Below are 42,654 nucleotides of genomic sequence, written 5' to 3'. Positions count from 1 at the left end.
AACGTTTTGATATTCATCAACGAGTGCCCACACAGATTGATAGGTTTAAATTGTTAAAGAGCTTTGCTTGTCGAAACTTTCTTTTTACAAAGAAACCCTTGAAAGCGGACGTGAATTCTAGCGATTTAATTTTAAGTGTCAAACACTTTTTAAAATTAATTCCTTTCGAACTTTCCGTCTTTCTGATTACCGCTGAAGCCTTGTAGCGACTGCCGTGTCAGTGAGGCGGCATTATAGAGATCATCGAAAACATGGCAACCCCTTTTTTGATAAAAATTCAAAAAAATTGCTTAAGCGTCTACTTTTACGTCAAAACCCTCTTTCATAGGCCAAAGCTCATACAATCAAGAGCATATAACTTAGAATTTCGCGACTAGATCTTTCGAGAATGTCTCTATATCCAGTTCGATACTCCACTTTTCACTAAGCTCCATTATGTTATCTAGAGATTTCTGAACCGTTTTTATTGTCAATGTATTGTTATCTAGGTCGTATACCTGTTTTTGCGTGGTGTAATAGAAGTAAAGGATAGTTAATGCTTCTCGGTCGCCTTGCTCAGCTCTTGGTTGAATACGCTTTAGCTTACGATAGATTTGATTGTGAATCTGTTTCAGGTTCCACACATAAAGCGCTTCTTTAAAGTAATCATGCCCTTTCACACGGCTCGCAATAAACGCATTCAAGGCGACTGATAAAATCACCCCGAGTACATTCAAATGGAAATTACCCGTCGCTTCCCCTGTAACGGAGCCAGCTGAACCAAAAAGCTCAATCAGAATGCTACCAAATACAATGGCAAACAAGGCTAGTGACCCAACCAATGAAACCAACAGTAGGTTCATCTTCTTTCTATATTCTTCTTTATTAATCTTCTGTAACTTCATCGACTACTTCCTTATGTAATACCAATCGTAGTAAATAACTGTTCACCCTAGCTGGTTAAAACGCTTAATAACTGCGTTAGAAATTTTGATAGTAGAATAACTACTTATCGAAACTCTTTGTCGAATAGAGCCGCCTTGTTCTCAAGCCTTTTCCCTGCGCTATTTATGATCACTTACTGTGATTGGTATAAGTCACCTAATAATTTGCGCATACTATCTATGTAAACCTTGGTTAGCTTCAACCTTTACCATCTTGTAATGTGGTCACTCTCTATTTAATACGTAGAGTTCTTGTGGTCAGTACTATACATAACTCCATTTGACTTCATTAATAGAAAAGAGTTACATACCGCCATAATTTTTAGTTATTCATCAATTCATGTTGATTAAGCCTATTTCGCTTTATCACATACTGACAAGGTACATCCCATGCGTTCATTTGTATTACGCGCTCGCGCAGCCCCTACAGAGAGCAAACTTATCTTAGAAGGTGTTGGGCAAGACGCTCATACTGAGATTCTGGCTCATACTCTGATGAACACGATCTTCGTTGCTCAATCACACCGTGAGAATGTCACCGTGCACCTTGTATTAGAAAGTACTAAAGACTTTTCACGTACGATCACTTTCGATTCAAATGAGATCACTAACATTGGTGGCTTTCATGAATCGGCATTGTTATCAGCGGTAGTAAGAGCGGTTGATGCTTCTCAAGGCATGATAAAAGAACAGACACGTCAGGTTGAACCGGGCATCACTGTTCGTACTATGAGTTTTGAAAAGTTGGTTAAAGAACTGGCTGAAGACCACCAGCTGTACATGATGGATAAGAAAGGCGACTTTATCCGTGACGCAGAGATTGCGGAAAACCCATGTTTCCTTCTAACTGACCATATCCCTATGCCGAAGAAAAGCTACAACAGCTTGAAGCGTTTAGGGACAGAGAAAATCAGCTTAGGTCCAAACATGTTGTTTGCTTCTCAGTGTGTTGTATTGATCAACAATGAACTGGATGTACGTGGTTTTTGATATCCACAGCTCTCTCTACGATAGTTCTCTCTAAAGCAGAGGTCACTCTAAAACAACAGTTCGCTATAAAAATAGCTAGCCCTAAAACCATAAATGGAGCGATATACGCTCCATTTATGGTCAAGTTAGCGTGCTAATTAAAAACGCACTTCGACGGTCATCCCTTCAATCCAATATTCTCTAGGCAAATCAGCCGTAAAGTTCAATGCTACTTTGAGATATGCTGGCTGCCCTTCAAAAGGGCTTGCTAATTGAGTCGGCAACTTACTGACGATTTCTACCGAATCTGCAATCTCAGCCTCAAAAGTACTACCATTAGGAAACCTTACCTTGGTATGAGCTCCTATTATCGCATTCTCTAAATATTTAGGGTCTAAATACGCGACCACTTGCGGGATGGTATTCTTCGCTATCGTTACAAGCTCGTCACCTTCGAACACTCTCTGTCCTTCAACGACATGGATATCGACAACGCGACCTTCATAGGGAGACTTAATCGCCAATCCTTGTTCAACAACACGTTTAAGTGCTAGATCTTTCATTAAAGCACGTCGAGCCTGACTAACCGGACCCGCTAATTCTCTTTCTTGTTCAGCTAATTTCGCATTTTGATAATCAAGTTTTTGTCCATTAAGCTGATTATTAAGTGAGTTACTCATTCCCACTATACTTGCATAGTCCACATCGGATACCTGACCTTTTTTCCTATATTCTTCATATCGCGTTTGAATTTGCTGTACCGTGTTTAAATTACTGCGCGTTTCTTCAATGCCTTTCAAGTGCAGTAAGCCAATATCATCAGGAGACCTGATTTCTAAATCTAATAACTCAGCATGAAGAAATTCGATTTGCGCTTCCACTTCCATATTAGTCAACTGAATCGCTGTCTCTGATTTTAGGATTTGACTTCCATCGTCTACTGGAATTGGGCCGACTACTCCTGCAACTTTAGAGGTTAAGGTTACAGGATGCGAGGTAATGATTGCCGGAGCAATAACCAGAAAATTTGTCTTTAAGAAAAAATACGCTACGAATAATAGAGGGCTAACCACTAAGCTTAGGATTAAATACCAACGAAAGCGGTAGCCTCCTCTTTTCGCTTGTCCGTAAGCAACTTTGATACCATCATCCGATTGAGGGTTATTCTTTTTATCAAGATGAAATTTCACTTTCATTGTTAAAACCTTTTGCCTTTTTTCAATACCCACCAAGGAGCCATACTGGATTCTTCATGACTTCTTCTAAATAACTCATTCACCATAGAGAACGCCGTAATCAACCGCATAAAGAACTGATAAAACGGATACAAGATTAGCCATTTTGCCATCTTAAGATCTTCTTTCGCTCTTTCGGAAACCAACCCAATATAGACAGTAAAAAACAACAACACTGTCGACAAATAGACGCAATAGATAAGGATCAGAAGTGCAGCAACAAGATCGAAGGGGTAAGCCCAAAATATGTAAAACATGAATAGCGAAACTAGAATGGGCAGCAATACGTTTTGTAGAACGCCATAAACTAAAGTAAATATAAAGTTTCCCCAACCGAGTAATCTAGGGGTTAGACCTTCATTGTGTTTCCTTAAAAACAGAAATAATAAGTCTCCATCCCATCTTAGCCTTTGTTGTACCAACCCTTTCAGTGTATTGGGTACATCAGTATGGCCCACAGCTTTGGGTGTAAAAGCGAGTTTATTGTTTGGATGTCTTTTCTTGTACTGTTTGAGCCTCATCGTTAAGTCGAGATCTTCAGCAGTATGGGTATCCCACCCTCCAACTTGCTTCAGAGTGTTCTTTCGAAAGGCACCAAATGCTCCTGATATATTATTGAGAACACCCCAGTTGGATAGCCCCGTCTTACCAGCTTGCATTGATAACATATATTCAAGAGACTGCATTCGCGTAAGCAAATTTTCTTGCCAGTTTCTAACGCGTAAAGCACCTCCAGAAGCAATCACATTCTTATCAGTAAATTGCTTCATCATTTGTAACGCCATGTCGTTATCAAAAGAAGTATCACCATCAACATTAATAACAAAATCGCCGGTAGCGTTATCTAAACCAGCATTTAACGTTGATACGCGACCTCCTCTTTGCCACTTAGGAATGACACGAACATCTCTGTTTCTTACCGTTTTATGTCTTTGCTCCCCTCGCATTGCAGCTAAGTAGGTATCTTCATTTTGAGTTGCTCCATCGACTACGGCTAAAATCTCAATCTTTCCGGGATAAAGCTGTTCAACAAGCGTGTCGATCGTTATCTCAATTGCATCTCCTTCTCCATAACAAGTAATTACAAACGAGATGCTTGGGTATTCTTTTATCTCTATGTCACTGGCCGAATAAGACCAGCGAAAGATTCCACTTAACACAAGCAGAAAGAGTGGGAGCTCCACCATAATCATCATGGGGAAAAGCATTAGCCAAAGCTCAGAGTTCTCTAAAAGCATCCCCCAGAAGTACTGTTGGAGATCAAGGCTAACTGACAGCATAGATTTCACTGACTTTACTTTCTAACCAATAACCAACATCTTCTTTCATTGTTGGATCGGGTATACCCCATGCAAAGACATTCAGCGTGAAATCGTCATCTTCGATTAAAGAACAAAGTGCTTCTATTTTCTCGCGTAATACTTCTATATGTTCCATCTTAGCTTTAGGCATAAATACAAGAAGAACATCGCTTTTAAACTGACAACAAATATCAGAATCTCTAAACAATCCGTTTAAACGCTCTGTAATTTGCTCGATCAAAGCAAACATTTTTGCGTCTCCATTTTTAGACACATACTGCGCTAAATCAGGCAGGTGTAACCCCAATAATAAGTGCTCTTCTTCGTGGCGAAGTGCAATCCTATTAACCCAGCTAAGAAGATTAGAAAAATACCCGCCGTCTACTTTCCCGCTTAAGGTCAGTTCAGGCGCCGATAGCTTCACTCCATGACGGAATATATACTCTCCCTGAACTCCAAGTTTCAGCGAATAAATCTTCCTAACAACCAACTTTGAAATATCGTTTTTTGTACCACACTCGAAACAAGAAGCTAATGTCTCCGCCTCAGAAAAAGAGTGAGAGCATGAGTTACATGTATGAGTTTCTAAAGGGCGATCATAATCCACTCCAATATGTCGAAGCTGAGTCAAACATTTCGGGCATTCTAATTTTTGATTGCGTTTGAAAAGCCCTTGTTCAGCAACATGGCCACACGTGAAACAATGGAGAGAGGTACGCTCAGTAATATCAATGTCTTTGCAAGAAGGACACGCTTCGATGTAGTTTAAGTGGGCACTGGCACATTCATGACACACTCTTACTCGATCGATTAAATCCTCAATTTCAAAAGTGTCTCGCTTAGTCTCTGATAATACAAAACGATAAGTTGAACTTAACTCCGGATAGTAAAGCTCCACTAACGGATAGGAATATATCGATTTATGAGACAAATATTTGTGAGGTGATAATCGACGTCTTTGATCCAAGCCTAACCACCCAACAAGAGGGTCTAATGTATCCGATGTGTCGATAATACTTTCTAACGTTCTGCGGTGTTGAATCACCTCTTCTTCAACACTTTCTGGATTTAAAGTGCCGTCTGATAAACACTCTGATAATGCACTATCTTCTAAAATATAAATCTTCCAAGACCAAAATTTCCTGCTACGGTGGAGTTGGCTCATCACGTCGTCTTGCGAACTAAGATCGCCATTTAGAACTATGACGCCGCCCAATAATTCAGGGAGTTGATTAATGTCACTGACTGGCACGAGCTCAAATGATTCTCTGGTTTCAAGTGTAGGGGTTCCAAGGCAGTAAATTTTCAACTTATCTTTCATTCATTAACTCCAAGTCTTTTGACGTTGTCATCGTTGAATTAAAGCTAAACAAACGTTAATTTTGAACGATGCTATTTCATTATTCACCCTTACATAAATACTAGATATCGATATGAAAACCGTCCAATAATTAGCCAAAAAGATTAAATAGGATCACCAATTAATTAACACCTACGAAACATAAATATCGTTAATACTTGGCATCAAAGCGGTTACATTCAAGTCTAAAAGTAGGGGTTGATGAGTGTTATTTTCGATAGCAGCACTTCCGGAATAATAGCGTTCTCAAAAAAATTAAGCCTAATGCCCATGATTTTTTGACCTCCTAAACACAAAAAGAGCTCAACTAAGTGAGCTCTTTTTTATTATCTATATCTTGCTATCAATGGAGTTATCTAGGAATCAGACCCGATTAACCAAAGATGAAGCTGTATAGGAAGCCTGCCCCCATCGCCATGCTTAGGATAACGAATAGGAATGCTGCAATCATTTGGTTCTTGAAGATTGATTTAAGCAGGATAACTTCCGTTAAACTTGCACCTGCACTACCAATAATCAATGCCATTACCGAACCCAACGCCATGCCTTTCTGAACTAGAGCAGCACTTAATGGGATTACCGCTTCAGCACGAATGTACAGTGGAATACCAATCACGGCTGCTACTGGAATCGCATACCACATACCTTCACCAGCGTACTGTGCAATTAGGTCTGTAGGAATGAAGCCGTAGATGAATGAACCAATCGCAATACCCATCATTAGGTAAGGGAAAACTTGTTTGAAGTCTTTCCAAGTTGAGAACCAAATTCTCATCCAACGGCTAGGTTCTTTCTTCTCTACAATTTCAGCAGTCGCGCTTCCATCCGCAGAACAGCATGAAACCGTGACTTGTGGCTCTTCTTTTTTAGAATCGCAGCAAGATGTCTCTTTCGCCATTGCTGGCGCAGGCTCACCACATGCACTTGTACCACATGAAGATTCCGCTTTAGCCGTTGCTGCTTTCTTAGGAGTAGAGTCACGACAACTAGTGCCACAGCTTGAAGCAGAACCTGTCGATTCATACGCTTCAGGTTTGACGTAGCGTTCAAAACCTAACTTCTCAAGTGCGTAACCAGCGACTACAGATACCGTCATTGCTACAAGGAAGTAGAACACAGCGACTTGCCAACCGAACGTAATCACGAACAAACCAATGATCACTGGGTTCAATAGTGGGCTACCGAATAGGAACACCATCATTGGACCGAAACCCGCTCTTGCACGCAGCAATCCTTTTAGGAAAGGAATGGTCGAACATGAACAGAAAGGTGTAATTGCACCCAATAGTGCAGCAACCACATACCCCTTACCATTACGTGAGCTCAGGATAGATTGAATCTTTTCTGGTGTAAGGAACTCTTGAAGAATCCCAACAATGTAGCTGATCGCTAAAAAAAGGATAATTAACTCTACTGCTAAGAAAGCGAACATATCAAGTGCGTCTTTTAGCATTGTTAACATTTCATTGCTCATAATTAACTCCAAACTGGATTGAAGGTCGGGCTCTATGAGAAAAGTAACCAACCCTTAATTTCGAATATTCTCGAATTATAGAAATAAACAGCTCCAGATCAAGATTTATTTCGATAAAAATCGAAATGATTTTCGAAAACACAGTTTTTCAATGACTTACACAGACACAGTTTTTAAATTTGAATTCGACATACATTTCGACTAACATCGAAATTAAATCTTGAGGAGTTAATATGAACTTAGAAGTCGTTGCGAAAGCACTTAAAGAGTTGGGCCACCCTATTCGCCTAACCATTTATAAGAGTGTCGTTAAAGCTGGCTACCAAGGCATTGCAGTTGGCGGCCTACAAGAAGAACTAGGCATTCCCGGTTCTACCTTGTCTCACCACATATCAAGCTTGGCGTCTGCGGGCCTAATCAGCCAAAGACGAGAAGGGAGAACTCTATTCTGCGTGGCGGAGTATGAATGCCTAGAAGGTGTGATTGATTTCTTACAAGACGAGTGTTGCGTAAATGAACAGTGCAACTAATGCACCTTTGAACAAGGCAACTTTGAATAAGGCACCTTTAAAGCTCGAACAAGTCTGGGCCGAGTATCAGCAAGCGTTAAAGTCATTCTTGCATTCAAAGGTCAACAATTCTGCGGATGTAGACGACTTGCTCCAAGATATCTTGATTAAGACCTATCAGAACTTAGACAAGGTACAAGATGCGAGCAGTGTTAAGGCTTGGCTGTTCCAGTTAGCCAACAACACCATTATCGACTTCTACCGTAAACATGCACGCCAACAACGTGATAGCCAAATTGATGCTGAAGATCTGTGGTTTACCGATTTAGACCACGACTCTGAATTTAAGCAGAAGCTCTCATTGTGTATTGAACCTTTTATTCAGGCACTGCCAGAACAAAGTTCATCGCTACTGCTTGCTGTCGATATCAAAGGTCAAAGCCAAAAAGAGATCGCAGAGGCTCAAAACATCAGCTACTCAACCGTTAAGTCTCGTGTTCAGAAAAGCCGCGGGGATCTTAAGAACTTGTTTGAAGAGTGCTGTAACCTGTCACTTGATCAACAAGGCAATGTGATTGACTGCGAGCTCAAACCAGATAACGATTGCAGTAAGTGCTAATAGCCATCCCTAAAATAGAACAAAGCCAGCAGTTGATGCTGGCTTTGTTGTTTTCATAATCTGCAAATCACGCTTTGTTTATGCGAATCGAGTACTTAAGCGAACCTAGTGCTTGATCGTACCGAACTACGCCGCTTCCGCTTTTACGACCGGTTGATAGCGTCCCGGTTTATGGTTCATCGCCAAAATCAAGTTGGTGACTATCGCACCCAGTACAGACAGAAGAACCAGCGACACATCAACGATAAACAGTGAAAGCACAACAATCGTACAATCTAGTGCCATCTGAACCTTACCCGCACGAATCCCAAAACGTTCTTGTAAGAACAGCGCCAGAATGTTGAAGCCACCTAAGCTCATTTTATGACGGAAGATCACCAACATGCCGGTACCAATCAAGCCACCACCAAGTAAAGCTGCATACAATGCATGAATTTCGGCAATTTGAATCACGTGATACAAGTGATCCACGGCGAACGAAACAATCGAAACCGCGATAAACGTATTGATGGTGAAGCGCCAGCCCATACGAGCAACCGACAAAATATAGAAAGGTAAGTTAAGTGCGAAGAACACTTGGCCAAAGCTCAAATCTGTCACTTTGGTAATGAAGATCGCTAGACCAGCCGTGCCTCCGGTGAGCAAACCGACTTGATTGAAAAAGATAACGCCGAGTGACACTAGCGCGCTACCTAAGATCAGTGCCAGTAAGTTTTCGCGAAGGTTATGATCTTTATCCATGTGAATGACTCTCCCTGAATCTTTTAACATCGCGTTTCAGTCCCGTTGAAACGATTGAAGTACAAATTTACGATGTTTAACAGATAAGTCGAGTAAATGCGCAGTGTTACTGAGTGATTAATTTGTATACTAGCTTTTACAGGCTTTAAAATACTTCACTAAAACAAGCAGTTATATCTAAAAAATTAAATATCCATCCTAAATTCTCCGCTTCTACCACATAATCAGCGAGCTTCGTGTTTTCCTATTTATTAGCTACGTTTCATTCCAACTCCAGCGATGCTTAAATCTATGCATAAAACGCATAGACTAAATCACAAAAGGTCATTTGATACATACCCTACTCGTCATTATGATGCGCGACTTCTTACAACATTGAGCGCATGTAAACACCTTATGTTTTCACAATCTCTTTTTGCCCAACTCGCCAGAATGACGCTATTCCTTGTCATTAGTTTGGTAATTGTGCATCACAATCAGCCATTGATCGATCTCTTGGCTCAGCATGCCGTTAGCAGTGGATGCCACCAGCAGTCAGCGCATGAGCATTCCGGGCACGAACACCACAATAAAATGACTGACCAACACATGTCAGCGCAAGACCACTCACATCACCACCATTAATTTAAGAGTATTAGAATGAGCATTTTCCGTTTTCCTTTACTGGTATGGCTTGGGATCGGCACACTTATTATCAGTCTAGGGATCAGACAATCATTCGGCATTTTCATGATGCCAATTTCAGAGCATTTCGGCACGGGTCGAGAGTTTTTCAGCTTCGCGATTGCGCTACAAAACCTATTGTTTGGCGTGTTCCAACCTTTTGTTGGTATGGCTGCTGACAAATGGGGAGCAAGACGCATCATTATTGCTGGCGCATGTGCTTACGGTTTGGGTTTACTTCTTACCTCTATTTCTACCGAATCAAGCATGCTTTACGTTTCATTAGGCGCATTAGTTGGCCTTGGATTGAGTGCGACGAGCTATGTGATCGTGCTAGGCGCGGTAGCAAACGTAGTACCTGCAGAGCACGCAGCGAAGGCATTTGGTTTAACCACAGCAGCAGGTTCATTTGGTATGTTCGCGGTAATTCCGGGCGCGCAATACATGTTGAACGAATTTGACTGGCAGAGTGCAATGCAAGTCTTTGGCGTACTTTGTTGTTTCATGATCTCTTTTGCCCTGTTTATGCGAGCGCCGAAGTCGGCAACCAATAAGCAAGTAGAAGACACTCAGACACTAAAAGAAGCGCTGTCTGAAGCATTTGCGAACAAAAGTTATTGGTTAATTCACGCAGGCTTCTTCGTGTGTGGTTTCCACGTGATGTTCATTGCGACGCACTTACCGAGTTACTTAGCCGACAAAAACCTACCCGCGAGCAGCGCAGCAATGGCACTGGCTTATGTGGGTATCTTCAACATCTTCGGATCTTACTTCTGGGGTGTGATGGGCGATAAGTTCAGCAAGCGTCATGTAATGTCGGCACTGTACTTAGTACGTACTGTGGTTATCGGAGCTTTTGTCACTTTGCCTGTTACTGAGTCAACCGCGGCTATCTTCGGTGCAGCGATTGGTTTTTGTTGGTTGGGTACGGTTCCGCTAACTTCTGGCTTAGTTCGTCAGATCTTCGGTGCTCGTTACCTGTCGACGTTGTACGGTTTGGTGTTCTTTACTCACCAAGTGGGTAGCTTCTTAGGCGCTTGGGTTGGCGGTCGTATTTACGATTACTACGGTTCTTACGAGCCAATCTGGTGGTCAACCGTGGTACTTGCATTTGCGGCAGCGCTTATCCATTTACCAATCAATGACAAGCCGATTGAGCGACTGAAATTGGCAATGGCTTAACGTTTAACACTGACTCCCCCACTAGCGTAAACAACAAGTCGTTCCAATAAAGCGAGTGAGTATTGAAAGGAAGTATCCTGATATGCTCACTCGCTTTTTTGTTAGTCGTTATTATCGAAATGATAACTAACGAAACTTGCATAAGCCTCACTGAATAATAAGACTATTCTTTTCGTTTTAATTTATAGTATCCACTCGCTCCTTTAAAACTAATTCGCAGGCTTATGGAATACCTAGATCAGACCGCCCTTATCGCGATGGCACTCATTTTTGTCGGCTCGTTTGTACAAACAGCAATCGGCTTTGGCTTGGCTATTGTGGCTGCCCCGTTGTTGTTTTTAGTCTCGCCCGACTATGTACCTGCGCCTATCTGTTTAGTTGGCCTGTTCATCTCGTTATTCAACGCCTTTAAACACCGTGCAAACATTTCTATTGGCGGATTAAAAATCGCATTACTAGGACGCATTCCAGGCTCACTAGCAGGCGGTGCCTTGTTGGTGATGGTTTCAACGAGCGTGTTGTCACTTTGGTTAGGTTTATTAGTGGTATTTGCAGTGATTGTCAGCTTGCTTCCATTTAGGTTAGAGCCGACGCCTGCCAAAATGGGCATCGCGGGATTCTTCTCAGGATTTTTTGGCACCAGTTCAGGTATTGGTGGTCCACCTATGGCACTGCTACTCCAACACCAAGATGCCAATCAGCTGCGTGGCAACTTGTCTGCCTTTTTTGTCTTTAGTTCAATCATTTCGTTGATTGTTCAGATCCCAATTGGCTTCTTCACTATGCACCATTTGATCATCACCATACCTTTGCTGCCTGCTGCTTGGTTGGGTTACAAAGTGGCGTTAATGACCACGCAAAGCATTCCTAAAGAGAAGATACGAATTGGTTCTTTACTGTTATGTTCTATCAGTGGCTTTACTGCCATTTGGCAGGGCTTAGCTGGTTAGTATAGAGATAACGTAAGTACTGAAGGTTGCTTACGTTTTGTAACTATTTTGATGACAGCTCACTCATCTCAATAAGCAAGCGCATATGACTGACTAGTGACGTTATCCATTATGCTCAAATACCCTAATGCGGCGCCTTATTTAAGCTTTAAAGTCAGTACCACACTGTCGTAAACATCTCTATCTGGCGGTCACGATTCCCTCTCATTCAGCATCAATGAACCATTACTGCATAAACCATTTTTTCATGAGCTTTTTGTATACAGAGCTGAGACTGTTCAAATTAGACTAAATGTTCAATTGAGAGCGTAGTTGCATTCACTATATCTCTATATACTCGCACAATCATTAGCCAGACAGATGAGCACGCTCAGTATTAAGGACATTCATATGAAACAACTTGGATTTAAGCAGGTTCTTTTAGTCGCAGTATCAGTAATAATCGCAATAAGTGTCGGTTCAGCCAACTATTTATCATATCAGAGTAAGAAGGAAGCACTCACTGACACTATTTATCAGAGCACACAAGACCGTATTCGCATTGAAGGGAATAAGGTTGAGACTTACCTAGAAGCAAAAACACAAGCAGTAGCAAAAGTAGCTGCTGATTATCGTCAACATAATTATCAAGATAGACACGCCGAGCGAATGCGCGTGGGCTCATTAGGTGCTGATGTCGCGAACTTGATGATAGGTTTTGACAATGGCGATGCTTATGCCTCATTCGATTACCCGGGCTGGGATAATCACAAAAGCCCATCAAGCTACGACCCTCGCAGTAAAGCTTGGTACAAAGAAGGTAAGCGTTCAGGAAGCCTTGTATATACAGACCCATATACAGACTCCACAACAGGTACCTTAATGGTGAGCATTGGTAAAGATGTTGGTAACGGTGTGGTATTGGCAGACATTCCACTCGATGTTTTAAGTGACACTGTCTCTGAAATCGACCTCAACGGTGCTATTTCGATGATGATGACCAATGACATGACGGTGCTGGCTAGCACATCCAGTGTGGTTAAAGTGGGCACTAAATTAACGGATTACGCTTCTTTGAAAGACGTTGCAAAAAAAGCACAAAATTCAGAAAGCACAATCGTTAATTATAGTATCAACAGCGTTGAGAAAGTGATGTTCAGCCATGCGGTTAGCTATGGTGACAAAGAGTGGTACCTACTTGTTGGATTAGACAAAAGCGTCGTATTCGCAGCGCTAGAAGTCGCTCAGCAGCAAGCAATTATGATCACGATTGTCTACCTATTGATCAGCGTAGTTGCCACGTTATTCATTCTCAATATTCTTTACAAACCCATCCTAGCGTTGAAAGGAACCATTACAGGGCTATCAAATGGTGATGGTGATTTAACTCAGAGACTCGAAGTAAAGAAACACGATGATTTAGGGCAAATCGCATCTGGTGTAAACCAATTCATCGAGCATATACAAGACTTGATGCTAAAGATTGACGCAGCATCGTCTGAACTGAAAGAAAATGTGCAGCAACTTGAACATAAATCAGATGAAAATAACCACATTTTGAATCAGCACGTGCAAGAAACTGAACAAATTGTCACTGCCATTGAAGAAATGAGTTCAACAGCTGACGCCGTTGCCCAAAATGCAGGTGAAACGGCGCAATCAACTAAAGTCGCGTCGGATATCGGGGAGCAATCACTCAATGCTGTCGGTGATGCACAAATGAAGGTTAATGCACTAGTTTCTGAGATAGAGAACACATCATCGAACCTAGAAAGCATGAGCCAAGAAACTAAAGGGATCAGTGATATTTTGACAGTGATTGGTGAAATCGCTGAACAGACCAATCTCCTTGCGTTAAATGCAGCGATTGAAGCCGCACGAGCGGGCGAGCAAGGTCGTGGGTTTGCAGTAGTAGCTGATGAAGTGAGAGCCTTAGCGAGTCGAACACAAGCGAGTACACAACAGATTGAACAAGCGCTGACTCGTTTGCTTTCAGTGAACAAGAATGTTGAAGAGTCTATGAATAAGACGAAAGGGACTTGTGACGAAACATTTAATAACACAGAGAAAGTGGGCAGCAGCTTAAATGAGCTAACGTCACAAGTAACGGGTATCAATGACCTAAGCATTCAAATTGCAACGGCCGCAGAAGAGCAAAGCAGCGTAACTCAGGAAATTAGTCGTAACATGGTGGCTCTGAGTGACATTGTAAATGAACTCAACAAAAATGGAGATCAAGCTTTGGTGCAAACCAACAATATCTCCCAAGTAAACGAACGACTGGCATCAATGGTTGGTATGTTTAAACTGCGTTAATTCATACTAAAACAGTTAGTTAAAATGAAACTTGTAGTGTGTCGCGGTTATGGTTTCAAATAGCGTCTATAGTTTTTCAATAGCAGTCATCGTTTAAAATAGCCGCCTTCTCCGAAGGCGGTTTTTTATTCCTCTCTTTCAAAAGCCCCACCAGAGCTCTTCTAGGCAAGTTTATTACTCATTTGCGATCTCTTAGAAACATCGGTAACAAAAGTTCTATTCTTTGCGTCGGAATCAGTGGCACCAATAGGTAAATCAAACCGGCAAAGGCGATAGACGCAGCTAAGTCTTCAGGGCGGTGCATACCAAGCCAAACACGACTATAAGCAACGCCACCAGCCCAAACTAGCAAACCGCCGACTAAGTAAAAACGTTTCGCTTCTAGGAACAAGCCGCCAAAGAACGCCAGACACACGCCAACGAAAATCATGTGCCCAGATGGGAAAGAATAGTCAGTCTCACCTAGCCAATGACGTGTTCGCCACTCACTCACCTTGTCTTGCACAGATGCAATCGCTGCGTTCTTTTCTAGCAATGGCAGTTCGTAAAACAGCTCTGGCATTTCAACGACTTCTTGCGTCACCAAATACTCAGAATAAGGACGCGGGCTTTCTGTAGAATGCTTTAAGAAAGTTTTTGCTGCAAAGCTGAGAACCAACAACAAGCCGAGCTGCAGACAAAGGCTGACGAGCTTAGCTTTGGAAAATTTCATCTTGAGCAATACCAAAGACAAAACAGCTAGCGTTACCAAGAATCCTTGATTACCCGCCGAGTAAGTCACAAACGTTATGAAGGCGCCTTGGAAAGGCGAAACCGCAGCCCCAAGGTCAAAATTAGATCCAAAGATCAAAAACGGTACGAGAGAAGACAAACTTAAAACGAGCAGTAATAAGCCTTTGGATTTGTTAGAGAACGGAGATGTCATGACTAAAATCTTTTGGATAAAGTGGATGGATGCTAGCGCAGCTTAGCACTGCCAATATCAATTTTATGTCAAAACGGTCATTAAGCCGTCATGGTCTAACAATGTTCGATTGATGAACCTCTTGAGTATTGATTCGGTGAACAGCCACGCCAGCATCAACAATGTTCGACATCCACTTATGTTCATAGAGCAACAAAGACCACTCAAACCAGCTGATTCAAAGGTCTTATCCCACTAAAGACTGCCGGACACGTTCTGCTGATAAAGTGAACACTTACCCGACTATAAGGCCGGAATCTGAAAAACTTTGCTGTCAGTCCTTTAAATCCACTATTGAAAGGATTACCATCTGGTCTGCTTTCAAAGCAAAATAGATTATTAATTTTTATTCTCAGGGCGGGGCGAAATTCCCCACCGGCGGTATGTCCTTAGCAAAATCTAAAGATAAGCCCGCGAGCGCTCGATTCGTCGAGGTCAGCAGATCTGGTGAGATGCCAGAGCCGACGGTCATAGTCCGGATGAGAGAGAATGAAAACACACTCGTTTAACTTGGAAAGGTGTACCTATTTATTAGGTTCATGCCTCCAACTTAGACGGGTGCATTTCGTTTTGGATAAAACCATAATGAGCTAATACCAATCACAGTAAATAAATGATCAGAGATAGCGCAGGAAAAACGCTTGAGAACAAGGCAAAATTTTTCGATAAGTAGTTATTCTACAGTCAAAAATTTTAACGCCGTTATCAAGGGTTTTAACCAGCTAGAATGACCAGTTGTTTACTACGATTGGTACAAGTCGACTTGTAATGAGTCTGCTTTGTTGTGCTCGGTTGAGATCCCTCATACAGCCCTGATTCTGGTGATATTTTAGGAGTTTAACCATGAATCAGTCTTCACTACTTGCCGAATTTGGCGAACCAATCACTCGCGTTGAAAACGCACTGCAAGCTCTGCGCGAAGGTCGTGGCGTGCTTCTACTTGACGATGAAGATCGTGAGAACGAAGGCGACATCATCTACTCAGTAGAACACCTAACGAATGCTCAAATGGCGCTTATGATCCGAGAATGCAGCGGTATTGTGTGCTTATGCTTAACAGACGAGCAAGCAAACCAACTCGAACTTCCACCTATGGTTGTTGATAACAACAGCGCAAACCAAACTGCGTTTACCGTTACTATCGAAGCAAAAGTCGGCGTAACAACAGGTGTTTCTGCCGCTGACCGTGTAACAACGATCAAGACAGCTGCAAACCCAACGGCTAAACCTACTGACCTAGCTCGCCCTGGCCACGTATTCCCATTACGTGCGCGTAAAGGTGGTGTACTGGCTCGCCGCGGTCACACAGAAGGTACTGTGGATCTAATGCAAATGGCAGGTCTTCAATCGGCAGGTGTACTGTGTGAAGTTACCAACCCAGACGGCACGATGGCAAAAGCGCCAGAGATCGTTGCTTTCGGTAAAATGCACAACATGCCTGTACTGACCATTGAAGATATGGTGATGTACCGCACTGAGTTCGACCTAAAACTGGCTTAATGTTTAATATTTAATGCTTAATGCTTAATGCTTAGTATCCCGATATTAACTCAAGCGCATTGACCTAAACAGATCTAGGCTCACCAATGGAGCCAAGCTTATTTTAAACAGGGCATAGTGACTGTCACTCAAACAGCTTTTACAGCTGACTGATACCGTCCAATAAAGCCTGTTAGAATCAGAACCGCATACAAAAATTAGAGCCTCACTGATTTAAGTGGGGCTTTTTTCATACTCACGTCCGATAAAAAACCGAGCCAATTAGCAACTATTATCATTAACAACACGCAATTGTTATGTTATAACATCGCAAATAATTACTCATAACTAGGACAAAAGCATGAAAAAGCTTGCCGCACTGGCGTTACTTTCCATCAGTGCACTACTCATATGGATATTTTTACCATCAAAAGAAACACAACCAACAACGCTAAACATTTCTGGCCCCTTTGAATTTACCGACCAAGATTTATCTAAAAACGGCTATTTATTTACACGGTTACAAGTCGTTGAAGCGCTTACTGCTATCGATAAGTCAGGCAACGTCACCCCTTTATTAGCGAAAGAATGGACAACTAACGCAAACAATTTACGCTGGGAATTCACATTGCGCCCAGACGTTGTGTTCCACGATGGCTCCCCGCTTACCGCGCAAGCTGTTCAAACTTCTCTTTCTCACGCTTTAAAAAAACCTGGCGTATTAAAGCGTGTACCTATCAAAGAGGTATCAGCTTCAGACAACCTTCTAGTGATAGAACTATCTCAACCTTATCGACCATTGCTGGCAGTGTTAGCTCATTACACAGCAGCGATTGCAGCACCAAGTTCGTTTGATCAACAAGGAAATGTTGCACAACTGAGTGGTACAGGTCCTTATAAAATCCAAGAGTTACAAGCTCCTCATAAAGCGCATGTTGTCAAAAATGCTGACTACTGGGGCACAAAAGCCTCGATTGAACATGTTCACTACCTTGCAGGTCATCGCTCTGAAAGCCGTGCTTTGTTAGCACAAACCGGTCAAGCCGATCTGGTTTACACACTCGACCCAGCCAGTATCGACCTGCTTGAGTCAGCAAAGAATGTTGAATTGGTGATGGAGTCCATCCCAAGAACGATCCTAATTAAGTTGAATAATGAACACCCACTTTTGAATCATTCAGATGTGCGTCAAGCTATCAGTCTAGCTTTGGACCGAACGGGTATTTCAAAACAAATTGTCCGCGTTCCAGGCTCTGAAGCCTATCAACTGTTTGCCCCTTCTCTTGGCGCATGGCACATCAATAACCTTGAGCAAACTCAGCGCAATATCGACCAAGCGAAAACATTACTTGCAGGGCAAGGTTGGCAGGAAAATGAGGAAGGTCTCCTTTCGCGAGAAGGCAAAACATTCGATATTACTTTAACTACCTACTCAGACAGACCAGAGCTGCCTATCGTAGCTACCGCGATTCAAGCTCAGCTTAAAGAAGTCGGCATTCAAGTGAATGTTTCTATCGATAACTCAAGTGCAATTCCATCAAAGCACAAAGACGGCACATTAGAAATGGCGCTCGTGGCGCGTAATTTTGGCACTACGGCGGATCCCCTAGCCTTACTGATGCGAGATTTTGCTAGCCATAAAGGCAGTGACTGGGGACCAATGAACTGGTCTTCTGATGAGTTCAGCAGCTTACTTCAACGTCTATCGGTTGAACCAAACCAAGAGCAATATAATCTAATGACTCAAGAGGCTTCATCCATATTAGCGGAAGAAATGCCGCTGATTCCTGTGACTTTCTACACTCAATTAGTCGCGGTGAATGAACGTGTTAACCACTTCTCATTTGACCCATTTGAAATCAACTATCGCATCTCAGAGATGACGATTAATGATTAATATCTTAATCCGAAGAGTACTCCAAGCCGGCTTTGTGGCTTGGAGTATCGGAACACTCACTTTCATTTTAATGCGCTTGTTACCCGGCGACTTTGCTTTTCGAATTGCAGCGGGTCGCTATGGGTATGATTATGTGGATGCGGATGCGGCACAAGCGGTTTATCAAGAGCTAGGGCTTGATCGTTCGGGCTTGCAGCTATACCTCGAATGGCTATGGGATCTTCTCCATTTTGATTTGGGAACATCATTGATTAGTGGCACCCCCGTCATTGATGAAATCAGCCACCAGCTCGGGCATTCCATTTTATTGGCAGTCGTCGCGACCGTCATTTCTCTTCTCATTGCCATCCCAATCGGTATTTATTGTGGAAAACGGACCGACTCTTTTGCAGACCATTTCTCGCTATTAGGTTCCATCATCTTAAGAGCTCAGCCTGTATTTTTAATAGGTTTGGCCTTGGTGATTATATTTGCGTTACAGCTGAATTGGCTTCCTGTGGCAGGCTTTGGTCGAGTCGAGTTTATCATTTTGCCCGCCCTCGCCTTGGCACTATCGCTGGCTGCAATGTCTAGTCGTCTTATAAGAAACGCCACTCACGATGCCATCACAGCACCGCACTTTTTATTCGCTCGTTTAAAAGGACTCAGTGAGGCGCAAGCTTTTCAGCATCACGCTCATAAACACATCGCTTTACCTGTTATTACTTTTGTTGGTGTTCAAGCAACCGGGTTAATTGAAGGGATCATTATGATCGAGTCATTATTCTCTTGGCCGGGTATTGGTCACGCGTTAGCGCATGCGATTTTCCGTAGAGATATACCAATGATTCAAGGTTCTGCTCTGCTGATGGGGCTTCTATTTGTGGTCATCAATACCTTAGTCGATCTTGTTAACTACCAATTGGATCCAAGGCAACGCGCGAATAAACCCTCTGCTTTATTTTCAAAATTTGCACCTAATAAACAACAAGCAGAACCCGAAAAAAAGAAGGTTAAGATCGTATGAATTTAACAAAGCCGCAATGGTTAGGTCTGATTATCTTAGCCGCCTTATTATGCCTAGTCATGCTAGAACGGACTGTCTATCAAGGTGATATTGCCAAGCAAAATTTAGACCTTGCATTCACAACGCCTTCTGTCGAAGAACCTTTAGGCAGAGACCATTTTGGACGCAGTAATTTGGCAAGATTAAGCCACGCCATCAGCACCTCACTTTCCATGGCATTAATAAGTATTACTACCGCTGCGTTGTTAGGGACGTCAATGGGAGTAATCGCTGGTTGGAAACAAGGATGGTGGGATAAAATCTTTTCATTCAACGTGAACATGATACTCGCCATGCCCGGCTTAATTCTTGTTTTACTTTTTGCGGCAATGGTTCCTGGATCATTCCTCATTCTATATATCGCCATATCGCTCATGCTGTGGGTGGATTTTTTCCGCGTGTCACGCAACCGAACGTTGTCACTCATTCAGTCACCTGCAGTAGAAGCCTCTCGGCTTTATGGGTTCAACCACTGGTATATATTCAAGCGTCACTTATGGCCAGATTGCCGAAATGATTTATTCACCCTGTTCTGTTTTGGTACGGGTAATTCAATACTGGCACTCGCGTCTTTAGGCTTTCTGCATGTTGGGCTCAAGCCGCCAGAAGCTGAACTCGGCTTAATGATGGTTGAACTATTCCGTTACTACCACCAAGCCCCTTGGGTTTTGATTCAACCGGTACTGACCGTTTTTCTTCTGGTATTAAGCTTTCATTTATTAGCTCAAGGAAAACGTCACACGCAATCCTCAAAAAACCATACGCATAATGAACCGGGAGCTAAACAAGAAAAACCCCAACTAGGCAAACAAGCGGATAACGGAGTAGCAGCATGAACGCAATGTTAAAAATTGAAAACCTGTCGATTCAAACTGATACTCAAACCTTAGTCCAGAGCTTAAGTTTAGATTTATATCCGCAGCGTCCGCTCACCATTTTGGGAGAAACAGGCGCGGGGAAAAGCCTAATCGCGGCAGCTATCGCCGGCACATTACCTGATGCCTTAAAACCAGAGGGCGACATTACTTTGTTTGATGAGCTTAACCCTTTAAATCGAGAACGGTTTTGGGGCAAAGAAATAGCTTTGCTACCTCAAGAACCTTGGTTAGCACTCAATCCGCTTCGGACTATAGGATCGCAGATAAGCGAAGTTCATAAGCTGGTTTTAAACGAAGGTCGTTCCCAGAGTGACACACTCACCCATCATGCACTTCAACAAATGGATCTGGGCAAAGATGGAGATAAACACCCATTTGAACTCTCGGGCGGAATGGCGCAACGTGCTGCGTACTTATGTGCGACACAAGCTGGAGGCAAACTGTTAATTGCCGATGAACCCACAAAAGGCTTAGACGAAAGCCGACGTGATCACGTTGGGCAACTTCTCCTTTCTCACTGCCAACAACTTGAAAATGGCAAACCCGGTGGCCTGCTCACCATCACTCACGACATTAAGCTGGCTAAAATGTTAGGTGGTGACATCATTGTCATGAAAGAAGGGGCAATTGTTGAAAGGGGAGACGCTAAAGCCATTTTAGATCAGCCACAAGCGGCCTACACAAAAGCGCTAATACAAGCGCAACCTGAGTATTGGTATCTTGATCAGCCAACTTCCTCGCAACCTTCAAATGAATCAAATAGTCACGCTACTCCCTCAGAGGTTGGTATACAAAGCGGGCAGAAGCCATTGCTTGAAGTTGAAAGTTTAGCGATTTACCGCGATCAAAGAACACTCTTTTCAGATCTCACGTTCTCATTATCACAAGGTGAAATACTGGGAGTTTATGGTGACAGCGGATGCGGGAAATCTTCTCTCGCCGATACTTTACTAGGGTTGCATCACGACTTTTCCGGCAATATCGACTGGCTTCAAAAAATCGAAAAAGGACAACGCCTCAAGCTTTACCAAGATCCACCCAGTGCGCACTCCCCTCACACAACACTAAAAACGTTACTTAATGACTTATGTGCGCTTCACAAGCTAAATCGCTCCAAGATACCCGTACTTCTAGATAGATTGAGCCTTAACTCTGCTTTGCTTGAACGTCCATCAAGCCAAGTATCCGGAGGAGAATTGCAGAGGTTTGCGATTTTACGAGCGCTACTGATGAGCCCAAAACTGTTAATTGCAGATGAACCCTCATCACGATTAGACCCCATCACAGCAGCCCAAACGCTAAAGCTGATTGTTGAAGTATCGAAAGAAGCTAACTGCGGCCTAATTTTGATCAGCCATGATCAACTGGCTTTGAGTAAGCTATGCAATAAAGTGATCGACTTATCGCGCTATTGATTTATCTAGCTATTGATTTCTGGATCGATAGACTTATTGAGCTATTGGGCTATCGACCTAAACGAGCTTCGCGGTTATCTGTCTTCTCAGTGGTACATTCGCCGTAAATCTTTAGTCATACCTTCACTATCTACTCACTGAATGTACATCTCTGTGTAACCCAATCTGACTAACCTTGCATAAGAGGTTAGCCAGATTGTAGCTATTTATGCTTCAGCCATAGCAAAGTCTAGAAACTATAAAAACCTCTAACCTCTTCTATCGCACTCACTCGAATGGTGAGGTGATGCACCAGTATTGGTCATCCACAAGCGGGCTTAAAATATAAGTCGTTGAAATATAATGTTTATCAATTTTGGCACAAATCGTGAACTACCACTAAGTAGGTATTCAGATATTAGGAGTTGAATATGTTGGTCGTTATTTCAGTGGGTTTATCCCTATTAGTACTTGCAGCGCTGTTTCATTTCTCAAAGAAGAGACAAACAGCGCTATCACACCGGTTTGAAACCTTAGTTCTACTCAGACAGTTATTGTTGCTATCACGCAAACATCGCGCGGCAACGCATTATGCTCTGGCGTATCAATTGACGAGCGACTCAATTCGAAAAGTGAATCAGATTTACGACAACATACTTGAGGTATCTGAACTGCTTCAATCTCATGTGTCGTTTGACAGCCGTCCGATGTATCGCATTTATCACCTCAAACTCATCGCTATGCACAATGACTGGCAAAACCGTAGCTTAGTACGTAATCAATCGATTCATGGAAAAACGATTCGTCACAGCATGTTCTTGATGGATGAAGTGATGATCATCTGGCTGATTCAATCAGAACGAGAAGACATGAGCCGTGAGTACCACATGAACTGGCAACAGATCTTAGATTGTATGGAGATCCTTACCAAGTTGAGAATGGCCATCCCTGGGATAGAAAAGTCGAATACGGAAATACCTGAGGAGTATGCGAGATTCAAATTCTATGCATCTCAGACTCACCGTAAACTCAACCAATTATCAATTATCTGCCCTATTAGCAGTGGATCACCAGTTTGCACTCGAGCGATGCATGCACTCGCAGAAATCGCATCGAGCAACGAATTAACCCAACCGACAGATAGCTTATACGAATTAACCAGTGATATTTCTAGCGTCGTATCGCAAGTTTACGACCAAGTATTATCCGACATTACTAGAAACTTGTATCAGCCTTTACCTGACATCAACGATAAGGCGATAAACACCCGATTATCGGTACACAGATACGTGTAAAGACTTCGTGAGAGGAGAGCGTGTGGAACTCTGAATTATTGAGTTCAAATCCGATATCACCTTTGATATCGGATTTTTGTATTTGTTTGCTTATGCCTTGTGTACTTGTGTACTTGTGTACTTGTGTACTTAAGATATATAAGCTCAAACATCACCAGACTTAATATCGCTAGACCAAACTTCTGCTGCAAAATCAATGAACTGACGAACAACAGGCAGCTGATAACTGCGAGACAGATACACCGCCCAAAGCACACTGCAGGGTGAAACAAAGTCATCCAATATTCGTTTCAATTTCCCTTCTGCAATCAACGGATTGGCTAAATCACAAGGTAAGCGAACAATCCCTTTTCCATGCTGTGCGGCGCGAGTTAATACCCCAACATCGTTAGCCTTGATAGTGCCAGACACCTCAACCGAATAGTGCTGGTTATCCTTAACGAAATCCCACTTAGAAACACTCAAATGGCGAAAGCAGTTATGCTGTCGAAGTGCTTCGACCGTTTCAGGTTCTCCGTACTTGTCTAGGTAGACTTGAGAGGCACACACCACTGAATCAATGTCCATGAGCTTTCGAGCAATCAAACTATCGTCAGGTTGGTCAGTATAGCGAAGGGCAATATCTATTCTCTCATCCACCAGCTGCGCAAAACGGTCTGAGGCAAACAACTCGACCGTGATATTAGGGTGACGCTCTGTGAATTGCTCAACCACATCCAACAGCATATTTTGAGTTAAACCAATCGGCGCTGCAATTCGAATTACCCCTGAAAGATCGTCGGTTTGATTGAGTGAAGTGACTTCTAGCTCTGCGGTTTCATGGAGTATCTTCTCGCAACGTCGCAGCGCAATCTCTCCTGCCGCTGTCAAACTGACCTTACGAGTAGTTCTGTGCAGTAACCTTTGTTTTAACCACCCTTCGATCTCTTGAACATGCCGTGAAACCTGTAAACGGCTCATGTCCAAATGCTCTGCTGCTTGAGTAAAACTGGCGCAATTTGCGACTTCAACAAAGCTACGCATCGCCGTCAACCTGTCCATCACACTCTCCCTTGCCGACTTAACCAAGCCTATTAGATAACTGTATAGATACAATCTACATCATTTTACGATATTTATCGCAACCTAGTGAGCTATTAGACTGCAATGGCTGTCGAGAAACAGACTCAATAAATTAGATAATTGGAGAGACATTATGAAAATTGCAGTATTAGGCGCATCAGGTTGGATTGGTAGTCACATCGCTCAAGAAGCTCAATCTCGCGGACACGAAGTTGTTGCTGTTGTAAGAGATGCAAGCCGCGTAAAAATCAGCGATGTTGAAGTTCGTTCATTTGATTTACAAGATGAAGCGGCAAGTCTAGCGACCGCTTTCTCAGGCGTTGATGCGGTAATTGCTTCGATTGGTGGACGCGCTCTAGGCAATCACGACATCGTAAAAAACACAGCAGCTAAGTTACTTGATACATTGCCAAGCATTGACATCGAACGTCTACTTTGGGTAGGAGGTGCAGGCTCATTAGAAGTGGCGCCAAACGTACCGTTAGTTACCGTTCCTGACTTCCCTGCGGACTACAAAAACGAAGCGCTAGCACAAGGAGAAGCCCTTGAAATGTTCAAACAATCTAATGAAAAGGTTAACTGGACATTCGTTAGCCCTGCTGCGGAAATCTTCCCGGGCGATAAGCTATCAGCCTACCGCACAGGTGGTGATCAACTGCTCACTGACGAAGATGGCAACAGCAAAATATCCGTCAGCGACTACGCTATCGCGATGATTGATGAACTAGAAGCTGGCAAGTTCCCACGCCAACGTATTGGTGTCGCTTACTAGTCAGCTCATATATAAAAACTAAAAAAGCCGCTTGTTCAAAACAATGCGGCTTTCTCATCTTTATATTGAGCATTCCTTTAATCCAATGGCAGGTGACCCGTTTTCACTAGGATAACCGTCTCTTCTTCCACATAAGGGAAATGCTCGCTCATATGAGGGCTACGCATCCATGTGTGTTTTGGATACTCGCCATGTTCATCTTTAAAAGTGCCTGACAACACAAAGATCTCTTCACCACCAAAATGACGGTGTGGCTGAAAGCGCTCACCAACGGGCCATTTCACTAACGCGACATGCTCGTGTTCGAATTCATGCAGTGGCATCACTTGTAAACCACCAATACCCGGAAGCCATTCCGTTTCTAGCGTATTAATGCGAACTTGAGTTAAGTCTCTCGCATCAAACTGGTTGAGCTTCACCAAGATCGTGCAGCCATTTTTGCTTGATGGAGAATGCGCACTGCCCGGGGGATTACGGATATAAGTACCGGCAGGGAAATCTCCAGTTTCATCAGAGAAAACACCGTCTAACACGAAGATTTCTTCGCCTTGCGGATGCGGGTGCTCAGAAAACGAAGATTCAGGATCGTACTTCACAACACTGGTTGTGTGGCCCGACTCTTTCTCTTCTCTTTCTAGCGGCTTACGCCATACCCCTTTGGCAGGGCTCGCGATCCAATCTAATGTCTCGGTTTCTATAACCAGTCTCTTTGAAAAGTCCATGTTGAACATAATGGCGACCTTACTCTTGTTATCGTTTTAATTATTATTGTTGTCTTTCTCGTTTCTATTCTACGCGAATACTCATCAAGGAGGCCATCTCGCTGCTATTTTCCTACGCGACAGCCTCCTGAAAAGAAGCCTGATTAATTGCGGCCAGCGATCACACCGCCATCAACATCCCAGATTGCACCCGTGACCCAATCAGCACTGTCTGACAGTAAGAAAGAGATGCTATTGGCGATGTCTTTCGGCAGACCTACTCGACCAATTGGGTGGAATGCGTTGAAACCTTCTAGCGCTTGATCCACTTCTTCAGGTTTGATGAAAGATTCGTAAATCGGTGTTTTAACCACAGCCGGGGAAACCGCATTCACGCGAATGTTATGCTCAGCCAGTTCCATTGCCATGTGTTGTGTTAATGCGTGCAGGCCTGCTTTAGCCATTGAATAGGCAGAAGATGGCGTCGCTTTGATTGCTTGCTTACCCCACATAGAACCAACGTTAACCACACTGCCGCCGCCATTCTTGATCATCAACTTGCTTATCGCTTGAGTAATGAAGAAGGTTGCTTTATTAAGCTGCATGTATTGCTCGTAATCAGATTCTTGGTGCTCGATAAACGCTTTAGGGTTGAAGTAACCTGCAGCATTAACAAGGTAACCAATACCTTCTTCGAGCGACTCTAAATGCGCAATAAGGCGAGACACACTCGCATCATCATAAAGGTTAGCTTGCCAACCAGAAGCGTGGCCTAGTGATTGAAGTTCTGACACCGCTTTATCTAACTTAGTTGGGTTATTGCCGACAACCAGTACATGGATGTTTTGAGCGACTAACTGCTTCGCTGTTTCAAAGCCCATACCACTTGTGCCACCGATTACGACTGCAATACCTTTTTTAGTGAAGTTCATTTTGTTATCTCCTAAGTCATGTGAACGTGGTAATCTTAGGCTTTGAACTAACACTATGAATAGTAAGTACAAATCGGTTAGGTAGGTACTTATTGGTACATCTTTATGAAAAATCAGGAAAACTTTTTTTCAAGAAAATCAGCACCAGAGCGCTCAGCTCGCATGGTAGAAACCATCTACGGCTGTAAATGGTCGCTAACGGTTTACCAATTACTGGCAAATGGCATTAATCGCCCTGGTGAAATGGTGCGCTCGGTCGAAGGGTTATCGACCAAGGTATTGAATGAATGCTTGAAGCGAAATGTGGAGTTTGGGATTTTGGATAAGCAGATGTTCAACGAACTTCCACCAAGAGTTGAATACCAAGTGACGCCGTTCGGCGAGAAGTTTTTGTTGATTCTAGAGCAGTTGGAAAACCTACAAAACGAAATCGACGAGATGTAAGCCCACGCTAATCCGCTCTACTCCAAATAATGGACAGCACGCACTATTTAGCTGACTGGCATTTGCTCAAAACGGCCTTTTACAAAATCAATGAAGGTTCGAATTCGGCTCGGTTGATAGCGGTCTCGATGGTATATCGCTGAAAAGTCCACTTTCGGCACTACCCACTCATCAAACACCTGCACCAGTTGCCCTTCGTTGAGCTCTTGTAAGCAATAGATGGTTGGAACACGAATAATCCCATTGCCCGACTTCGCGCCCTGTACCAACACTCGGCCATTCTTACATTGCAGCCTACCCGTCACATGCACATCGACTGTTTTCTTAGTGTCATCCAAAGCTTGAAAGCTCCATTTACGCACCGAGCCCGTTAAGCAATCATGGTGGATGAGATCTTTAGGATGGTTTGGCTTTCCTTTGCGAGCAAAATATTCTGGGCTCGCGAGTGTTCCCATTTCAATATCCAATAGCTTTCTAGCGATAAAGCCCGCATCTTCAAGACTCCCCATACGAAAAGCGATATCAAACGCATCTTCAATCAAATCGACTCGGTTACTACTGAAATCAAGACTGATGCTGATGTCTGGGTAAAGCTGCATAAATTCATTGACCAGATCCGCGATGATCACCTCACCAAGATACCCTCCGACACAGTTTACTTTTATGTCGCCGCGCACCTCTTCGACATCGTCGACAGCAGCAATCAGAGCTTGGTCTATATTATCTAAGGCTTGTTCACATCTCGCGTACAGATCTTGCCCTGCATGCGTCAGTCTTAAAGTTCGAGTGGTGCGGATAAACAGTGTCACACCCATCTGCTTTTCTAGGCTACTCACTTGGCGTGATACGTGGGAGCGTGAAACATCTAACTCCTCCGCCGCTTTGGTGAAATTACCTAAACGAGCGATAAGAACGAAGGAGCGAATATCAGACAGGTTAATTTGATTGAGCATAGTCGCCAGCTTACTAATGAAGTTATGAGATAGACGCTTTTATTGTTGCATCACGGCAACAGTGTTTCAAGTAAAGCGCTATATATCAACAATGCTATTTTCCTTAATATACCTCCATCGCAACGAAGCAAGGCAACAAGCACTTGATTCGAATGCACTTAAACAATACGTCGTAGCCAACCGACGCAATAAAAGTACAGAGGAAATAAAATGAAAAAACTAATCGTAATTACAGGTGCAAGCTCTGGTATTGGTGAAGCAATCGCTCGTCGTCTAAGCGATGAAGGTCACCCTCTACTACTTTTAGCTCGTCGTATTGACCGCCTTGAAGCGTTGAACCTACCAAACTCTCTATCAGTAAAAGTAGACGTAACAGACAAAGCGTCTTTTGATGCAGCAATCGCACTAGGTGAAGAGAAATTTGGCCCTGTAGATGCACTTATCAACAACGCTGGTGCAATGCTTCTTGGTCAAATTGATACTCAAGACGCTCAAGAGTGGAAGACAATGTTCGATGTAAACGTGATTGGTCTGCTAAACGGCATGCAATCTGTACTTGCTCCTATGATGGAACGCAACACAGGTACTATCATCAACATCAGCTCAATTGCGGGTAAGAAAACATTCCCAAGCCACGCAGCTTACTGTGGTACTAAATTCGCGGTACACGCTATTTCTGAGAACGTTCGTGAAGAAGTTGCTGCTTCAAATGTTCGTGTTACCACTATCGCACCGGGTGCTGTAGAGACTGAACTTCTGTCTCACACAACATCTCAAGAGATCAAAGACGGTTACGATTCTTGGAAAGAAGACATGGGCGGCGTATTGGCTGCTGACGATATTGCTCGCGCGGTATCGTACGCTTACCAACAACCACAGAATGTATGTATCCGTGAGATTGCTCTAGCACCAACTAAGCAACAGCCATAGGCCTTTGCTATCGCTATTAAATAAGCGATGAACTAAAAAAACGCCACTGCTTAACAAGTAGTGGCGCTTTCGTTTTGGTGGTAACGATGATTGCAATCGCCACATCAATTTTTATTCATGTATGATTTGCTTGCGTTGTTTGTGACGTTGTTGATCAAAAGAAAAAAGCGCCCAAGCTGGCTGGTGCTTGAGCGCTTTTAACAAACTAAAGATGTTGATTAGAAGTTGTAACCACCACCAATCATGAATACCCATGGATCAATATCAACGTCTGTTGAGTACTGTTTCCCACCAGCCTTGTACTTGGCTGTAGTATCGATGTCTGCGTACCAGACGGATGCGTTTAAAAACCAGTCGTCGTTGATCATGTAATCCATACCAACATTCGCAGCCAGTCCCCACGAATCATCAAGGGACAAGTCACTTAAACCAGCATCTTTAGCCGCACCATTAAGCTCTTCGTCAAAGAATACGGTGTAGTTAATACCAGCACCTACGTAAGGACGGAACTTGCTGTTTGCTTCGCCGAAGTAGTACTGAACCATCAACGTTGGTGGTAAATGTTTTGTCTCGGCGATATCACCTAAACCACCATGGTTTGTAGAAATTGTATGGGAGAACGGCGTCGCTGCAAGAATCTCGAGACTGATGTTGTCTGTAAACATGTAGCCAAATGTCAATCCAAGTTGGGTGTTTGAATCCACACCAAATTTTGAACCCGATGTCTCCAAAACATCTCCACTGCTATCGTTAGGAGACACTATTGCGGCACCAGCACGGATGATGAAATCACCTTCTTTATGAGCAAAAGCACTAGTTGACATAAGAGCCGCAACAACCGCAATACCACATACTGTTTTTTTCATTATAATTTCCTTTTGAGGGCTTAATCGTTATTGGTGAATGAGTAATCATTTCTTATTTTGCGTGCAAGGTAGCATATAATAACCCTACTTTATTGATGGAAATCAATTTGTGAAAACTTGTGAGAACTTATGTAAATTTGCATCGACTTGATCACTTTATCGCTTCATTTTATTGACAGTTTTGTAATGCAACTTTCCCGTGCGTCATTTTGTTAATTTAACCCCTTCACCTTGCCCGGGTCTATTTGGATCAAAATAGAGCAAGCCAATATCTCGTACGCATCAATTTGGTGCACTTCCACAATAATCACTCTCACCTCGTTTAATATTCAATGAGTTACATTTGGCTTAGTGCTTGCAAGTCTATGTTCATAATCATAAATACATTGAGGTTCTGACTATGCAAGACACTCTAACAATCGTTCTGGCCGGCGGTGTAGGCTCTCGGCTTTCTCCCCTTACCGATAACCGTGCAAAACCTGCGGTACCTTTTGGCGGTAAATATCGAATCATCGATTTCACGCTCGCGAACTGCTTACACTCTGGGCTGCGCCAAATTTTGGTGCTGACTCAGTACAAGTCTCACTCTTTACAAAAACATTTAAGAGATGGTTGGTCGGTGCTTAACCCCGAGCTCGGCGAATACATCACCAATGTCCCCCCACAAATGCGTACAGGTGATAGTTGGTATAGCGGTACTGCCGATGCGATTTATCAAAACTTGTATCTGCTTTCTCGTAGCGAAGCTAAGCATGTAGTGGTGTTATCAGGCGACCATATCTATCGCATGGATTACGCGCCAATGCTCAAGCAACATAAAAAGAACGAGGCCGATCTAACCGTAGCGTGCATGGAGGTTTCGATTGATGAAGCCAAAGAATTTGGTGTGATGGAGATAGATGAATCTCTAGAGATCAATAACTTTACCGAAAAGCCACGTTACCCTGCATGTGTCCCCGGTAGGCCGACTCGAAGCATGGCTTCAATGGGTATTTACGTCTTTGATAAAGAGGTGTTAACACAAGCGCTACTGGCGGATGCCGAAGATCCGAACTCAAGCCATGATTTCGGTAAAGACATTATTCCTAAATTGGTCGGCAACAACAGTGTTTACGCGTATAAGTTTGGCGACGAAGAAGGCCGAGTGACCCAAGATGCGTACTGGAGAGATGTCGGTACTATCGACTCTTACTACCAGTCTAATATGGATCTGTTAAAGCCAGCCTCACCTATAGATTTATACCAACCAGATTGGGCGATTCGCACCTACGAGCCGCAACTGCCACCTGCACGCACCATTGCTTCTGTAGAAGGAAACCAAGGAATATTCATCAACTCGATGATAGCGAATGGCGTAGTGATCGAAGGTGGCTCTGCGCAAAACTCTATCTTCTTCCCGAAAGTGAAAGTCAGTAATGCCGCGATTGTGATTGATAGTATTCTGTTTGAAGATGTTGAGATTGGGAAAAATTGCCATATTCAAAACTGCATCATAGATAAGAACGTCAAAGTGCCAGATGGCACCCAAATCGGTATTGATAACCTTGCCGACGCTAAACGCTTTCACATATCGAAACAAGGCGTCATTGTGGTGCCCTCTTCTTACCAATTTGAAGAATAGCTATCGCTAAAACCAGATGGCGCTATAAGGGCAGCCAAGAGTTGCCTTATTCAATAGTCGCATTCACGGAGCTTTGCTTTTTTATATAAACCACACTTTTTATATCAACTGCAGTGATTTAAAAAGAAAGCATTATCGGCATCAAACTAGCAATGATTTACAAAACTTAAACTAGAATAAGTATTTGAGCTGACGTTTGGTTAAGGCGATAAAACCTAGGCTGGCAAGGTAGATTAGAGGAATGCTTCGCGAGTGAGGTATTTTTGAACATGTATTGAAAACACGAAACATAATATGCGATCAGTTCTTCGGACTTTCAAGGGAGTAAAGGGAGATTATTTGATAACACTGAAGTGAATCACACATGTGCTATTTCGCAGTTGGTTAAACTAACCGATGTTTGCTACGTTTAAATGACACAGTCATTGGAAAGGTATGATTTATGAAAATAAATGTTCAAACACATCATGTATCAATTAACGACGAGTCACGCAAAGACATCGAAGGTAAATTCGAGAAGATATCTAACCATTTCCCATCACTGATCAGCTGCGACATCATCATCACAAAAGAACATGGTCAACACCAGGTTGAAGTGTTCACCAACTACGAAGGTGTACGTGTAAACGCAAAAGCTACAGATGACGTTATGTATCCAGCTATCGCTTCAGCACTCAAGAAACTTGAAGCAGGCCTAAGTAACCGTAAGGGACAATTGAAATCAGACTTACACGAGAAACCAACGAGCACGAAGCCAGAAATTGCTTCAGACATCATCCAAGAGATGAAACTGGTATAACTCGACTAATAGTTAAAGCGCACTGACGAATAGAAGCGCACAAGAATTCCAAAGCCAGCATGCGTTGCTGGCTTTTTCGATCTACACCTCAATCAATGGAATAGTGAGTTTTTAGATGGAACACCAACTAGGCAATAACTGGAAGCACATCGAATGGGTATTAACCGACGTCGATGACACGCTCACTTGGCAAGGCTCACTCCCTCCTGAAACCTTGATTGCGTTACAAAAGCTAAGAGACAATGGAATCAAAGTGGTCGCGGTGACTGGCGCTTGTGCTGGTTGGTGTGACCATATTGCGCAGCTTTGGCCTGTCGATGCAGTGCTAGGAGAGAACGGCGCCTTCTTACTAGAGAAGCAAGATGGTGCATTACAACTCTCATCTGAAACACCGCTAGAACAAGTGCGTCAGAACCAAGCAAAGCTAAAACAAGAAGTTGAAGCGATCTTGTTGAGTTACCCCGACCTCTCGCTAACTTTGGATCAATCTTACCGCTTGTGTGAGGTCGCGATTGATATCGGCCAAAACCGTAAGCCTGTTGATCCTGAAACTGTTCAAGCGGTACTCGAAAGAATACACGCTTTAGGCGCACACGCGACGGCAAGTTCGATTCATATCAATGCTTGGTATGGCGAACACTCAAAGAAAAACGCCGTGCACCGTTTCCTGGCTGATAAAGGCTTATCGCTTGAACAAATCCACAAGCAAGCGTGTTATGTCGGCGATTCAATGAACGATCAACAGATGTTCGAATCACTGCCACTCACCGTTGGCGTGGCAAACATTAAGCATTATTGGGATAAGTTAGATCATCATCCAAGTAAGGTGATGTCGCAGCCGGGAGGCTATGGGTTTGCAGAATTTGTGGATGCGCTGCTGGCAGTTAAAAGCTAGACACTTAAAACGAGTCACGCCCTTCTACTTCTAACAAGGTCTTAGGTCACTCAATAGACATAAAAAAACGACCGCTAGGTAGACCGAAGTACCTAGGGTCGTTTGAGCTTCAAAATGCTAGATAAGCTCTTAACTTTGACACATCACACAAAACACGCTGCATTGCACCATATGTTTATATGAGTTTGTTACGGATGTGGATCACCACTGCTTCTGCAACGATAACCACTGCGAAGATACTCACCAACACCATCGAAACTTTTTGCCACTCAAAAAGGTTCTGCGCATCGTTTAGCACCACGCCAATACCACCAGCGCCTACTAACCCCAATACCGCAGATTCACGCACATTGATGTCCCAACGGAACAATACGATGGAATAGAATGCGGGCATCACTTGTGGCCAATACCCTTTAAGCAAGATACTCATCCAAGAAGCGCCGGTTGCACGCAGAGCTTCGATAGGCCCCATGTTCACTTCAGCAATCGCTTCCGCTAACAGCTTCCCTACAAAGCCGATACTGCGAATAGCAATTGCCATAATGCCTGCGAGAACACCGGGGCCAAATAGTGCGATAAACAACAAAGCCCAAACCAATGAGTTCACAGAGCGTGAAGACACCAGAAAGAATTGAGCAATCCAATTCAAAGCTTTATTCGGAGTGATATTTGGCGCGTTCATCAGCGCCAAAGGGATAGCAAATACCAAGGTAAACAAGGTACCTAACGTCGCGATGTGCAGTGTCTCAATCATCGCTGCGTGAATCGACTCAGGATAGAACGCGTAATCCATTGGCACCATACGCTCGAACATGTCGGCAAACTGGGCTGGCGCGTCGTATAGGAACTCAGGAATCACTTCAACGGTTTGCCAAGACCAAACAATCGCACACACTAAGCTAAGGTAAACGGCAAATCGAGCCACACGTTCGTTTGGTGTAAAGCGCTGCCACTCTTTATCGATAGATGCAGTTGTCATTAGAAGATTCTCCTAACAATATTGGAAAGAAATTCACCCACAAGAATCAATGCGATAATGGTGATCAAAATAGCGGCGACAAAGTCGTAATCAAAACGTTGGAATGCTGAGAAAAGCGTACCGCCAAGACCACCCGCACCCACGATGCCAACCATGGTTGAGTTACGCAAGTTTGAGTCCAATTGGTAGCTAGCAAAGCCAATGAAACGAGTAAATACCTGTGGCATAACCGCGTACAGAATGACGCTGACAAAGCTCGCCCCCGTTGCTTTAATCGCTTCAACTGGTTTAAAAGAGATCTCTTCAATTGCTTCAGCAAAAAGCTTGGCAATAAAACCAATCGATGCGAATACTAAAGTCAGGATCCCCGCAAGGGCACCAAAGCCGACCGCTTTCACGAATAGAATTGCGATGATCACTGGGTGGAAAGAACGACACAGTGCGATGAAGCCACGAATAGGTGTCGATACAATCGAAGGCATCATGTTTCTTGCGGCAAGTAAGCCAAGAAACAATGAGATGATGATGCCGAAGAAACTCGAAATGATCGCTATCTGTAAGCTCTCCGCTAAGCCACTTAGCAGTAGATTAGTACGCGAGAAATCTGGCGGGAACATTCTTGATAGTAACCGCTCACTTTCACCAAAACCGATGATCAAACGATCGAGGGTCAGCCCTAACGTCGAGAAACTGTAAAACAGATAAGCAACTATCGCAGCGATAATTGCACGGTTAGTCCATGAGGTTTTGAACGGATTTTCATGCTTCGTTGGCGACTGGTTTGACGGTACGCTTGGCGATGAACTTGGGGTTAATCCAGCCATGACTCACCCCCGTAAATGATTTTTAGATCTTCTTCTGAGATCCCTTCAGGGCTGCCGTCATAATGAACTTTACCGTTACACATGCCGATGATGCGCTTGGCATAACGCTTGGCTAAGTTCACATCGTGGATATTCACCAACACTGGGATGTTTTTCTGTTCTGCGAATGTCTCCATCAACTCCATGATCTCAACCGCGGTTTTTGGGTCGAGTGATGACGTTGGTTCATCCGCCAATAAGATATATGGGTCTTGCATTACTGCGCGAGCGATACCGACACGCTGTCTTTGGCCGCCTGACAAACTGTCGGCACGTTGGTTAGCAAAGTCTTGCAGGCCAACAAATTCAAGTAACTCGAACGCTTTTGCTAGGTCTTGCGCAGAGTAGTTACGACGCCACGCATTCCAAGCGGTCATGTAACCCAAGCGGCCGCTTAACACGTTCTCGATAACCGTTAAACGTTCGACAAGGTTATATTCTTGAAACACCATACCGATATGTCGACGTTGTTTACGTAGCGCTTGGCCTTTTAGCTGAGTCAGGTCTGCGCCATCAAATATGATCTCACCTTGGCTTGGATCGTTGAGTCGGTTGATACAGCGCAGAAGCGTACTTTTACCGGTACCAGATGGACCAATGATCGCGATGATGCCTGGCTCATCGATATCAATATTAATGCCTTTAAGGATTGGCTTGCCTGCCACGTATTCGTGGAAAAGGTTGTTTATCTTTATTCCTTCATAGCTTGCTACGGCCATACTGCATTTCCTTGTGCGAATTTTAGAATGATCTATGCCCTACCCGCGAGGGCATAGATATTTAGTTGAAGTAGGTGTTTTTAAAGAACTAAGTCTTTCTAAAACTTAGTCTTCTAATAAAAAAGAACTAGCCGTTGTTTGCTTGTTTTGCTAGCTCAGCGGCTTTTTTCTTTGCTCGTTTAGCCGCATCTTTTTCAGCCAATTTCTTCAAGCCAGTTTTGGTGTAAGCCGTACCTGTCGCATGAGCGATATCACGAATCACATCCCACTCTTCTTTGTAGCTGATTGGCGAGAAACGGTCGGCACCTTTAAACGATGCGCTCATTTCTGGTGTAAAGCGGTAGCTAAAGAAAGCTTCGTTGATCTTCTCAACCAGTTCTGGTTTTAGGTTGTAAGCATAGCCAAACGCAGACGTTGGGAAGCGTGGGCTACGGTAGATGATCTTCAGTTCAGAATCGTCAACACGACCTGCTGCTACCATACGATCGTACACGTCCGATGCCACAGGTGCTGCGTCATAATCTCCATTGAAGACGCCTAGAATCGATTGGTCATGCTTACCTGAGTAAAGCACTTTGTAATCTTCATCTGGCACTAGGCCTTTCGCTGGAAATAACGCACGTGGAGCTAGGTTGCCAGAGTTGGAAGATGCAGAAGTGTGTGCAACCTTTTTGCCTTTCAGATCAGTCATTTTGTTAATGCCGCTGTCTTTACGAACAATCGTGATTAGGTTGTAGCCTTGGAAGCCAGACTCATCGCCCTTCACCGCAATTGGAACGTAACCTGCTAAATTAACTGCGTAGCCTGTTGGGCCCGTAGAGAAACCTGCAACATGCAGTCGACCAGAACGCATCGCTTCTACTTGCGCAGAGTTCGAGTGAACCGTGTAGTAAATCACTCGCTTACCCGTAATTTTACTTAGGTGAGCTTGGAAATCCGCAAACGCATCTTTGTACAACGCAGGGTCTTCTACTGGCGTATAAGTAAACACAAGCGTACTTGGGTCGTTCCACTCATCTGGGTTCTTTGGTGAATCGGCGACCAAATCTTGGTTTTCATCACAGTATCGATCGTCTAACACACCACGACTAGAGCAGTCGCTTGCCATAGCCATTGAAGGAAGTAGTAATGAGCTAGCGATTAACAGTCCTTTAACACTGATTTTCATATTCAAACCTTACTTTTACTTATTGTTGAAAGTCACCTTCGCTATTGCAGCCTTTGTGCCACCTTTTAATTTATTTAATTTCAATAACTTAAAGAAAACCCTAGATTGGGAAATTACTTTTGTGTCATTACTGTCCAACTAAGAAGTGCCTATTTGGGTCATTTCTGTCCCGCCAATTTCGGCGGTAAAAAAAGAGCCCGAAGGCTCTTTGGTTCACTGCTTTTTATCTTATTATTCTTTGGCTAAGTACTCTCTATACAAACGCTATAATTGCTATGCAAAGCGAGCTCACAACAGCCTAAGCGTCGCTGTCCATACAGTTAGCGTAGTAAGTTACCGTTGCAGGCCAATCGCTGAATACGCCCATAACACCAACATCTTGCGCCAGTACATCAAGCATTTTCATCATGTCGCCATCATTGTTGATGCCATCTTTCACGCTTTGGTAATACCATCCGCCGCCTTGCGCTAGCGGGCCTGAACGCTCAAGTGTCCATGCAATAATTTCAAGATCAGCATCTTTTGCCAGTTTCGCGTAGTTAGACGCCACTAATTCGTTGTTCTTATCAAGTTCAACCAAAGCAAACAGAGGTGGTGCGATGATATTCACGCCCGCATCGTGTAGCTCCTTCATGTTTTCAACAGACGCGACAAAGTCCGCTTGCTCATAGACACGGTCGTCAAGATAAACGGCTTGCTTACCGAACTTAGGCGTCTCATTAACCCAGTACTTCACATCATCCAAGTTGAATGACTGTAGGTAAGTCTCTGAAGGCTCAAAACCCGCCTCTTTCAGCTCATCCACCAGCTTCTGCGCGTACATCTCTTGGCTAAAACCATTGAAAGGCATTTCTACCGCCGCCGATTTTAGCTCAGGAGTCACCTTCACGCCGTGCTCTTTAAACAATGCCGCACTTTCGGCGTGTGTCATCAGTGTCCCATTTTGGCTGTAAAGGTCAGTTCTCCAACCAGGTGTGCCATTCATGTACTCTTCGACCGTGGTTGCTTTTTGATTCGCACCATCCATTTTCCCTTTCAGGGTCTTAAACTCAGCCAGCGTGAAATCAGAGGTACGACACTCAACCTGTGCATCTTCGCCTGTCGCTGGGTTAGCTGGCGTGAACGGTGTTGAACACTTCTTAGCAAGATCGGGATGCGCTAAAACATCGGTTGTGGTGTGCAGATCACTTTGCGAGTGACGACATACCAACGCCTTATCTTTAGTAAAAGTCACATCGCACTCCACTACACCCGCGCCCATTTGAATCGCTGCTAAGTAGGATTCCTTGGTGTGTTCAGGAAACTGCATCGCAGCTCCGCGATGTCCAATAGAAAAATCACTACGATGAAAAGGTCCTTCACTGCAACTCAACAGCTTGGTTTTCAAAGGGCTCTCATCCATATTGTTCACTAAAAAGAGGGGACGAGGACCTAAGTCGGCTGATTCTGCTGCGGCCCATGCCGTCATCGAGCTCACACCGAGTATCAGAGCAATCGAACCTTTCAGTATTTGCTTCATGTTTGTATCTCCTTGCAACAAGCAATTATTTTTCTAACTTCCTTTATTCGATCATTCGGTGTTGGATAGCTGTCATATATAGATAGCTGTCATATATATTTTGACTCAGCACCGAATAACCTCATGTGAACGTATGCCACAATGTAGTGATTGCACGCATTGTGCCAAATGTTAAAGCCCTTTTATTACAATCACTTGAAACGGTTAACCATTCGACTAAAAGTGAAATGGGTCATTGTTGTCTTGTGCTTTTATTAAGCGAATGGATGAACCAGTTAGGCCTTGAAGCTCTCTTTATCCAATTGGTGTTTCTTCATTTTTCGATAAAGGGTTTTACGCGGTAAATTCAGCTTACTTGATACCTCGTTAATGTTGCCTGCGCTTTCTATTAGCGCTTCCGTCAGTACATTCCTTTCGTACTGCTCCATCTGCTTTTCAAAAGCGAAATCTTCTCCGGACGCTTCACAAATTGGTGATTGAAGATCAAAGCCATCACCAACAATACCAAGTACAAATCGGTCTGCGACATTGCGTAATTCGCGCACGTTACCCGGCCATTCGTGTCGACATAGCTGCTGAATCTGTTCAGGGTAAATCGTTGATGGGCGTGTCTTGTACTTGTGGCTCGCTTGAATCACAAAATGGCGGAACAGCACCTGAATGTCCTCTTTGCGTTGACGCAATGCGGGAAGGTTTAAGCTAGCAATATTAAGACGATAGAAGAGATCGGCTCTGAACTCCCCCGTTTCACTCAGGCTCGCGAGATCAGCTTTGCTGGCGGCTACCACCACAATATCGACCGGGATTAACTCGTTACCACCAACGCGCTCAATCATTCGTTCTTGAATGACGCGCAGCAGTTTAATTTGCACCGCAATTGGCATACTTTCTATTTCATCAAGAAACAGAGTTCCGCCATTGGCTTGTTCTATTTTGCCAATGCGTTTCTTGTTGGCACTGGTAAACGAACCCGCTTCATGGCCAAACAACTCACTTTCGATAATGCTTTCTGTCATGCCGCCACAGTTGATCGCGACAAAGGGCTTCGCCTTACGACGGCTAAATTGATGCAACGCGCGAGCTATCACCTCTTTGCCCGTTCCCGTTTCTCCGTTGATGATGGTGTCGACGCCAGTATGCGCTAAAGCGAGCACTTGCTTACGTATGGTATCCATCGCTTTTGATTGGCCAATAACCACAGATTCAATCGGTAAATCCTCTTGCTCATCACCATCCGAGGTTGACGGGCAGCTGTGCTGACACTGGGTAATCGCCAAATCAAGCTTCTCCACCAGCTCACTCGAATTAAGCGGTTTTTCTAGAAAGTCGAAAGCGCCCAACTTCATCGCTTCGATCGCCATTGGAATATCGCCATGGCCACTCATCAATAAAACGGGCACATTCGGGGCACGGTGTTGGATTGAGCTCAACAACGTCAAACCGTCCACTTTCGGCATGCGCACGTCACACAGCACAACCGACTGACTGTTTGCTTTAAGCGACTTTAGGCCAAGGTTGGGATCAGTAAAGGTGGTGACACTAAACCCTTCTAGCTCTAACATTTCGCTCACGGCGTCGACGACATCTATTTCATCGTCGATAAGAACTATGTGTTTTTCTGAAATCATGAACCTGTGCCTTTTGGTAGAGTGACGATAAAGGTGGTGCCTTGGTGTTCAACCGATTCCACGTGAATCGAGCCGCCAAAATCTTTTATTATGTTGTATGCGATAGACAAGCCTAGCCCAAGCCCCTTACCTGTTGTTTTGCTGGAATAAAATGGGTCAAACAGATGCGGAATGTCCTCTTCAGGTATCCCTAACCCGTTGTCCATCACCAAAATCTGAATGGTCTTCGAATGCTCTTGAGTTGAGATGCTGAGCTCTGGTTGTTCTCTGTGCTCAATGGCATCCAAAGCATTGCTGATCAAATTCACCAGAACCTGTTCTAAGCGAATGTTGTTAGCTCGAACCATTTGGCTACTTTGGGGCGAATACTGAATCGACACAGCGCTCTGTCGGGTTTCAAACAGGTCAATCGCATCACCAATCACCTTATTCAATTCAACGTTATCAATCTTGCCATCACTCTTACGTGAGAAGGCCTTTAGGTGACGAGTAATCGCAGCCACTTTGTCTAACAAAATCTCGATCTTTTTTAGGTTCTCTTCTGCCCTGTCTGGCCTTTGCTTGCCTAACCAAAGCTGCGCGCTTCGAACGTGACTGTTTACTGCGGTCAGAGGTTGATTGATCTCGTGCGTGATCCCGACACTCAATTGCCCTAGCGCGGCCAATTTTCCGGCTTGGATTAGCTCGTCTTGAGTCACTCGTAATTTGGCTTCGGCTAAGGTGCGCTCTTCAACCTCAGCCTCTAATTTTCGATTGGTTTGCTTAACGACTTTGGCCGTGGTCTGGAATACCTTTAGGTACTTGGCCATTTGCGTCACTTCGTCTTTGCCACGAATAGAAACTTCGGTATCTAGATGACCGGTAGAAATCGCGAACATGTTGTCTTTGAGCTGTAAAAGCCTTTCTAAAATACTCTTACGCACGTAGAACCACGAAATGGCAGCTGCAGCCAACACGCTAAACAGAGAAAGAAAAAGAGAGAGTTGTTGGTTCGATTGTAAAGACAACTGCGCCTGCTGAATCGACAGGTCAATATTGCTATTCACCTTGCTGGTGTTGCTTTCGATCTGCACGGTTAACTGATTCAAATGCTCGCGGCTGTTTTGCAGGAAATACTGCTCTTGATAGAGATGATTAAGCGCTTTGTTTTTCATCCCATACAAGCTGCTATCACTTGAAGCGAGGTTATAAATAACCGTGAGTTGGCGATCTAACTCAGGAAAATTACTTCTTAAATCACCACTGACCCAAAGTTTCCACCACTCTTCACCGACTTGCTCTAAGCGGTAGCTAGTGTAATCCAACTCATTAAAGCTTGAGTCGTTATACAACTTCTCTACTAAGCCTAATTGGTAATAAAGCAGAGATTTCAACTGAGTATATTGAATTTGATCTTTGGCTGACTCAGGCAAACTATCGAGTGAATCACTGGCCTGTTGCAACAGAGGATAAAAACCCTCAAGCAAATTACGAAGTTCTTGATTGAGTTGTTCTGACTCAATCTCACTTTGATACAACAAACTCAGACTATTGTTAACTTGGGCGATAAGATCTTTAAAATAGGCGTGATAATCAGGGAATTGAACCATAACGCTATTCATCACTGAAATGGCCTCTTCAATTTTGAGCATCGCCTGCTTACGCTCTAAATTAGATTCAGCATCACTGAGTTGAGATGAGGTCGTGATAATCACACGCACCATATCATTGAGGCGTGCAGCGTTATCTAAGGCGGGGATTTCACTCTCTTTTAATTCAACGAGGCGTTGGTTTAGATCGTCAAAAGTAAAGCTAGAAACAACCGAAAGGAAGATGGTGGTCATCGATAACATGGCCAATGCCAATACCAAGCGCAGTTCGATCCCCTTCCAACCAAACCACTTACGGCGCGGAATTTTGATCGAAAACGGGCGTTCAAAACTGTCTTTGTTTTCTATCACCTCGGAGACATGACTACTCACTAGCCCCACCTTCTTCTCATCATAAAATCAACAGGATCCGTCAATGATTCAATCAGTTAGGTGATTTACCTATTTAATCTTAGATCGAATAGCTTTAGTGAAGCTATTAAACGAAGAGTAATCATTAACATTTCACATAAGATATCATAACAATTATTTTATAAAGCTTGCATGGTCTGTTTTGCGATAATAGAAAGTGACCGCACCGACAGAAACGTGATTACTTTATCAATCCCTGTCGGAGGGCATTTTAGTTCGAGCACTTCCAATAAAGTCTGATCATTTATCATAGAGATTGATCGTATTGGGCTTATCATTCGCAAAACGGTCTTGAATCTAAACTTTCAGACAAATTAGCAATAATGGAAAATCATGGAGTCTCGCAGTGTAGGACACTACCTATGTCGAAATAGGATGGATGTATCGATCGCAAGACAATTTTGGGTGGCAAATATGCCAAGGCCTTGCACAAAGGTACTTACGAGAAACTCTCTGAAGCATACCGTTATTTACTCTTGAAATGGCTACCAGACAGTGGGTTTGAACTGCGAGACCAACCATGCTTTGAGGTGTACCTGAATCGAGACCCAAGACGAACTAAACCTGAGAATTTGAAAACCGAAATCTATATTCCGATCAAGTAACTAAGAGAGCTTCCCTTGAGTCAGT

At 43.6% G+C, this 42,654-nt stretch carries 38 protein-coding genes, 1 pseudogene and 1 riboswitch; of the genes and pseudogenes, 20 read left to right on the top strand and 19 right to left on the bottom strand.

Annotated features, from left to right (window positions below; translation table 11 throughout):
• Positions 1–206: pseudogene (locus tag AB4513_RS00690) on the top strand (hypothetical protein); the annotation flags it as partial.
• Between the two features lie 153 nt (positions 207–359).
• Here AB4513_RS00690 and AB4513_RS00685 read toward each other — a convergent pair.
• Complete coding sequence (locus tag AB4513_RS00685; RefSeq protein ID WP_009846286.1) at positions 360–884, bottom strand: DUF3087 family protein; 525 nt, start codon at positions 882–884, stop codon at positions 360–362.
• Between the two features lie 429 nt (positions 885–1,313).
• Here AB4513_RS00685 and trmY point away from each other — a divergent pair, with 429 nt between their 5' ends.
• The gene (trmY, locus tag AB4513_RS00680; RefSeq protein WP_009846285.1) at positions 1,314–1,913 is read left to right on the top strand and encodes a tRNA (pseudouridine(54)-N(1))-methyltransferase TrmY; all 600 of its coding nucleotides are present in this window, start codon (positions 1,314–1,316) and stop codon (positions 1,911–1,913) included.
• 137 nt (positions 1,914–2,050) lie between these two features.
• Here the strand turns inward: trmY and AB4513_RS00675 are convergent, their stop codons facing one another.
• The 4 genes from AB4513_RS00675 to AB4513_RS00660 all read right to left on the bottom strand — a co-directional run bounded on the left by AB4513_RS00675 (position 2,051) and on the right by AB4513_RS00660 (position 7,262).
• The gene (locus AB4513_RS00675; RefSeq protein WP_083784025.1) at positions 2,051–3,124 is read right to left on the bottom strand and encodes an HlyD family secretion protein; all 1,074 of its coding nucleotides are present in this window, start codon (positions 3,122–3,124) and stop codon (positions 2,051–2,053) included.
• Positions 3,091–4,407 (bottom strand): glycosyltransferase, encoded by a 1,317-nt coding sequence (locus AB4513_RS00670; protein WP_009846283.1) that lies wholly within the window; start codon positions 4,405–4,407, stop codon positions 3,091–3,093. The genes AB4513_RS00675 and AB4513_RS00670 overlap by 34 nt, the downstream gene beginning before the upstream one ends.
• Positions 4,394–5,749, bottom strand: coding sequence for a diguanylate cyclase (locus tag AB4513_RS00665; RefSeq protein WP_009846282.1), 1,356 nt, complete (start codon positions 5,747–5,749; stop codon positions 4,394–4,396). Before AB4513_RS00665 ends, AB4513_RS00670 begins: the two co-directional genes overlap by 14 nt.
• Before the next feature lie 412 nt (positions 5,750–6,161).
• Positions 6,162–7,262, bottom strand: coding sequence for a permease (locus AB4513_RS00660; RefSeq protein WP_102258224.1), 1,101 nt, complete (start codon positions 7,260–7,262; stop codon positions 6,162–6,164).
• A 233-nt stretch (positions 7,263–7,495) separates the two neighbouring features.
• Between AB4513_RS00660 and AB4513_RS00655 the strand changes: the two genes are divergently transcribed.
• Together AB4513_RS00655 and sigZ are read left to right on the top strand one after the other, a co-directional pair.
• A complete protein-coding gene (locus tag AB4513_RS00655; RefSeq protein WP_004733042.1) occupies positions 7,496–7,792 on the top strand; it encodes a helix-turn-helix transcriptional regulator in 297 nt (98 codons plus the stop codon).
• The gene (gene sigZ, locus AB4513_RS00650; protein ID WP_102258225.1) at positions 7,776–8,390 is read left to right on the top strand and encodes an RNA polymerase sigma factor SigZ; all 615 of its coding nucleotides are present in this window, start codon (positions 7,776–7,778) and stop codon (positions 8,388–8,390) included. Before AB4513_RS00655 ends, sigZ begins: the two co-directional genes overlap by 17 nt.
• 126 nt (positions 8,391–8,516) lie before the next feature.
• Here the strand turns inward: sigZ and AB4513_RS00645 are convergent, their stop codons facing one another.
• Positions 8,517–9,131 carry a YitT family protein gene (locus AB4513_RS00645; protein WP_017065874.1) on the bottom strand — a complete coding sequence of 205 codons (615 nt, stop codon included), beginning with the start codon at positions 9,129–9,131 and terminating at the stop codon, positions 8,517–8,519.
• 639 nt (positions 9,132–9,770) lie between these two features.
• Between AB4513_RS00645 and AB4513_RS00640 the strand changes: the two genes are divergently transcribed.
• The 3 genes from AB4513_RS00640 to AB4513_RS00630 all read left to right on the top strand — a co-directional run bounded on the left by AB4513_RS00640 (position 9,771) and on the right by AB4513_RS00630 (position 14,221).
• The gene (locus AB4513_RS00640; protein WP_102258227.1) at positions 9,771–10,976 is read left to right on the top strand and encodes an MFS transporter; all 1,206 of its coding nucleotides are present in this window, start codon (positions 9,771–9,773) and stop codon (positions 10,974–10,976) included.
• Between the two features lie 224 nt (positions 10,977–11,200).
• Positions 11,201–11,926, top strand: coding sequence for a sulfite exporter TauE/SafE family protein (locus tag AB4513_RS00635; RefSeq protein ID WP_170962739.1), 726 nt, complete (start codon positions 11,201–11,203; stop codon positions 11,924–11,926).
• A 390-nt stretch (positions 11,927–12,316) separates the two neighbouring features.
• Positions 12,317–14,221, top strand: a complete 1,905-nt coding sequence (locus AB4513_RS00630) for a methyl-accepting chemotaxis protein (protein ID WP_102258229.1) — start codon at positions 12,317–12,319, stop codon at positions 14,219–14,221.
• A gap of 178 nt (positions 14,222–14,399) precedes the next feature.
• Here AB4513_RS00630 and AB4513_RS00625 read toward each other — a convergent pair whose 3' ends face one another.
• Positions 14,400–15,146, bottom strand: coding sequence for a phosphatase PAP2 family protein (locus AB4513_RS00625; RefSeq protein ID WP_102258230.1), 747 nt, complete (start codon positions 15,144–15,146; stop codon positions 14,400–14,402).
• 383 nt (positions 15,147–15,529) lie between these two features.
• A riboswitch (FMN riboswitch) is annotated at positions 15,530–15,680 on the top strand.
• 348 nt (positions 15,681–16,028) lie between these two features.
• Between AB4513_RS00625 and ribB the strand changes: the two genes are divergently transcribed.
• The 6 genes from ribB to AB4513_RS00595 all read left to right on the top strand — a co-directional run bounded on the left by ribB (position 16,029) and on the right by AB4513_RS00595 (position 23,173).
• Positions 16,029–16,685 (top strand): 3,4-dihydroxy-2-butanone-4-phosphate synthase, encoded by a 657-nt coding sequence (gene ribB / locus AB4513_RS00620; protein WP_004733029.1) that lies wholly within the window; start codon positions 16,029–16,031, stop codon positions 16,683–16,685.
• A gap of 340 nt (positions 16,686–17,025) precedes the next feature.
• Complete coding sequence (locus tag AB4513_RS00615; protein ID WP_102258231.1) at positions 17,026–18,561, top strand: ABC transporter substrate-binding protein; 1,536 nt, start codon at positions 17,026–17,028, stop codon at positions 18,559–18,561.
• Positions 18,554–19,567, top strand: coding sequence for an ABC transporter permease (locus AB4513_RS00610; RefSeq protein WP_009846272.1), 1,014 nt, complete (start codon positions 18,554–18,556; stop codon positions 19,565–19,567). Before AB4513_RS00615 ends, AB4513_RS00610 begins: the two co-directional genes overlap by 8 nt.
• On the top strand, positions 19,564–20,442 hold the full coding sequence (locus AB4513_RS00605) for an ABC transporter permease (RefSeq protein ID WP_017097984.1): 879 nt from the start codon (positions 19,564–19,566) through the stop codon (positions 20,440–20,442). Before AB4513_RS00610 ends, AB4513_RS00605 begins: the two co-directional genes overlap by 4 nt.
• Complete coding sequence (locus AB4513_RS00600; RefSeq protein WP_102258232.1) at positions 20,439–21,899, top strand: ABC transporter ATP-binding protein; 1,461 nt, start codon at positions 20,439–20,441, stop codon at positions 21,897–21,899. The genes AB4513_RS00605 and AB4513_RS00600 overlap by 4 nt, the downstream gene beginning before the upstream one ends.
• Before the next feature lie 410 nt (positions 21,900–22,309).
• Positions 22,310–23,173, top strand: coding sequence for a hypothetical protein (locus AB4513_RS00595; protein ID WP_017097986.1), 864 nt, complete (start codon positions 22,310–22,312; stop codon positions 23,171–23,173).
• A gap of 144 nt (positions 23,174–23,317) precedes the next feature.
• Here AB4513_RS00595 and AB4513_RS00590 read toward each other — a convergent pair whose 3' ends face one another.
• Positions 23,318–24,214 carry a LysR family transcriptional regulator gene (locus AB4513_RS00590; protein ID WP_102258233.1) on the bottom strand — a complete coding sequence of 299 codons (897 nt, stop codon included), beginning with the start codon at positions 24,212–24,214 and terminating at the stop codon, positions 23,318–23,320.
• A 154-nt stretch (positions 24,215–24,368) separates the two neighbouring features.
• Between AB4513_RS00590 and AB4513_RS00585 the strand changes: the two genes are divergently transcribed.
• On the top strand, positions 24,369–25,007 hold the full coding sequence (locus AB4513_RS00585) for an NAD(P)-dependent oxidoreductase (protein WP_102258234.1): 639 nt from the start codon (positions 24,369–24,371) through the stop codon (positions 25,005–25,007).
• A 77-nt stretch (positions 25,008–25,084) separates the two neighbouring features.
• Here AB4513_RS00585 and AB4513_RS00580 read toward each other — a convergent pair whose 3' ends face one another.
• A complete protein-coding gene (locus AB4513_RS00580) occupies positions 25,085–25,738 on the bottom strand; it encodes a cupin domain-containing protein (RefSeq protein WP_017092201.1) in 654 nt (217 codons plus the stop codon).
• 134 nt (positions 25,739–25,872) lie between these two features.
• Complete coding sequence (locus AB4513_RS00575; RefSeq protein ID WP_102258235.1) at positions 25,873–26,640, bottom strand: SDR family NAD(P)-dependent oxidoreductase; 768 nt, start codon at positions 26,638–26,640, stop codon at positions 25,873–25,875.
• Between the two features lie 105 nt (positions 26,641–26,745).
• Between AB4513_RS00575 and AB4513_RS00570 the strand changes: the two genes are divergently transcribed.
• Positions 26,746–27,084, top strand: coding sequence for a helix-turn-helix domain-containing protein (locus tag AB4513_RS00570; protein ID WP_017103534.1), 339 nt, complete (start codon positions 26,746–26,748; stop codon positions 27,082–27,084).
• 47 nt (positions 27,085–27,131) lie between these two features.
• Here AB4513_RS00570 and AB4513_RS00565 read toward each other — a convergent pair whose 3' ends face one another.
• Positions 27,132–28,037: a LysR family transcriptional regulator gene (locus AB4513_RS00565; RefSeq protein ID WP_102258236.1), complete on the bottom strand. Its 906-nt coding sequence runs from the start codon at positions 28,035–28,037 to the stop codon at positions 27,132–27,134.
• A 210-nt stretch (positions 28,038–28,247) separates the two neighbouring features.
• Here AB4513_RS00565 and AB4513_RS00560 point away from each other — a divergent pair, with 210 nt between their 5' ends.
• Entirely contained in the window at positions 28,248–28,967 is a 720-nt protein-coding gene (locus AB4513_RS00560; protein WP_102258237.1) for an SDR family oxidoreductase, read from the top strand.
• A 218-nt stretch (positions 28,968–29,185) separates the two neighbouring features.
• Here AB4513_RS00560 and ompW read toward each other — a convergent pair whose 3' ends face one another.
• Positions 29,186–29,833, bottom strand: coding sequence for an outer membrane protein OmpW (ompW, locus tag AB4513_RS00555; RefSeq protein WP_012601085.1), 648 nt, complete (start codon positions 29,831–29,833; stop codon positions 29,186–29,188).
• 400 nt (positions 29,834–30,233) lie between these two features.
• Between ompW and glgC the strand changes: the two genes are divergently transcribed.
• The 3 genes from glgC to AB4513_RS00540 all read left to right on the top strand — a co-directional run bounded on the left by glgC (position 30,234) and on the right by AB4513_RS00540 (position 33,148).
• On the top strand, positions 30,234–31,454 hold the full coding sequence (gene glgC / locus AB4513_RS00550) for a glucose-1-phosphate adenylyltransferase (protein ID WP_032555176.1): 1,221 nt from the start codon (positions 30,234–30,236) through the stop codon (positions 31,452–31,454).
• A 442-nt stretch (positions 31,455–31,896) separates the two neighbouring features.
• On the top strand, positions 31,897–32,253 hold the full coding sequence (gene hpf, locus AB4513_RS00545) for a ribosome hibernation-promoting factor, HPF/YfiA family (RefSeq protein ID WP_009846260.1): 357 nt from the start codon (positions 31,897–31,899) through the stop codon (positions 32,251–32,253).
• Between the two features lie 115 nt (positions 32,254–32,368).
• Positions 32,369–33,148, top strand: coding sequence for an HAD-IIB family hydrolase (locus AB4513_RS00540; RefSeq protein WP_102258238.1), 780 nt, complete (start codon positions 32,369–32,371; stop codon positions 33,146–33,148).
• A 175-nt stretch (positions 33,149–33,323) separates the two neighbouring features.
• Here AB4513_RS00540 and phnE (AB4513_RS00535) read toward each other — a convergent pair whose 3' ends face one another.
• The 7 genes from phnE (AB4513_RS00535) to AB4513_RS00505 all read right to left on the bottom strand — a co-directional run bounded on the left by phnE (AB4513_RS00535) (position 33,324) and on the right by AB4513_RS00505 (position 41,994).
• Positions 33,324–34,127, bottom strand: a complete 804-nt coding sequence (gene phnE / locus AB4513_RS00535) for a phosphonate ABC transporter, permease protein PhnE (protein ID WP_076675284.1) — start codon at positions 34,125–34,127, stop codon at positions 33,324–33,326.
• Positions 34,127–34,951, bottom strand: a complete 825-nt coding sequence (gene phnE, locus AB4513_RS00530; protein ID WP_102258239.1) for a phosphonate ABC transporter, permease protein PhnE — start codon at positions 34,949–34,951, stop codon at positions 34,127–34,129. The genes phnE (AB4513_RS00535) and phnE (AB4513_RS00530) overlap by 1 nt, the downstream gene beginning before the upstream one ends.
• A complete protein-coding gene (gene phnC, locus AB4513_RS00525) occupies positions 34,939–35,709 on the bottom strand; it encodes a phosphonate ABC transporter ATP-binding protein (RefSeq protein WP_004732991.1) in 771 nt (256 codons plus the stop codon). The genes phnE (AB4513_RS00530) and phnC overlap by 13 nt, the downstream gene beginning before the upstream one ends.
• 127 nt (positions 35,710–35,836) lie before the next feature.
• Entirely contained in the window at positions 35,837–36,877 is a 1,041-nt protein-coding gene (phnD, locus tag AB4513_RS00520; RefSeq protein WP_041473170.1) for a phosphate/phosphite/phosphonate ABC transporter substrate-binding protein, read from the bottom strand.
• Between the two features lie 298 nt (positions 36,878–37,175).
• On the bottom strand, positions 37,176–38,396 hold the full coding sequence (locus AB4513_RS00515; protein ID WP_102258240.1) for a glycerophosphodiester phosphodiesterase family protein: 1,221 nt from the start codon (positions 38,394–38,396) through the stop codon (positions 37,176–37,178).
• 275 nt (positions 38,397–38,671) lie between these two features.
• Positions 38,672–40,024 carry a sigma-54 dependent transcriptional regulator gene (locus AB4513_RS00510; RefSeq protein WP_102258241.1) on the bottom strand — a complete coding sequence of 451 codons (1,353 nt, stop codon included), beginning with the start codon at positions 40,022–40,024 and terminating at the stop codon, positions 38,672–38,674.
• Positions 40,021–41,994 (bottom strand): ATP-binding protein, encoded by a 1,974-nt coding sequence (locus AB4513_RS00505; RefSeq protein ID WP_102258242.1) that lies wholly within the window; start codon positions 41,992–41,994, stop codon positions 40,021–40,023. Before AB4513_RS00505 ends, AB4513_RS00510 begins: the two co-directional genes overlap by 4 nt.
• Before the next feature lie 413 nt (positions 41,995–42,407).
• On the opposite strand from AB4513_RS00505, the gene AB4513_RS00500 reads away from it, so the two are divergent.
• Positions 42,408–42,629: a GyrI-like domain-containing protein gene (locus AB4513_RS00500; protein ID WP_081324597.1), complete on the top strand. Its 222-nt coding sequence runs from the start codon at positions 42,408–42,410 to the stop codon at positions 42,627–42,629.
• The last annotated feature ends 25 nt before the right edge of the window (positions 42,630–42,654 follow it).

This window comes from Vibrio sp. 10N.222.54.E6, from assembly GCF_041473955.1.
In the GTDB taxonomy this organism is placed as follows: Bacteria; Pseudomonadota; Gammaproteobacteria; order Enterobacterales; family Vibrionaceae; genus Vibrio; species Vibrio tasmaniensis_A.
This window is presented reverse-complemented; position numbering and strand designations above follow the sequence as displayed.

What these genes read in the sequence shown, in the direction of transcription:
- AB4513_RS00625 (WP_102258230.1), bottom strand. Translation starts at nt 15,146, where the DNA reads ATGACATCTCCGTTCTCTAACAAATCCAAAGGCTTATTACTGCTCGTT.
- AB4513_RS00600 (WP_102258232.1), top strand. Translation starts at nt 20,439, where the DNA reads ATGAACGCAATGTTAAAAATTGAAAACCTGTCGATTCAAACTGATACT.
- AB4513_RS00565 (WP_102258236.1), bottom strand. Translation starts at nt 28,037, where the DNA reads ATGCTCAATCAAATTAACCTGTCTGATATTCGCTCCTTCGTTCTTATC.
- glgC (WP_032555176.1), top strand. Translation starts at nt 30,234, where the DNA reads ATGCAAGACACTCTAACAATCGTTCTGGCCGGCGGTGTAGGCTCTCGG.
- AB4513_RS00610 (WP_009846272.1), top strand. Translation starts at nt 18,554, where the DNA reads ATGATTAATATCTTAATCCGAAGAGTACTCCAAGCCGGCTTTGTGGCT.
- AB4513_RS00685 (WP_009846286.1), bottom strand. Translation starts at nt 884, where the DNA reads ATGAAGTTACAGAAGATTAATAAAGAAGAATATAGAAAGAAGATGAAC.
- AB4513_RS00510 (WP_102258241.1), bottom strand. Translation starts at nt 40,024, where the DNA reads ATGATTTCAGAAAAACACATAGTTCTTATCGACGATGAAATAGATGTC.
- AB4513_RS00655 (WP_004733042.1), top strand. Translation starts at nt 7,496, where the DNA reads ATGAACTTAGAAGTCGTTGCGAAAGCACTTAAAGAGTTGGGCCACCCT.
- phnC (WP_004732991.1), bottom strand. Translation starts at nt 35,709, where the DNA reads ATGGCCGTAGCAAGCTATGAAGGAATAAAGATAAACAACCTTTTCCAC.
- phnE (WP_102258239.1), bottom strand. Translation starts at nt 34,951, where the DNA reads ATGGCTGGATTAACCCCAAGTTCATCGCCAAGCGTACCGTCAAACCAG.
- AB4513_RS00665 (WP_009846282.1), bottom strand. Translation starts at nt 5,749, where the DNA reads ATGAAAGATAAGTTGAAAATTTACTGCCTTGGAACCCCTACACTTGAA.
- phnE (WP_076675284.1), bottom strand. Translation starts at nt 34,127, where the DNA reads ATGACAACTGCATCTATCGATAAAGAGTGGCAGCGCTTTACACCAAAC.
- AB4513_RS00615 (WP_102258231.1), top strand. Translation starts at nt 17,026, where the DNA reads ATGAAAAAGCTTGCCGCACTGGCGTTACTTTCCATCAGTGCACTACTC.
- sigZ (WP_102258225.1), top strand. Translation starts at nt 7,776, where the DNA reads ATGAACAGTGCAACTAATGCACCTTTGAACAAGGCAACTTTGAATAAG.
- AB4513_RS00560 (WP_102258237.1), top strand. Translation starts at nt 28,248, where the DNA reads ATGAAAAAACTAATCGTAATTACAGGTGCAAGCTCTGGTATTGGTGAA.
- ompW (WP_012601085.1), bottom strand. Translation starts at nt 29,833, where the DNA reads ATGAAAAAAACAGTATGTGGTATTGCGGTTGTTGCGGCTCTTATGTCA.
- phnD (WP_041473170.1), bottom strand. Translation starts at nt 36,877, where the DNA reads ATGAAAATCAGTGTTAAAGGACTGTTAATCGCTAGCTCATTACTACTT.
- AB4513_RS00595 (WP_017097986.1), top strand. Translation starts at nt 22,310, where the DNA reads ATGTTGGTCGTTATTTCAGTGGGTTTATCCCTATTAGTACTTGCAGCG.
- AB4513_RS00635 (WP_170962739.1), top strand. Translation starts at nt 11,201, where the DNA reads ATGGAATACCTAGATCAGACCGCCCTTATCGCGATGGCACTCATTTTT.
- AB4513_RS00605 (WP_017097984.1), top strand. Translation starts at nt 19,564, where the DNA reads ATGAATTTAACAAAGCCGCAATGGTTAGGTCTGATTATCTTAGCCGCC.
- AB4513_RS00540 (WP_102258238.1), top strand. Translation starts at nt 32,369, where the DNA reads ATGGAACACCAACTAGGCAATAACTGGAAGCACATCGAATGGGTATTA.
- hpf (WP_009846260.1), top strand. Translation starts at nt 31,897, where the DNA reads ATGAAAATAAATGTTCAAACACATCATGTATCAATTAACGACGAGTCA.
- AB4513_RS00590 (WP_102258233.1), bottom strand. Translation starts at nt 24,214, where the DNA reads ATGGACAGGTTGACGGCGATGCGTAGCTTTGTTGAAGTCGCAAATTGC.
- AB4513_RS00570 (WP_017103534.1), top strand. Translation starts at nt 26,746, where the DNA reads ATGAAAAATCAGGAAAACTTTTTTTCAAGAAAATCAGCACCAGAGCGC.
- AB4513_RS00585 (WP_102258234.1), top strand. Translation starts at nt 24,369, where the DNA reads ATGAAAATTGCAGTATTAGGCGCATCAGGTTGGATTGGTAGTCACATC.
- AB4513_RS00515 (WP_102258240.1), bottom strand. Translation starts at nt 38,396, where the DNA reads ATGAAGCAAATACTGAAAGGTTCGATTGCTCTGATACTCGGTGTGAGC.
- AB4513_RS00630 (WP_102258229.1), top strand. Translation starts at nt 12,317, where the DNA reads ATGAAACAACTTGGATTTAAGCAGGTTCTTTTAGTCGCAGTATCAGTA.
- AB4513_RS00645 (WP_017065874.1), bottom strand. Translation starts at nt 9,131, where the DNA reads ATGGATAAAGATCATAACCTTCGCGAAAACTTACTGGCACTGATCTTA.
- AB4513_RS00575 (WP_102258235.1), bottom strand. Translation starts at nt 26,640, where the DNA reads ATGAACTTCACTAAAAAAGGTATTGCAGTCGTAATCGGTGGCACAAGT.
- trmY (WP_009846285.1), top strand. Translation starts at nt 1,314, where the DNA reads ATGCGTTCATTTGTATTACGCGCTCGCGCAGCCCCTACAGAGAGCAAA.
- AB4513_RS00670 (WP_009846283.1), bottom strand. Translation starts at nt 4,407, where the DNA reads ATGCTGTCAGTTAGCCTTGATCTCCAACAGTACTTCTGGGGGATGCTT.
- ribB (WP_004733029.1), top strand. Translation starts at nt 16,029, where the DNA reads ATGAATCAGTCTTCACTACTTGCCGAATTTGGCGAACCAATCACTCGC.
- AB4513_RS00580 (WP_017092201.1), bottom strand. Translation starts at nt 25,738, where the DNA reads ATGTTCAACATGGACTTTTCAAAGAGACTGGTTATAGAAACCGAGACA.
- AB4513_RS00660 (WP_102258224.1), bottom strand. Translation starts at nt 7,262, where the DNA reads ATGAGCAATGAAATGTTAACAATGCTAAAAGACGCACTTGATATGTTC.
- AB4513_RS00640 (WP_102258227.1), top strand. Translation starts at nt 9,771, where the DNA reads ATGAGCATTTTCCGTTTTCCTTTACTGGTATGGCTTGGGATCGGCACA.